The sequence below is a fragment of the Herbaspirillum sp. genome, assembly GCF_035644555.1.
GTDB lineage: Bacteria > Pseudomonadota > Gammaproteobacteria > Burkholderiales > Burkholderiaceae_D > Herbaspirillum.
The window spans coordinates 1-56,553 of the sequence record NZ_DASQOH010000054.1 but is presented as its reverse complement, the minus strand read 5'-3'; the positions used below and the strand labels follow the sequence as shown (position 1 = coordinate 56,553).

The 56,553-nt window shown below is 64.2% G+C and carries 52 protein-coding genes, 2 tRNA genes and 1 pseudogene (1 of these 55 only partly in view); 39 read left to right on the top strand and 16 right to left on the bottom strand.

All coding sequences use genetic code 11. The features are described 5' to 3' along the window. A protein-coding gene (yddG, locus tag VE092_RS15925) for an aromatic amino acid DMT transporter YddG (RefSeq protein WP_324878366.1) crosses the window boundary here: on the top strand, nt 1–809 show its 3' portion. The gene continues 139 nt to the left of window position 1, outside the view; the window shows 809 of its 948 coding nt (coding positions 140–948); the start codon falls outside the window, past its left edge; the stop codon is at nt 807–809. On the opposite strand, the gene VE092_RS15920 is transcribed toward yddG, so the two are convergent. Together VE092_RS15920 and VE092_RS15915 are read right to left on the bottom strand one after the other, a co-directional pair. Next, the gene (locus VE092_RS15920) at nt 797–1,477 is read right to left on the bottom strand and encodes a hypothetical protein (RefSeq protein WP_324878364.1); all 681 of its coding nucleotides are present in this window, start codon (nt 1,475–1,477) and stop codon (nt 797–799) included. The two genes, yddG and VE092_RS15920, sit on opposite strands and share 13 nt — an antisense overlap. Nucleotides 1,478–1,660: 183 nt before the next feature. After that, on the bottom strand, nt 1,661–2,617 hold the full coding sequence (locus tag VE092_RS15915) for an SMP-30/gluconolactonase/LRE family protein (RefSeq protein WP_324878362.1): 957 nt from the start codon (nt 2,615–2,617) through the stop codon (nt 1,661–1,663). A 278-nt stretch (nt 2,618–2,895) separates the two neighbouring features. Here VE092_RS15915 and hemN point away from each other — a divergent pair, with 278 nt between their 5' ends. The 11 genes from hemN (at nt 2,896) to VE092_RS15860 (ending at nt 13,750) form a co-directional block, all read left to right on the top strand. Further along, the gene (gene hemN / locus VE092_RS15910) at nt 2,896–4,347 is read left to right on the top strand and encodes an oxygen-independent coproporphyrinogen III oxidase (protein ID WP_324878389.1); all 1,452 of its coding nucleotides are present in this window, start codon (nt 2,896–2,898) and stop codon (nt 4,345–4,347) included. 11 nt (nt 4,348–4,358) lie between these two features. Further along, entirely contained in the window at nt 4,359–5,186 is an 828-nt protein-coding gene (locus VE092_RS15905; protein WP_324878359.1) for a sulfite exporter TauE/SafE family protein, read from the top strand. A 2-nt stretch (nt 5,187–5,188) separates the two neighbouring features. Further along, nucleotides 5,189–7,711, top strand: coding sequence for a heavy metal translocating P-type ATPase (locus VE092_RS15900; protein ID WP_324878358.1), 2,523 nt, complete (start codon nt 5,189–5,191; stop codon nt 7,709–7,711). Next, entirely contained in the window at nt 7,711–7,884 is a 174-nt protein-coding gene (ccoS, locus tag VE092_RS15895) for a cbb3-type cytochrome oxidase assembly protein CcoS (RefSeq protein ID WP_324878356.1), read from the top strand. Before VE092_RS15900 ends, ccoS begins: the two co-directional genes overlap by 1 nt. 175 nt (nt 7,885–8,059) lie before the next feature. Further along, on the top strand, nt 8,060–9,487 hold the full coding sequence (gene ccoN / locus VE092_RS15890; RefSeq protein ID WP_324878355.1) for a cytochrome-c oxidase, cbb3-type subunit I: 1,428 nt from the start codon (nt 8,060–8,062) through the stop codon (nt 9,485–9,487). Between the two features lie 12 nt (nt 9,488–9,499). Beyond that, nucleotides 9,500–10,114 (top strand): cytochrome-c oxidase, cbb3-type subunit II, encoded by a 615-nt coding sequence (gene ccoO / locus VE092_RS15885; protein ID WP_324878353.1) that lies wholly within the window; start codon nt 9,500–9,502, stop codon nt 10,112–10,114. Nucleotides 10,115–10,118: 4 nt separating this feature from the next. Then, nucleotides 10,119–10,313, top strand: coding sequence for a cbb3-type cytochrome oxidase subunit 3 (locus tag VE092_RS15880; protein WP_006464225.1), 195 nt, complete (start codon nt 10,119–10,121; stop codon nt 10,311–10,313). Further along, nucleotides 10,306–11,238, top strand: coding sequence for a cytochrome-c oxidase, cbb3-type subunit III (gene ccoP, locus VE092_RS15875; protein ID WP_324878350.1), 933 nt, complete (start codon nt 10,306–10,308; stop codon nt 11,236–11,238). The genes VE092_RS15880 and ccoP overlap by 8 nt, the downstream gene beginning before the upstream one ends. Before the next feature lie 138 nt (nt 11,239–11,376). Then, nucleotides 11,377–12,840: a cytochrome c oxidase accessory protein CcoG gene (gene ccoG / locus VE092_RS15870; protein WP_324878348.1), complete on the top strand. Its 1,464-nt coding sequence runs from the start codon at nt 11,377–11,379 to the stop codon at nt 12,838–12,840. A gap of 36 nt (nt 12,841–12,876) precedes the next feature. Beyond that, entirely contained in the window at nt 12,877–13,422 is a 546-nt protein-coding gene (locus tag VE092_RS15865) for a FixH family protein (protein WP_324878346.1), read from the top strand. 70 nt (nt 13,423–13,492) lie between these two features. Beyond that, nucleotides 13,493–13,750 carry a hypothetical protein gene (locus tag VE092_RS15860; RefSeq protein ID WP_324878345.1) on the top strand — a complete coding sequence of 86 codons (258 nt, stop codon included), beginning with the start codon at nt 13,493–13,495 and terminating at the stop codon, nt 13,748–13,750. Between the two features lie 20 nt (nt 13,751–13,770). Here the strand turns inward: VE092_RS15860 and fnr are convergent, their stop codons facing one another. The 4 genes from fnr to VE092_RS15840 all read right to left on the bottom strand — a co-directional run bounded on the left by fnr (nt 13,771) and on the right by VE092_RS15840 (nt 18,217). Further along, on the bottom strand, nt 13,771–14,616 hold the full coding sequence (gene fnr / locus VE092_RS15855) for a fumarate/nitrate reduction transcriptional regulator Fnr (protein WP_324878343.1): 846 nt from the start codon (nt 14,614–14,616) through the stop codon (nt 13,771–13,773). 367 nt (nt 14,617–14,983) lie between these two features. Further along, a complete protein-coding gene (locus VE092_RS15850) occupies nt 14,984–16,054 on the bottom strand; it encodes a fatty acid desaturase (RefSeq protein WP_324878387.1) in 1,071 nt (356 codons plus the stop codon). 259 nt (nt 16,055–16,313) lie between these two features. After that, nucleotides 16,314–16,937 (bottom strand): OmpW/AlkL family protein, encoded by a 624-nt coding sequence (locus VE092_RS15845; RefSeq protein WP_324878341.1) that lies wholly within the window; start codon nt 16,935–16,937, stop codon nt 16,314–16,316. Between the two features lie 212 nt (nt 16,938–17,149). Then, nucleotides 17,150–18,217: a 1-aminocyclopropane-1-carboxylate deaminase gene (locus VE092_RS15840; protein ID WP_414653503.1), complete on the bottom strand. Its 1,068-nt coding sequence runs from the start codon at nt 18,215–18,217 to the stop codon at nt 17,150–17,152. A 189-nt stretch (nt 18,218–18,406) separates the two neighbouring features. Here VE092_RS15840 and VE092_RS15835 point away from each other — a divergent pair, with 189 nt between their 5' ends. Together VE092_RS15835 and pip are read left to right on the top strand one after the other, a co-directional pair. Further along, on the top strand, nt 18,407–18,868 hold the full coding sequence (locus tag VE092_RS15835; RefSeq protein WP_039875916.1) for an Lrp/AsnC family transcriptional regulator: 462 nt from the start codon (nt 18,407–18,409) through the stop codon (nt 18,866–18,868). A gap of 97 nt (nt 18,869–18,965) precedes the next feature. Then, complete coding sequence (gene pip, locus VE092_RS15830) at nt 18,966–19,943, top strand: prolyl aminopeptidase (protein WP_324878337.1); 978 nt, start codon at nt 18,966–18,968, stop codon at nt 19,941–19,943. 74 nt (nt 19,944–20,017) lie between these two features. On the opposite strand, the gene VE092_RS15825 is transcribed toward pip, so the two are convergent. After that, nucleotides 20,018–20,557 carry a MarR family winged helix-turn-helix transcriptional regulator gene (locus VE092_RS15825; RefSeq protein WP_324878335.1) on the bottom strand — a complete coding sequence of 180 codons (540 nt, stop codon included), beginning with the start codon at nt 20,555–20,557 and terminating at the stop codon, nt 20,018–20,020. Nucleotides 20,558–20,723: 166 nt separating this feature from the next. Here VE092_RS15825 and VE092_RS15820 point away from each other — a divergent pair, with 166 nt between their 5' ends. Genes VE092_RS15820 through VE092_RS15810 form a run of 3 tightly spaced genes read left to right on the top strand, consistent with a single transcriptional unit; the run spans nt 20,724 to nt 24,996 of the window. Then, nucleotides 20,724–21,953 (top strand): HlyD family secretion protein, encoded by a 1,230-nt coding sequence (locus VE092_RS15820; protein ID WP_324878333.1) that lies wholly within the window; start codon nt 20,724–20,726, stop codon nt 21,951–21,953. Then, the gene (locus VE092_RS15815; RefSeq protein WP_324878331.1) at nt 21,950–23,521 is read left to right on the top strand and encodes an MDR family MFS transporter; all 1,572 of its coding nucleotides are present in this window, start codon (nt 21,950–21,952) and stop codon (nt 23,519–23,521) included. The genes VE092_RS15820 and VE092_RS15815 overlap by 4 nt, the downstream gene beginning before the upstream one ends. Continuing rightward, nucleotides 23,521–24,996 (top strand): efflux transporter outer membrane subunit, encoded by a 1,476-nt coding sequence (locus VE092_RS15810; protein WP_324878329.1) that lies wholly within the window; start codon nt 23,521–23,523, stop codon nt 24,994–24,996. The genes VE092_RS15815 and VE092_RS15810 overlap by 1 nt, the downstream gene beginning before the upstream one ends. Nucleotides 24,997–25,212: 216 nt before the next feature. On the opposite strand, the gene VE092_RS15805 is transcribed toward VE092_RS15810, so the two are convergent. Further along, on the bottom strand, nt 25,213–26,124 hold the full coding sequence (locus tag VE092_RS15805) for a LysR family transcriptional regulator (RefSeq protein WP_324878327.1): 912 nt from the start codon (nt 26,122–26,124) through the stop codon (nt 25,213–25,215). Nucleotides 26,125–26,475: 351 nt separating this feature from the next. Between VE092_RS15805 and VE092_RS15800 the strand changes: the two genes are divergently transcribed. The 9 genes from VE092_RS15800 to VE092_RS15760 all read left to right on the top strand — a co-directional run bounded on the left by VE092_RS15800 (nt 26,476) and on the right by VE092_RS15760 (nt 36,407). Further along, nucleotides 26,476–28,014, top strand: coding sequence for an ABC transporter substrate-binding protein (locus VE092_RS15800; RefSeq protein ID WP_324878325.1), 1,539 nt, complete (start codon nt 26,476–26,478; stop codon nt 28,012–28,014). Between the two features lie 95 nt (nt 28,015–28,109). Beyond that, nucleotides 28,110–29,027 carry an ABC transporter permease gene (locus VE092_RS15795; protein ID WP_006464245.1) on the top strand — a complete coding sequence of 306 codons (918 nt, stop codon included), beginning with the start codon at nt 28,110–28,112 and terminating at the stop codon, nt 29,025–29,027. Between the two features lie 16 nt (nt 29,028–29,043). Next, nucleotides 29,044–29,970 carry an ABC transporter permease gene (locus tag VE092_RS15790; protein ID WP_324878323.1) on the top strand — a complete coding sequence of 309 codons (927 nt, stop codon included), beginning with the start codon at nt 29,044–29,046 and terminating at the stop codon, nt 29,968–29,970. A 19-nt stretch (nt 29,971–29,989) separates the two neighbouring features. Further along, nucleotides 29,990–31,003 carry an ABC transporter ATP-binding protein gene (locus VE092_RS15785; RefSeq protein WP_324878321.1) on the top strand — a complete coding sequence of 338 codons (1,014 nt, stop codon included), beginning with the start codon at nt 29,990–29,992 and terminating at the stop codon, nt 31,001–31,003. After that, on the top strand, nt 31,000–31,848 hold the full coding sequence (locus VE092_RS15780; RefSeq protein WP_324878319.1) for an ATP-binding cassette domain-containing protein: 849 nt from the start codon (nt 31,000–31,002) through the stop codon (nt 31,846–31,848). Before VE092_RS15785 ends, VE092_RS15780 begins: the two co-directional genes overlap by 4 nt. A 73-nt stretch (nt 31,849–31,921) precedes the next feature. Next, entirely contained in the window at nt 31,922–33,343 is a 1,422-nt protein-coding gene (locus VE092_RS15775; RefSeq protein WP_324878317.1) for a M20 family metallopeptidase, read from the top strand. Continuing rightward, nucleotides 33,340–34,539 carry a M20 aminoacylase family protein gene (locus tag VE092_RS15770; protein WP_324878315.1) on the top strand — a complete coding sequence of 400 codons (1,200 nt, stop codon included), beginning with the start codon at nt 33,340–33,342 and terminating at the stop codon, nt 34,537–34,539. Before VE092_RS15775 ends, VE092_RS15770 begins: the two co-directional genes overlap by 4 nt. Before the next feature lie 475 nt (nt 34,540–35,014). Beyond that, nucleotides 35,015–35,323 (top strand): hypothetical protein, encoded by a 309-nt coding sequence (locus tag VE092_RS15765; RefSeq protein ID WP_324878313.1) that lies wholly within the window; start codon nt 35,015–35,017, stop codon nt 35,321–35,323. 415 nt (nt 35,324–35,738) lie between these two features. Then, nucleotides 35,739–36,407, top strand: coding sequence for a DUF2026 family protein (locus VE092_RS15760; RefSeq protein WP_324878311.1), 669 nt, complete (start codon nt 35,739–35,741; stop codon nt 36,405–36,407). A 1,429-nt stretch (nt 36,408–37,836) separates the two neighbouring features. On the opposite strand, the gene VE092_RS15755 is transcribed toward VE092_RS15760, so the two are convergent. The 4 genes from VE092_RS15755 to VE092_RS15740 form a co-directional block, all read right to left on the bottom strand. Continuing rightward, nucleotides 37,837–38,607: a DUF3299 domain-containing protein gene (locus tag VE092_RS15755; RefSeq protein WP_324878309.1), complete on the bottom strand. Its 771-nt coding sequence runs from the start codon at nt 38,605–38,607 to the stop codon at nt 37,837–37,839. Nucleotides 38,608–38,622: 15 nt separating this feature from the next. After that, entirely contained in the window at nt 38,623–39,891 is a 1,269-nt protein-coding gene (locus VE092_RS15750) for an ABC transporter permease (protein ID WP_324878307.1), read from the bottom strand. Then, nucleotides 39,888–40,580, bottom strand: a complete 693-nt coding sequence (locus tag VE092_RS15745) for an ABC transporter ATP-binding protein (RefSeq protein ID WP_414653504.1) — start codon at nt 40,578–40,580, stop codon at nt 39,888–39,890. Before VE092_RS15745 ends, VE092_RS15750 begins: the two co-directional genes overlap by 4 nt. Nucleotides 40,581–40,759: 179 nt before the next feature. After that, the gene (locus VE092_RS15740) at nt 40,760–41,344 is read right to left on the bottom strand and encodes a DUF2796 domain-containing protein (RefSeq protein WP_324878303.1); all 585 of its coding nucleotides are present in this window, start codon (nt 41,342–41,344) and stop codon (nt 40,760–40,762) included. Nucleotides 41,345–41,728: 384 nt separating this feature from the next. On the opposite strand from VE092_RS15740, the gene VE092_RS15735 reads away from it, so the two are divergent. The 4 genes from VE092_RS15735 to VE092_RS15720 all read left to right on the top strand — a co-directional run bounded on the left by VE092_RS15735 (nt 41,729) and on the right by VE092_RS15720 (nt 44,864). After that, nucleotides 41,729–42,574: a metal ABC transporter ATP-binding protein gene (locus VE092_RS15735; protein ID WP_324878301.1), complete on the top strand. Its 846-nt coding sequence runs from the start codon at nt 41,729–41,731 to the stop codon at nt 42,572–42,574. Beyond that, nucleotides 42,571–43,455, top strand: a complete 885-nt coding sequence (locus tag VE092_RS15730) for a metal ABC transporter permease (RefSeq protein WP_324878300.1) — start codon at nt 42,571–42,573, stop codon at nt 43,453–43,455. Before VE092_RS15735 ends, VE092_RS15730 begins: the two co-directional genes overlap by 4 nt. Before the next feature lie 31 nt (nt 43,456–43,486). Beyond that, nucleotides 43,487–44,419 carry a metal ABC transporter substrate-binding protein gene (locus tag VE092_RS15725; RefSeq protein ID WP_324878298.1) on the top strand — a complete coding sequence of 311 codons (933 nt, stop codon included), beginning with the start codon at nt 43,487–43,489 and terminating at the stop codon, nt 44,417–44,419. A gap of 127 nt (nt 44,420–44,546) precedes the next feature. After that, a complete protein-coding gene (locus tag VE092_RS15720) occupies nt 44,547–44,864 on the top strand; it encodes a putative quinol monooxygenase (RefSeq protein ID WP_006712853.1) in 318 nt (105 codons plus the stop codon). 23 nt (nt 44,865–44,887) lie between these two features. Here VE092_RS15720 and VE092_RS15715 read toward each other — a convergent pair whose 3' ends face one another. Next, nucleotides 44,888–45,826 carry a LysR substrate-binding domain-containing protein gene (locus VE092_RS15715; protein WP_324878295.1) on the bottom strand — a complete coding sequence of 313 codons (939 nt, stop codon included), beginning with the start codon at nt 45,824–45,826 and terminating at the stop codon, nt 44,888–44,890. 103 nt (nt 45,827–45,929) lie between these two features. Here VE092_RS15715 and VE092_RS15710 point away from each other — a divergent pair, with 103 nt between their 5' ends. Continuing rightward, nucleotides 45,930–46,184, top strand: coding sequence for a hypothetical protein (locus VE092_RS15710; protein WP_077236434.1), 255 nt, complete (start codon nt 45,930–45,932; stop codon nt 46,182–46,184). A gap of 315 nt (nt 46,185–46,499) precedes the next feature. Here VE092_RS15710 and VE092_RS15705 read toward each other — a convergent pair whose 3' ends face one another. Both VE092_RS15705 and uvrB read right to left on the bottom strand, forming a co-directional pair. Further along, the gene (locus tag VE092_RS15705) at nt 46,500–47,318 is read right to left on the bottom strand and encodes a uracil-DNA glycosylase (RefSeq protein ID WP_324878383.1); all 819 of its coding nucleotides are present in this window, start codon (nt 47,316–47,318) and stop codon (nt 46,500–46,502) included. Nucleotides 47,319–47,418: 100 nt separating this feature from the next. Further along, nucleotides 47,419–49,500, bottom strand: a complete 2,082-nt coding sequence (gene uvrB / locus VE092_RS15700) for an excinuclease ABC subunit UvrB (protein WP_324878291.1) — start codon at nt 49,498–49,500, stop codon at nt 47,419–47,421. Between the two features lie 421 nt (nt 49,501–49,921). On the opposite strand from uvrB, the gene VE092_RS15695 reads away from it, so the two are divergent. The 7 genes from VE092_RS15695 to mnmH all read left to right on the top strand — a co-directional run bounded on the left by VE092_RS15695 (nt 49,922) and on the right by mnmH (nt 54,930). After that, nucleotides 49,922–51,139, top strand: a complete 1,218-nt coding sequence (locus VE092_RS15695; protein WP_077236436.1) for an aromatic amino acid transaminase — start codon at nt 49,922–49,924, stop codon at nt 51,137–51,139. Nucleotides 51,140–51,264: 125 nt separating this feature from the next. Then, nucleotides 51,265–51,340, top strand: a tRNA-Asn gene (locus VE092_RS15690). 180 nt (nt 51,341–51,520) lie between these two features. Further along, nucleotides 51,521–51,596, top strand: a tRNA-Asn gene (locus VE092_RS15685). Nucleotides 51,597–51,711: 115 nt separating this feature from the next. Then, nucleotides 51,712–52,293 (top strand): nucleotidyltransferase domain-containing protein, encoded by a 582-nt coding sequence (locus VE092_RS15680; RefSeq protein WP_324878288.1) that lies wholly within the window; start codon nt 51,712–51,714, stop codon nt 52,291–52,293. Continuing rightward, on the top strand, nt 52,280–52,681 hold the full coding sequence (locus VE092_RS15675; protein WP_324878286.1) for a hypothetical protein: 402 nt from the start codon (nt 52,280–52,282) through the stop codon (nt 52,679–52,681). The genes VE092_RS15680 and VE092_RS15675 overlap by 14 nt, the downstream gene beginning before the upstream one ends. A gap of 93 nt (nt 52,682–52,774) precedes the next feature. Continuing rightward, nucleotides 52,775–53,809, top strand: a complete 1,035-nt coding sequence (gene selD, locus VE092_RS15670) for a selenide, water dikinase SelD (protein ID WP_324878284.1) — start codon at nt 52,775–52,777, stop codon at nt 53,807–53,809. Beyond that, complete coding sequence (gene mnmH / locus VE092_RS15665) at nt 53,809–54,930, top strand: tRNA 2-selenouridine(34) synthase MnmH (protein WP_324878282.1); 1,122 nt, start codon at nt 53,809–53,811, stop codon at nt 54,928–54,930. The genes selD and mnmH overlap by 1 nt, the downstream gene beginning before the upstream one ends. A 7-nt stretch (nt 54,931–54,937) precedes the next feature. Here mnmH and VE092_RS15660 read toward each other — a convergent pair whose 3' ends face one another. Next, complete coding sequence (locus VE092_RS15660) at nt 54,938–56,017, bottom strand: permease (protein WP_324878280.1); 1,080 nt, start codon at nt 56,015–56,017, stop codon at nt 54,938–54,940. Nucleotides 56,018–56,317: 300 nt separating this feature from the next. Between VE092_RS15660 and VE092_RS23175 the strand changes: the two are divergent. Next, nucleotides 56,318–56,553 (top strand): annotated as a pseudogene (locus VE092_RS23175) (hypothetical protein); the annotation flags it as partial.

Below are 56,553 nucleotides of genomic sequence, written 5' to 3'. Positions count from 1 at the left end.
TCCTGCTGTTTGCGGTGGGATTTCCGCGCCTGTCCAGCTTCCCGCGCACGTATCTGCTGTGGGGCAGCCTGCTGTTCGTGGCCTACGAACTGTGCCTGTCGCTGTCGATCGGCTATGCCCATACCGGGCGCCAGGCCATCGAGGTGGGCATGGTCAATTACCTGTGGCCGACCTTCACCATGATTGCGGCCATCCTGTTCGGCGGTCAGCGTGCCAGCCTGCTGGTGGTGCCGGGCTTCCTGCTGTCCATGCTAGGGATCTGCTGGGTGCTGGGGGGCGACCAGGGCCTTGATCCGGCCGGCATGCTGCTCAATATCCAGGACAATCCGCTGAGCTACGGTCTGGCCTTCGCCGGGGCGCTCATCTGGGCGGCCTATTGCACGGTGACCACCCGCATGGCGGCTGGAAAGAACGGGGTGACGCCGTTCTTCATGCTGGTGGCACTGGCCTTGTGGGGCAAGTTCCTGTGGGGCGGACAGGTGCAAGCGCTGTCGTGGAGCCTGCCGGCGCTGTTCTACCTGTTGCTGGCGGCGGCCGCCATGGGACTGGGCTATGCGGCATGGAACGTGGGCATCCTGCATGGCCGGGTGACGGTGCTGGCGGGTGCATCCTATTTCATCCCGGTGCTGTCCTCGGCCCTGTCGGCACTGCTGCTGCGCACGCCGCTACCGGCCGCGTTCTGGGTCGGCGCGGCGTTGGTCTGCGCCGGCTCCATCCTGTGCTGGCGCGCCACCCGCAGTCCGGGCCGGACGGCCATCACACCGAAGGCGGCCCGGCCTCGTCCTGAAGATCCGGCTCAGAACCTGTAGCTCACGCCCACCCGGACCACCGGGTAGAGGTTGTAGCCATGGACCTTGTCGCTCAGTTCGGCGTTTTCCGCCGCGAGGTCGGTGGCCAGGCGGGCGCACAAGGGGGCCGGGGCGGTACAGCCTGAACTGCTGACCGAGGTCGAGGCATTACCCTGGAACATCACACCCAGATCCGCCGTCAAGCCCCAGCCACGGCCGGGAGCCACCGCATTGCCATAGCCCAGGCCCAGGTAGGGCGCGAACTTCTTGAAATCGATGCGACCATCGACCTGGCCGGCCTGGGACGCCGTGTAGATATTGCCATTGATGGTATAGATGCCGTTGGCCTTGGGTTTGCCGGTGGCGTCGATCTTGTTGCCGTTGTAGACCACGCCGCCGGAGAGGCGGAAGCCATTGGCGAACGGGAACCAGTCCAGCAGGGCGTCGAAGGTGCGCAGCTTGGCCCGGGCGTCGTAATTGACGTCATTGGTGCTGGAGTTGAACGAGTAATCGAAGTAGTTGATACCGAAACGCGCGTTGAGCGTCGGTGCCAGCGGTACGCTCAGGTGAGCGCCCACGCCGGTGGTGCCCAGCTCGCCGCTCAGGGCGAGATTGGCGGCATGGACCAAGCCGCTGCCGAAGGTGGCCAGACCGATGAAGCAGGCGCAGGAAAGTTGAAGACGTCGCACGAAGAATCCCCCGGATGATAGAAAAATGATGGCGCAGGCGGACAGACGCCTGACCATTCCAGCCTAGGGGGCGAGCCACGCGGGTGTAAAGCGCGACAGTGCCGGTCGGCAATAAAAAACCGGCGACGGCGAACGGCCGCGTTCCATTGTCGCCACAGTCGCGGCCGCTTGCGTGTCGCCTTGTCAATCGGGGCGGAGGGCGCCGTTGACCGCCAGGTAGATCGCGTACAGCGAAGTGGTGGCGGTGATGAACAGGCGGTTGTGGCGCGGGCCGCCGAAGCAGACGTTGGAAACCACTTCCGGAACCCTGACCTTGCCCAGCAGGACCGCATCGGGTGCATAGCAGTGCACACCATCCCCGGCGCTGGTCCATACATTGCCCAGCGCGTCCAGCCGGAAGCCGTCGGCCAGGCCTGGCCTGATCTCGGCGAAGACTTCGCCGCCGCTGAGCTGGCCGTGCTCGCCGACCTGGAAGACGCGGATGTGATGCGGGCCGTCGGCGCGGTGGGTACGGCCGGTGTCGGCGATGTAGAGCCGCTTTTCGTCGGGCGAAAAGGCCAGGCCGTTGGGGCGCTCGAAATCGTCGCAGACGCGGGTCAGCTCACCGCTCTGGCCATCGATGCGATAGACGTGGCAGCCGCCGATCTCGCTGTCAGCCCGGTAGCCCTCGTAATCACTGTCGATGCCATAGGCGGGGTCGGTGAACCAGATCGAGCCATCGGACTTGATCACCACGTCATTGGGCGAATTGAGACGCTTGCCCTGCCAGTGCGAGGCCAGCACCGTGCGGCGGCCGTCGTGTTCGGTGCGCACCACGGCGCGCGTGCCATGCAGGCAACTGACGATGCGGCCTTCGCGATCCAGGGTGTTGCCATTGTTGTAGTCGGCCGGTTGGCGGAACACCCCCGCACCTGTGCCTTCGGACCAGCGCAGCAGGCGGTTGTTGGGGATATCGCTCCAGATCAGTTCGTCGGTGGCCGGCAGGTAGACCGGGCCTTCGGTCCAGCGGCTGCCGCCGTGCAGGCAATCGAGCCGGGCGCTGGGCACGATCAGGGCGGTGAAACGCGGATCGCAGATGTCGTAGGGGCTGGCCGTGGCCGTAGACGGGATCGGGGCCGGGGCGGGCGAGGGGGCGCTCATGGTGTCTCCTTGATCTTGGTCAATGGCGCGTCCGTCGGGGGCGGCATCCTGCCCCCCCGGGACGGCTCCAGGGCAGGATGATAACCCGACACCGCAGGTGCGCAGGAAGCGCCGGGACGGCCACGGCGGACACCACCCTTTGATGCATATCAATGCGATCTGGCAATGAAGTGACTATCCTGCAAACTCCAGTCAATACCAGCTCGCCCGGTGGGCTCGCGGCCCAGCGCATGTGCGCGCCGCGTCAGTCCGGCGTGGCAGCCGGCCAGGAGCATCGCATGCAAGTCGCCCATCCGTCCACCCTGCATCCTTCCGCCAGTCTCGCCGGCATGAACAAGAGCGTGCTGCGCAAAATGGACCAGCGTGGCCCGCGTTATACGTCCTATCCGACGGCCGACCGTTTTTCCAACGACTTCGCCGTCACCGACTACCTGCATGCGGTCTCAGACCGCCGCAGCATGAGTGCCTGGCGCGCCCTGTCGCTGTATCTGCATATCCCTTTCTGCGACACCATCTGCTACTACTGCGCCTGCAACAAGATCGTCACCAAGAACCGCGCCAAGGCCGCGCTCTACCTGAGCTACCTGAAGCGGGAGATCAGCATGCAGGGCTCGCTGTTCGCCGGGATGAATCAGGTCGAACAGCTGCATTTCGGCGGCGGCACGCCGACCTACCTGTCGGACGAGCAGATGGCCGACCTGATGGACCACATTCGCCACTGCTTCACGCTCGCACCCGACCATGTGGGTGAATACTCGATCGAGATCGACCCGCGCACGGTCTCGGTGGAACGTGTCCACAAGCTGCGCCAGCAGGGTTTCAACCGCATCAGCCTGGGCGTGCAGGACTTCGACCCGGAGGTGCAGCTGGCGGTGAACCGCGTGCAGTCCGAGCAGCAGACGCTGGAGATCATCCAGGCCGCGCGTGACGCCGGTTTCCGCTCGGTCAGCATCGACCTCATCTATGGTCTGCCCAAGCAGAACGTAATGTCGATGGCGCGTACGCTGTCCAAGGTGATCGCCGCCAGCCCCGACCGTATCGCAGTCTACAACTACGCGCATATGCCGCAGCTGTTCAAGACCCAGCGCCAGATCAAGGAAGAGGAACTGCCCAGTGCCGATAGCAAGCTGGACATGCTGTCGCTGTGCATCCGCCAGCTGACGGCGGCTGGCTATGTCTATATCGGCATGGACCATTTCGCCAAGCCGACCGACGATCTGGCCATCGCCCAGCAGCAGGGTCGCCTGCACCGCAACTTCCAGGGCTACTCCACGCACTCCGAGACCGACCTGGTGGCCTGCGGCGTATCGGCCATCAGCGCCGTCGGTGGCAGCTACAGTCAGAATGAAAAGACCCTGGACGGTTACTATGCGCGCCTGGAAAACTCCACGCTGCCCATCGCCCGCGGCATCCAGCTGGGCATGGACGACGTGCTGCGGCGCCTGATCATCCAGCGCCTGATGTGCAATTTCGAGTTGTCGATCAATTCGCTGGAAATTGCCTATCCCATCGTCTTCCGCGAATACTTCGCCCCCGAAATGGAGAAGCTCAAGCAGCTGGAAGAAGATGGCCTGATCAAGATCGAACCTGAGTGGATCACCGTCGAGCCCAAGGGGCGGCTCCTGATCCGCAATATCTGCATGGTGTTCGACCGCTACCTGACGCAGGACCGCGAGAAGGCCGCGAGCCAGAACAAGGCCGCACCGCAGCGCTATTCGCAGACGGTCTGAACGGAGTGGGTGTGCACCTGCTACCGATCTTCCTGGTGGGCCTGATGGGTAGCGTCCATTGCATCGGCATGTGCGGCGGCATCGTCGGCGCCCTCAGCTCTGCTGCGCCGGCGCGCGCACCGGCTGCGGCGCTCATGCCGGATGGATCCGGGCATCTTCGTCGCGTCATCCCCCTTCATCTCGCTGGCACTGTCCCGGCCGCGGCCTTTATGCAGGATATGGTCCGCGTACTCAGCTACAACCTCGGTCGCCTGTCCAGCTACGCGCTGGCCGGCGCTCTGGCCGGTGGCATCGCGGCCGGCCTTTTGCGCGGTGCGGATGTGCTGGGCTGGCTGGCACCGGCGCAGACGCTGGCCTATGTGATGACCAATATCGTGCTGGTACTGCTCGGGCTGTACCTGACCCAATGGTGGTCCGGCATGACCCGCCTCGAACAGCTGGGCAGCGGCCTGTGGGCGCGTATACGCCCGCATGCGTCCCGCCTGGTGCCGGTGGATACGCCGGCCAAGGCGCTGCTGCTGGGCAGCCTGTGGGGCTGGCTGCCCTGCGGGATGGTCTACAGCGCCTTGCTGACTGCCCTGATGGCCGGCAGCGCTGCACGGGGCGCCTTGACCATGCTCGCGTTTGGGGCAGGCACCTTGCCGGTGTTGCTGGCGGCGGGCCTGTCCGGTGCGCGCCTGCGGCAACTGGCGGCACGGCCGGCGCTGCGACGCGCAGCGGGCGTGGTCGTGCTGGCATTCGGCATATTGGGTCTGCTGCGTGCCGCCGAGATCGGCGGCATGGGCATTGCCCGCGGCTGGATCGATGTGTTCTGCATCAGTCCGGTGCATGGAGGGTGAACATGAGCGGTGAAGGGAACGGAGAGGGGAGCTTGTGTTTCCACTGCGGCCAGCCGGTGCCTGCCGGTGGAGCATGGTCACTGCAGATCGGCGGTCAGGCGCGTGCATTGTGCTGCGTGGGTTGCCAGAGCGTGGCCCGGTTGATCGTCGACAGCGGTTGTGAAGATTTCTACCTGCGTCGTACCGTGCCGTCGGCACGTGTCGATCCGGACCAGTTGCTGCCACCCGAGCTGGCGCTGGTGGACCTGCCGCTGCAGGCAGGACAGCCCGGCGTCCCGGAGACCGACGACCAGGCCGAAGAACTGGTGCTTTCCGTCGATGGCCTGCGCTGCGCGGCCTGTGTCTGGCTCATCGAGAAGTACCTGGCGCGCCTGCCCGGCATCCGCCTGGCCGAGATGAACGTGGCCAGTGCCCGCCTGCATGTCCGGCGTGATCCGGCTCTCTGTCCCACTTCCCTGATCCTGCGCGGCCTGCGCGGACTGGGCTATACCGCCTACCCGTTCGATCCCCTGCGCCAGGGCGAGCAGGCGCGGCTCGCTGCCCGGCGCCTGTTCCGGCAACTGTTCATCGCCGGCCTGTCCATGATGCAGGTGATGATGTATGCGGTGCCGGTCTACATGAGCCACGAAGGCATCGATCCCGACATGATGTCGCTGATGCGCTGGGCCAGCCTGTTTCTGACCATCCCGGCGGTGTTCTATTCGGCGCTGCCGTTCTTCACCGGCGCCTGGGCCGGCCTGCGCGCCCGCGCGCCCGGCATGGACCTGCCGGTTGCCATCGGCATCGCGGCCGCCTTCAGCGGCAGTGCCATCGCGACCTGGCGCGGGGAGGGCGAGATCTGGTTCGACAGTGTCAGCATGTTCATCTTCCTGCTGCTGGCCAGCCGCTACCTGGAGACGGCCGCGCGGCGTCGCTCCGCCTCGGCGCTGGAACGCATGCAGCAGGCCTTCCCGGCTTCGGCCCTGGTACTGGCCGCATATCCGCGACAACGCGATACCACCCTGGTGGCAGCGACGCAGCTGCAGGCTGGCGATGTCATCCTGGCCCGACCGGGCGACACCATCGCGGCGGATGCCAGTCTGATCGAAGGCGCGACCGAGCTGGACCTGGCGCTGCTTTCCGGCGAGAGCCGTCCGCAAGCCTTCCATCCCGGCCAGGAAGTCCCCGGCGGAGCAGTGAACCTGAGCCAGCCGGTGCTGCTGCGGGTGCTGCGTACTTCGCGCGATAGTACCCTGGCTGCCCTCACGCGGCTGGCGGAACAGGCCGGACAGGGAAAGCCGGCCTTGGCCCAATGGGCAGATGTGGTGGCTTCCCGCTTCGTGGTGGCGCTGTTGCTGCTGGCGGCGGTGACCTTCGTGGCCTGGCATCTGATCCATCCGGCGCGCGCCTGGTCCACCGCCATCGCGGTGCTGGTGGTGTCCTGCCCCTGCGCGCTGTCGCTGGCCACGCCGTCGGCGCTGGCGGCGGCGACCGACCGGCTGCTGCGTGAAGGTACGCTGGTGGTACGCAGCAATGTGCTGGAGACCCTGCAACGCGCCGATACCATCGTCTTCGACAAGACCGGCACACTGACTCAGGGGCGGCCCCAGCTGAGCGCATTCTGGAGCGAAGCCGACCCGCATCGTGCGCTGGCGATCGCTGCCGCCATGGAAGGTGGCAGCCTGCATCCGCTGGCCCGCGCCCTGTTGCAGGAAGCCGCCCGATGCGAGGTGCCGCCGGTGGAGGTCACGGCACTGGCCTCGGTGACCGGTGCCGGAATGCAATGCGAAATCGCCGGCGTACTTCATCGCATCGGCTCGCGCAGTTTCGTTGCGCGACTGGCCGGCGAGATACTGCCCGAGGGCCTGAGGCGACCAGCCGCGGCCGGTGTCGGTTCGGTGTACCTGGGCAGCAGCGCCGGCTGGCTGGCGCGCTTCGACGTGGCCGATGCCCTGCGCCCGGACGCCGTGGCCACAGTCGCCGCGTTCCGTGCGCTGGGCCTTCGCACCGTGCTGCTCAGCGGCGATCAGCCCGAGGTATGCGCCGAGGTGGCAACCGCCACCGGCATCGATGAGGTGGTCGCCGGCTGTACGCCCCAGGGCAAGCTCGATCATGTGCGCGCGCTGCAGCGGGGTGGGGCGGTGGTGGCCATCGTCGGCGACGGCATCAACGATGCCGCCATGCTGCGGGCCGGCGATGTTTCCTTTGCCATGGGCAAGGGCGCAGCGTTGGCGCAGATCAGTGCCGATGCCGTGATCATGAGCGACCGTCTGTACGCGGTGGCCGATTGTGCGCGCATGGCGCAACGGACCATGCGCGTGGTGCGGCAGAACCTGGTCTGGGCCAGTATCTACAATTTCCTCGCCATTCCGGCCGCTGCGTTCGGCCTGCTCGATCCCTGGATGTCGGCCGTGGGGATGTCGCTCAGCTCCCTGCTGGTGGTAGGCAATGCCCTGCGCCTGAGCCGGCGGCGAGCCGAGGCCGGCGTGACCGGCAGCGGCCCTGTCGTTGCGCCGGCACCGGCGGTGCTGGTTGGAGGGCTCTGATGGAAGCGCTCTATCTGCTCATTCCGCTGAGTACGTTGCTGGTGTTCGTGGCGATCTGGGTCTTCTTCCGCGCGTCCGACAGCGGCCAGTTCGATGACCTCGAAGGTCCGGCCATGCGCATTTTGCATGACGACGATGCGCCCTCCACCGAGGATGTCGTCGGCACACCTTGACCCCGTGCGCAACCTGTACCAAGGGGGTGGGTTTTCCGCCTGCCAGCGCGCTTTTCCTGTTGTTTATCGGTCTTTGTTTTCGTGCTTCTCCCCGTTTTGATACACGTCAATGCCGCAGGGGAACTCGCCCCGTAAGCTCGCGTTGATCAGTACTCAACATAGTGGGGAGAGTTTCGTGAGCAAAGAAAATAGCTACAACTACACGGTTGTGCGCCAGTTCAGCGTGGCGACCATCCTGTGGGGCGTAGTCGGCATGCTGGTCGGCGTGTTCATCGCCGCCCAGCTGGCATGGCCCGAATTGAACATGGGGATTCCCTGGCTGAGCTTCGGCCGGCTACGTCCCTTGCATACCAACGCTGTCATCTTTGCCTTCGGCGGTAGTGCGCTGATGGCAACCTCGTATTACGTCGTGCAGCGTACCTGCCAGGTACGACTGTTCTCCGACTTCCTGGCCGCCTTCACCTTCTGGGGCTGGCAGGTGGTCATCGTCGGCGCGGCAGTCTCGCTGCCGCTGGGCTTCACCCGAGGCAAGGAATACGCCGAACTGGAATGGCCCCTGACCATCCTGATCGCCGTGGTCTGGGTCGCCTACGCGGTGGTGTTCTTCGGCACCATCATCAAGCGCAAGGTGCAGCACATCTACGTGGCCAACTGGTTCTACGGTGCCTTCATCATCGCCGTGGCCATACTGCACATCGTCAACGGCATGACCATGCCGGCCACATTGACCAAGTCCTACTCCATGTACAGCGGGGCGCAGGACGCCATGATCCAGTGGTGGTACGGGCACAATGCGGTGGGCTTCTTCCTGACCGCCGGCTTCCTGGGCATGATGTATTACTTCATCCCCAAGCAGGTCAACCGTCCGGTCTATTCCTACCGGCTGTCGATCGTGCACTTCTGGGCGCTGATCTTCACCTACATGTGGGCCGGTCCACACCATCTGCACTACACCGCACTGCCTGACTGGACCCAGTCGCTGGGCATGGTGTTCTCGCTGATCCTGCTGGCACCGTCCTGGGGCGGCATGATCAACGGCATGATGACCATGTCGGGTGCCTGGAGCCAACTGCGTACCGATCCCATCCTGAAGTTCCTGGTGGTGTCGCTGTCCTTCTACGGCATGTCGACCTTCGAAGGTCCGATGATGGCCATCAAGACCGTCAATGCCCTGTCCCACTACACCGACTGGACCATCGGCCACGTGCACTCCGGTGCCCTGGGCTGGGTCGGCTTCGTCACCATGGGTGCCATGTACTACCTGATTCCGCGTCTGTCGGGCAAGACTCAGATGTGGAGCAAGGACCTCATCGAGATCCACTTCTGGGTCGCCACCATCGGCATCGTCCTGTACATCGCCGCGATGTGGATCGCCGGTGTCATGCAAGGCCTGATGTGGCGCGCCGTCAACAGCGACGGCACCCTGACCTACACCTTCGTGGAAAGCGTCAAGGCGACCTATCCGTACTACGTCATCCGTCTGATGGGTGGACTGATGTACCTGTCCGGCATGCTGGTGATGGCCTACAACACCTGGCGCACGATGCGCGGTACCGAACTGGCCGTCGCACCGATTCCTGCCGTGACCAACGCTGCGCACTGATTTGGGGGAAATATGAAGTTTTCGCATGAATGGATCGAGAAGAACCCCTGGCTGCTGATCGGCCTGGTGCTGCTGGTGGTGAGCATCGGCGGCCTGGCCGAGATCGTGCCGCTGTTCTTCCAGAAATCGACCACCGAGCCGATCGCCGGCCTGAAGCCCTACTCGGCACTGCGCCTGGCGGGCCGCGACGTGTACATCCGCGAGGGCTGCTACAACTGTCATTCGCAGATGATCCGTCCGCTGCGTGCCGAGACCGAGCGCTATGGCCACTATTCCGTGGCGGGCGAATCGGTCTACGACCACCCCTTCCAGTGGGGTTCCAAGCGTACCGGTCCTGACCTGGCCCGCGTGGGCAGCCGCTACAGCGATGAATGGCATCGTGCCCACCTGCACAACCCGCGTGACGTGGTGCCTGAGTCCAACATGCCGGCCTACCCGTGGCTGGAACAGACCAAGCTGGACAACTACGACATCGTCTCGCGCATGAAAGCCTTGAAGCGCATCGGCGACCCGTACACCGAAGAAGACATCAAGAACGCCCCGGCCGAACTGGTCGGCAAGACCGAACAGGACGCGCTGATCGCCTACCTGCAAGGCCTGGGTATCCTGATCAAGGCGGAGAGATAAGACCATGATTGAAATGATTACCGATCCACGCAGCCTGATCACGCTGATCAGTTTCATCACCTTCGCCGGGATCCTGTGGTGGACCTACGTCGGTCACAAGCCCGCCGATTTCAAGCAAGCCGAGATGATTCCCTTTGCCGACGGCGATATCGGCCAGCCGGCTGCGGAAGGCGTCGACAAGGAGGTGCGCCATGGCTGATTTCACCAATGGTTTCTGGAATATCTGGATCATCGTCCTGACCGTGCTGGGCATTGCAGGTTGCGCCCTGCTGCTGTGGCAGCAGTCCAACTGGAAGGTCAAGAAGAGCGACCAGCAGGTCGCCGGCACCACTACTGGACACGTCTGGGACGAAGACCTGAGCGAACTGAACAACCCCTTGCCGCGCTGGTGGATGTGGCTGTTCTACCTGACCATCTTCTTCTCGGTCGGTTACCTGATCGCCTATCCGGGCTTGGGCAATCTGCCCGGCACCCTGGGCTGGCGCTCCACTGGTGAGCACGATGCCGATGTGAAGGCGGCCGAGGCCAAGTATGGCCCGCTGTTCGAAGGATTCCTGAAGCAGGACCTCAAGGAGGTTGCGGCCAATCCGCAGGCCCACGCCATCGGCGAGCGCCTGTTCCTGACCTACTGCGCGCAGTGCCATGGTTCGGATGCCCGCGGCAACAAGGGTTTCCCCAACCTGACCGACAATGACTGGCTGCACGGCGGTACGCCGGAGATCATCAAGGAAACCATCCTCAAGGGTCGCCATGGTGTGATGCCGCCGATGGGCGCCGCGGTGGGCAGCGACAAGGATGTCGACAACGTTGCCAACTACGTGCTGAGCCTGTCCGATTCGGCGCATGACCCGATCAAGGCCGAGCTGGGCAAGTCCAAGTTCGCCGCCTGCATGGCCTGCCACGGTCCCGGCGGCAAGGGTAACCAGGCGCTCGGCGCGCCCAATCTGTCGGACAAGATCTGGCTCTATGGCGGCAGCATCGACACCATCAAGGAAACCATCAACAAGGGCCGCGACAACACCATGCCGGCATTTGGCGAGTTCCTCGGTGAACCCAAGGTCCACGTGCTGGCGGCCTATGTATGGAGCCTCTCCAACAAGCCCAGCAATGCGGCCGCCAAGTAGGACGTCTTGACGACGTGATGTCATCCGCCGCCGGGACTGATGCAGACAAAGATCTGCACGCTCCCGGCGGTTTCGTGAAAGGCGCTTCCCACCACAGTCTGGAAGCGCACAGAGAGTGAAAGCAGATCAGGCAATACCATGGATAAGGCCGTGACGAAACCCGGGCAGGACAAGGAGGGGGACCTGCCACCCCAGAGCGCCGACGGCAAGGATGAATACGCCGTCATTCGCATGTATGCCGCGCGTGAACCAATCTACCCGCGCGAGATTCAGGGACGGTTTGCCAGCCTGCGCTGGCTTTGCGTGTTCCTGACACAGTTGGTCTTTTACGGGCTGCCTTGGATCAACTGGAACGAGCGTCAGGCCGTGCTGTTCGACCTGGCGTCCCGCAAGTTCTATCTCTTCGGCCTGGTACTCTGGCCGCAGGACTTCATTTGGCTGGCGGCCTTGCTGATCATCTGCGCATTCAGCCTGTTTCTCTTCACAGCCGTGGCTGGTCGTGTCTGGTGCGGCTATTCCTGTCCGCAGACGGTCTATACCGAAATCTTCCTGTGGATCGAGCGGCGCATCGAAGGCAATCGCAGCGCCCGCATGCGCCTGGATCGCCAGGACTGGTCGTTCGACAAGCTGTGGCGCAAGTCGGCCAAGCACCTGGCCTGGGGCGCGGTGGCGCTGTGGACCGGCATCAGCTTCGTCGGCTATTTCTCGCCAATCCGCGACCTGCTTCCGGAAATCGGTGGCCTGGCCCTGGGCCCCTGGGAAATGTTCTGGATCGGCTTCTACGCCTTTGCCACCTATGGCAACGCCGGATGGATGCGTGAACAGGTCTGCAAGTACATGTGCCCCTACGCACGTTTCCAGAGCGCCATGTTCGATCGTGACTCGCTGATCATCACCTATGACGCCGCCCGCGGCGAGCCGCGCATGCCCGCAGCCAAGGCTGCCAGGCTGGAAAGTGGCGGCAAGGCCGGGGATTGCATCGATTGCACGATGTGCGTGCAGGTCTGCCCCACCGGCATCGATATCCGGCAGGGTCTGCAATACATGTGCATCGGCTGCGCCGCCTGCGTTGACGCCTGCGACAGCGTGATGGACAAGATCAAGCGCCCGCGCGGCCTGATCCGCTATTCCACGGAAAACGCCGTCGAGCAGGGCTTCTCGACCTCAGAAATCCGACGTCGCCTGCTGCGCCCACGCATCCTGATCTACACCGCCATTCTGGGCGTGGTCATTGCCCTGTTCGCCAGCTCGCTGTGGATACGTACGCCGCTGAAGCTGGATGTAATCCGCGACCGCGGCTCCATGGGCCGGGAAGTTGAGGACGGCGTCATCGAGAACGTCTATCGCCTGCAGGTCATCAACACCGACGAACGCGGACACCGCTATCGCATCAGCGCCAGCGGACTTGACGGACTGACGGTCGATCCGGCCGATCCCATCGAACTGGCGGCCACCCAGACGCTGATGGTACCGATCCGTGTGCGTGCCCCGCACGGTGCCGGCGAGGTCGGCTCCAACAAGATCCGCATCGTCCTGCAGGCTGACGACCAGCCGTCGGTGCAGGTCAGTGAAAAGGCAGTATTCCTGGTGCCCCGGCGCTGAGCGACGCATACACCCCACCCCTGTCGAGAGGAAATCATGCAAACCATGTCTCCCAAGCTGTCCACCCCCTTGCCCTGGTATCGTCATCGCTGGCCCTGGCTGCTGATGTCCGGTCCGGCGGTAGTCGTGGTGGCCGGCGTCTTCACCGCCTGGCTGGCCATCTCCCGCGCCGATGCGCTGGTGGCGGATGATTACTACAAGCAGGGCAAGGCCATCAACAAGGATCTGCGGCGCGACCATGAAGCGCAGCGCCTGGGCGCGAGCATCGGCGTCAGTTACGACCCGGCGGCGGCCCTACTGCGCGGCCGGCTGCAGATGCGCCTCGCACCGCCGGCTGGCGAGCAGGGCCAGACCCTGGTCATCAACCTGGTGCACCCGACCCAGCCGTCCAAGGACCGCACCCTCCTGATCCGTACCGCTGCCGATGGCAGCTTCTCGGCGCCGCTGGCCGAACTGGAGCAGGCGCGCTGGCGCCTGGTGGCCGAAGATGGCAGTCATGCCTGGCGCCTGCACGGCAACTGGGCGTGGCCACAACAGCGCAGCCTGGAAATGAACGCGGAGGCCTACGCACCGGCCGAATAATGCGCTAAGCTGCAATGAGCCGGCCACAAGATCGGTCAGTCTACGGATGAAATAACTGAAGGAGACAGCCATGCGCAAACAGCAACGCAATCTTGCCATCGTCCTCTGGGTGGCCTTCCTGATGGCCATCGCCGCCGAGGGCTTGTTCTTTTCCCTGTTCAACCCCGATGAACTGGCCATGGTGTCCGGCCACGAATGGGAAGCGATGGGCGCCTATACCGTCGGTTTCTTCTGTTTCTGGGGGAGTTTCGCCGTGTGCGGCCTGTTGGCCGTGCGGCTGACCCAGGCGCTGCCTCGTGAGCGCCTGCGTCATTTCGTCCAGGGCTGAGCGCCCGGACGGAGACTGCTTCAGCCGGCCGCGCGTGCGGTGGCGGCCGCTGCCGGATTGCAGGTTTCCACGCCGGCCGCCAGGCGCTTCAATGCTGCCAGATCAATCACTTCCACGTCACGTTGCTCCACGGCCAGCAAGCCCTGCTTGCGGAACTTGGAGATCAGGCGGCTGATGCTTTCAATGGTCAGGCCCAGGTAGTTGCCCACATCCTGACGCGTCATGCGCAGCTGGAAGCGGGTGGACGAATAGCCACGGGCCGCGTAGCGCGAAGACAGGTTGACCAGGAAGGCGGCGAAGCGCTGCTCGGCGCGCATGTTCCCCAGCAGCATGATGACGTTCTGTTCACTGGTGATCTCGTGGCTCATCATCCGGTGGAAGTGGCGCAGCAGGTGCGGGATCTGGCCGAACAGCTGTTCCAGGCGGGCGAAGGGGATTTCGCAGACTTCGCTGTCTTGCAGGGCCACCGCATCGCATTGATGCGCCTCGGTGCTGATCGCATCCATGCCGAGCAGTTCGCCAGGCATCTGGAAACCGGTGATCTGGCGATCACCGTCGAGGTTTTCCTGATAGGTCTTGAAGTGGCCCACGCGCACTGCATACAGGGCGGTGAAGCGGTCGCCGATGCGATACAGGAAATCGTCACGCGCCACCTTGCGGCGGCCGATGATCTTGTCCAGGCGCTTCATGTCGGATTCGTCCAGCCCCATGGGCAGGCACAGCTGGTGCATCCCGCAGGCGGTGCAGCTACGCAATGCGGAACTGGCGGCTGCCTCACGGGCGGCGGTCAGCGGCGAGCATTGGGTCAGGGGGGCAGCGGTATTGGCCGATGCGGCGAGCGGAGTGGAGTGGCAAGACTGGTTCATACGATGTTCCCGGCGGACATGTGGCAATCGAATGACTCGATTTTAAGTGCGCGGAACGATATAGGCAGCACAGTATTCCCGAATCAGACGGCATTTCTTGTCCCAGATCAAACATGGACCAAGTAATCGCCGAGACCGGCTGCGGGCATGATTTGCAGCGGCGGGATTTCGATGGAAAACGACATTCATGCGCGGTACGGCCAGCGATGAAAGGGAAGAGGAGCGGCCTTGATGGGGGAAAGTGGGCGGTATCGCGGGGTTACCGGGGACCCGCGAATGCCCTTCCATGCGACCGTCTTGTTATTGAAGCTTCAGATACTTCGTGACTATCTGAACTGGTTGCGCTCACCGTGCGGCGGCATTCCGATCAGGCCTCTGCCGTGGCCTTGCTCATGTCCGGCAGGGGCAGCGGGGTGCTGGTAGGACGACCGCGATAGTCGGTCCAGCACAGGCGCTTGAAGTCGTACAGCTTGCAGCGGCGCGCGGTATCGAAGTACCAGCGCCAGGAGAAGCGCTGGATCACGATCCGACCCGGCAGCATGGTTTCCAGCTTTTTCTGCGCCTGCTTCAGGCGATACAGCGGCACGCTCATGTCCACATGGTGCGCGGTGTGCTCCATGATGTGATGCAGCAGCGCGCCCCAGTAGCGACCGAAGGTCAGGTGCACGGTGGTGGAGACGAAGGGCTGGGCTGCGGCCCAAGTGATCTTGTCTTCATACCAGGCCACCGAGGTATGCGTATGGTGGACATACACCACGAAGCCGATCATGGCCTTCCAGAACAGCAGGGGAATCGCGAAGCCGGTCACCAGCAGCGTCCAGAAGGATTGCTCGGTGGCTTGCGCGGCCCAGGCCAGCCCGGCGACCCACACTGCAGCGACCACGGTCACCAGTACGCCATCCCACGTGAATTCGGCGCGACGGGTGGGCATCTGCTTCTTCGAGGGGAAGTACATGCGCTTCCACCACATGTCGATCATGTAATACAGGCCGGGGCCGAAGCCGCTGCGGTAGATGCGTTCCAGGCGCTGTCGCCAGCGCGGCAGGGCGCGGAACTCTTCCAGCGAACGTGGTTGCCAGACGAAGTCGAATCCCTTCAGGTTGGTATAGCCGTGGTGCACCACGTTGTGTCCGACCGCCCACAGGCTGTAGGGTGTCAGGGACGGCATGAACAGCAGGCGACCCAGCCAGGTATTGAGCTTGCGGTTGGGTGTGAAGGCCTGGTGGCAGGCGTCATGGCCGAGGATGAACAGGCGGCCGATGATGAAGCCATTGACCACGCCCAGCGCGATCTTGGCCAACAGCCAGGGAGCCCAGACGATGGCTGCCAGGCTGGCGCCGAACAGGCAGAAATCCAGTACCGACAGCGCCAGCGCGATGGCCGTGCTGCGCTGGCTGATCGGAATCACCCAGGAGCGGATGATCTTGCGATGGGGCATCGGTGCGCCTGGCGCGACCGGTGTGTTGGGGTGCGAAGTCGTCGACATCGAATTTACCTCTTCCTACTTTCAAACGGTGGACGGGTGAGCATGCCGCATGAGACTGCTCCTGCTAACGCTGCAATGGCGGATGGCGCTTGCAAAGGTGTGGGCGTTCGGTGCGGGACCGATGGCGGCGACGTTAGCGCTGATCCCAAAAAACAACGCGACCGGTCATCAGGGATGACGGATCGCGCCGTTTGGGTGCGGCAAGAATACCTTAGAAACGGTAACCCACGCCAATGCCGATGAGCCACGGATCGATCTTCACGTTGGAGATCTTGGCACCGGCGGCAGTCTTCACGTCGCTGGAGATCTGCACCTTCTTGATGTCGAAGTTGAGCATCCAGTTCTTGTCGAGCTTGTAGTCCGCGCCGATCTGCAGGGCGCCGCCGAAGCTGCTGCTATCCAGTTGCAGACCGTTGGGCAACTCCACGGCGGAGATGCGGGTGTAGTTGATGCCGGCACCGATGTAGGGGCTGATGAGCGCCTGGGGCAGGAAGTGGTATTGCACGGTCAGGGTCGGCGGCAGATGCTTGAAGGTACCGATCTTGGTACCGGACAGGCGCACATCCTGCTTCTGCGGATAGGTCAATACCAGTTCGGCGGAGATGTTCGGGGTGAAGAAGTAGCTGATGTCCACTTCCGGGATCAGCTTGTTGTTGATGGTGAGCTGGTCCGAAGGGCCTTGACCGGCGATCGGGTCGGACTTGTTTTCCGGGCTCAGGTTGACGCCGCGTACGCGCACCTGCCAAGGGGTCAGGGTTTCCTGAGCGAACACGGGGGCGGCAAACGAAGATGCCAGGGCTGCCACGACGGCAGTGAGAGTGACGATTTTTTTCACGGTTTTTACCTGTCGAGTGAGGATGTGCGAAAGGTACGCGTGAAGCGCACAGCGGGCTTTGATGCCGATCAAGCGCGCTGGCACAAGGTAAAGAAACAGCAGCCGAACGGCCACATGAGTGACTGTAAACGCAGCGGCCCGGCCTGCATTGCACAGGCCGGGCCGGGATCGTCGTGGTATAGCTGGGCGCGGCCGTCAGGCCGCGTCAGGACTTACTCTTTGAAGCGTGCTTCGCGTGCCAGCTTGGTCAGGTTTTCCGGATCTTCGAAGGCCTTGTAATAGGCGTTCAGTGCCGGTGCGCCGCCCAGGTGGGCATACAGCACGCGCTGGCCCTTGAAGTGCCCCTTCTTGGCCATGTCGATCAGGCCGTCGATGGATTTACCTTCATAGACAGGATCGGTCAGCATCGCTTCCATCTCGGCCGCGGTGCGGATGGCGGCGATGGTCTGCTCGCTCGGCAGGCCATAGGCCGGGCCGCTGTAGTCGGGGATGATCTCGATGTCGGCATCGCGTACCACCACGCGCTGGCCGCCCTTGGAGGCGATCAGCTCGCTGGTGTCGTTGGCGATCTTGGTGACGGCGCGGCGGGTCATGGCTTCATCGTCGGCGGTATCGATGCCGATCACACGGCGACGCTTTTCCTGCGCGGCGAAGCCCACCACCATGCCGGCCTGGGTGGAGCCGGTGCAGGTGGCCACCACGATGTTGTCGAAGAAGATGCCCAACTGTTGTTCCTGCATCGCCACTTCATCGGCGAAGTTGGCGTAGCCCAGGCCGCCCAGCGGGTGATCGGAGGCGCCGGCCGGAATCGCATAGGGCTTGCCGCCCTTGGCGCGCACTTCTTCCAGTGCCTTGGCCCAGGTGTCCTTCTCGGTGGTCGAATAGCCGTAGCCGCCCATGATGGGGTTGCCACCCATGATGCGGGTCAAGAGGATGTTGCCGACCTTGTCGTAGACCGGATCATCCCATTCCAGCCAGGTTTCCTGCACGGTATAGGACTTCATGCCCACGGCTGCTGCGGCGGCACAGACCTGGCGCGTGTGGTTGGACTGGATATTGCCGATCGAGACCAGCGTGTCGCAACCCTTGGCCAGGGCATCGGCCACCAGCCATTCCAGCTTGCGGATCTTGTTGCCGCCGAAGGCCAGGCCCGAGGACACGTCATCGCGCTTGGCCCAGACTTCCACGCCCAGCATGGCGGAGAGTCGTTCCAGCTTGTGGATGGGGGAGGGGAAGAAGCCCAGCGTCTTGCGCGGGAAGAGTTTGTCGAGTGCCAGCATGGGGTTGCTCCGGTTCAGGTGGATTCAGGAAAAGTGGTCCGATTCACATCGAATCGCCGGGATCAACTTTACGCTGCCTCATTTAAATGGTGCTTCCGAATTTATGGCATGATTCGGTTGAAAGAAGTGAAGTAAATTATTTCGTGAAAATATTCATTCGACTTTACAGAAATTATCGGAATAATCATCATGACCCTAGATCGCATGGACAAGCGCATCCTCAAGGCGCTGCAGAAGGATGGCCGCATCGGCAATGCCGAGCTGGCCAAGAAGCTGGGCATGAGCGCCACGGCCTGCTGGAACCACACCAAACGCCTGATGGACGAGGGCTATGTGAAGGAAGTGCGCGCCATCCTGGACCCCGAAAAACTGGGCCTGCCGGTGCTGGTGACGGTGGGCGTGGTGCTGGACCGCTCCACGCCGGAGAGTTTTGCCGAATTCGAAAAGGCCGTGCGCGATATCGCCGCCGTGCAGGAGTGCCTGCTGCTGGCCGGTGAATTCGATTACTGGATCAAGTTGCGGGTCAAGGACCTGCAGGCCTTCAACCGGCTGCACGCCAATACGCTGCTACGCCTGCCGGGTGTGCGGCAATTGCGTTCCTTCTTCGTCCTCAACGAGGTGAAGAACAATCCGGAACTCGTGGTCGAATGAAGGATCTCGATTCCAGTCCTATACTTCACCTTTCTTCACCTTTGCGTTTCACGTCTGAACGTTGTTCCCGTCTTGCATTCACCTTCAAGGATTCCCGATGACCTCGACCACTTCCTCCTCCAGCACCTCCTTGCGCGGCCTCTATCCCCCGATAGAGCCCCATGATCATGGCCTGCTGGATGTTGGCGACGGTCACCAGATCTATTGGGAAGTCTGCGGCAACCCGGCCGGCAAGCCGGTGGTGTTCCTGCATGGCGGCCCCGGCGGCGGTTGCGGCCCGTCGCACCGGCGTCTGTTCAATCCGGAGAAATACCGCATCGTCCTGTTCGACCAGCGCGGTTGCGGCCGCTCGCTGCCACATGCCAACCTGGAAGCCAACACCACCTGGGACCTGGTGGCCGATATCGAACGCCTGCGCGAGATGCTGGGCATCGAGCGCTGGCAGGTCTTCGGCGGTTCCTGGGGCAGCACCCTGGCACTGGCCTATGCCCAGACCCATCCGCAGCGCGTGACCGAAATGGTCTTGCGCGGCATCTTCCTGCTGCGCCAGGCCGAGCTGGACTGGTACTACCAGGAGGGCGCATCGTGGATGGTGCCGGACCGCTGGGACGAGTTTCTCGCGCCGATCCCCGCCGCCGAGCGCGGCAACCTGGTGCATGCCTACCGCAAGCGCCTGACCGGCGACGATGAAGCCGCCAAGCTGCAGGCCGCACGTGCCTGGAGCCGCTGGGAAGCCAGCACCATCACGCTGGTGGCCGATGAACGCCTGATCGATTCCTTCAACGATGCGCAGTTCGCGCTGGCCTTCGCCCGCATCGAGAACCACTACTTCTTCCACAAGGGCTTCATGGAAGAGGGCCAGTTGCTGGCCAATGTGTCGCGTCTGGAAGGTATCCCCGCCGTGATCGTGCAAGGGCGCTACGACCTCGCCACGCCGGCCAAGTCGGCCTGGGATCTGCACCAGGCCTGGCCCGGCTCGCAGCTGCACCTGATCGACAGCGCCGGCCACGCCTACAACGAACCCGGTATCCTGGACCAGTTGGTTGCCGCCACCGACCGCTTCGCCGGCGGCTGATCGGCGGACCGGCAGACCCTCCGACCTGCCTGGCGCCAAGCGCTCCCTTTCACGGGGAGCGCTTTTTTTACGCCTCAGTCTTTTCTGCGGCCGCGCTTGCCGGCTGGCTCATCCGTGGCGCCGGCCGCGGTGGCGGCAGTGGCGGCGCTGGCGGCCTCGGCCGAATAGTTTTCCTCCAGTTCCGCCAGTCGCCCGTTGAGCTTGCCCAACACCCGCGTCAGCGTAGCGATTTCTTCTTCGTCCAGCGCCGCGAACAAGCCATCGATGAAGGTTTTCTTGACCGGCTCCGAGGCGCGCAGCACTTCTTTGCCGGCGGCTGTCAAAGCGATGTGCTTGACCCGCCGGTCACTGATGTCGCCCGTCCGTTGCACCAGCCCGTCGCGCTCCAGCGCATCGATGGCCTCGGTGATGGTGCGCGGCGCGAAGCCGAAGGCCGTGGCCAGGTCGGCCGCCCGCACCGGACTGTTGCGCTCGATGTGGCCGAGCATCTTGTTGCGCGCCAGCGAAGCCCCTTCGCCGGCCATGAGCTTGTCCAGCGTGCGGTGCGAGCGGATGTAGAAGTCGCGCAGCGCCTCGGCGGCCCCGCTGTAATCGTTTGAAAAGCCTGTAGACATGATTTTCCTGGATACCATATCATATGGTACCTCATTAATATTTTCGCTCGCAAAAAAATGAAGCGTAATGTTGCTGATCAGAAATCTTGATGAAGCCGTATCGAAGTCCCGGTAATTCCCCAACGTCACTCCACGCCATCATCGCCCCGATATTAGGATAAAAAAGATGACCGACGCCACACCCAGCAGTCAGCAGCCAAACCAGCAGCCCAGTCAGCAACAAGCGGAGCCATCCACCTCCGCGCCCGCCGCCAACGGTAATGTCAACGGCGACAAGGACACCCCACCCAAGAAGCGCATGAGTCCGCGCGCCCGCTTCATCCTGCGCGCCCTCGGGCTGGTGGTGCTGGTGGTGGTCGTGGCCTGGGTGCTGTACTACCAGTTCCGCGGCAAGTACCTGGAAAGCACCAACGATGCCTTCATCCACGCCGACAGCGTGACCGTCTCCTCCAAGGTCACCGGTTACGTGGACCAGGTGCTGGTGGCCGACAACCAGATCGTCAAGGCCGGCCAGCCGCTGGTGCGCATCGACGCCCGCGACTATTCCGCCCAGGCAGCGCAAGCCAAGGCCCAGATCGACGCCGCCAGTGCCAGCCAGGAAGCGGCCAATGCGCAGCTGGCCGAACAGCAGGCCGCCATCGCCCAGGCCAAGGCGCAACTGGCTGCCGCCGAAGAAGATGCGCGCTTTGCCTCCTCCGAAGTGGAGCGCTACACCCCGCTGGCCGCCTCCGGCGCCGAAACCCGCGAACGCCTGACCACCCTGCGCAACCAGCAGGCCCAGGCCCGTACCACGGTGGCGGCGCGTCGTGCCGCTCTGGATGCAGCCCAGCTACGGGTGCGTTCGCTGCAGGCCCAGGTGCGCCAGGCTCAGGCCCAGGGCGAAACCGCCAAGGCCCAGTACGATGCCGCCAGCGTCAACCTCGGCTATACCGAAATCCGCGCCAGCGTCGATGGCCGCATCGGTGACAAGCAGGTGCGCGTCGGCCAGTTTGTCTCGGCCGGCACGCGCATGATGACGGTGGTGCCGACCCGCTTCTACGTCTCCGCCAACTTCAAGGAAACCCAGATCGGCTTGATGCGCATCGGCCAGCCGGCCAGCATCAAGGTCGATGCTTTGCCCGGCGTGGAATTCCGCGGTCATGTGGAAAGCCTCTCGCCCGGCACCGGCGCGCAGTTCTCGCTGCTGCCGCCGCAAAACGCCACCGGCAACTTCACCAAGATCGTCCAGCGCGTACCGGTGCGTGTGGCCATCGACGCCACGCCGGAAGAAACCCGCTCTTTCGTGGCCGGCCTGTCGGTGACGGTGGAGGTCAACACCATCGCCGCCAAGGATGAGTTGCGCGAGCTGCGCGAGCGTACCAGCGAAGCCAACGCCACCCGCAAGGAGCCGCAGTGAGCAGCGCCGCCTCCAGCCCTGCGGTGAAGGCCAAGGGTGCCAACCCGGAGAAGGCCGATGCCGGCGCCTGGCTGGCTGTGGCCGCCGGCACCCTGGGCGCGCTCATGGCTACGCTGGACATCTCCATCGTCAACTCTTCGCTGCCCACCATCCAGGGCGAGATTGGTGCTTCCGGGACCGAAGGCACCTGGATCGCCACCGCCTACCTGGTGGCCGAGATCGTCATCATCCCCATGTCGGCCTGGCTGGAACGCCTGCTCGGCCTGCGCGTACTGCTGCTGACGGCGGCCAGTCTCTTCACCCTGTTCTCGGTGCTGTGCGGCCTGTCCACGACGCTACCGATGATGATCATCGGGCGGGTAGGGCAGGGCTTTACCGGCGGCGCGCTGATCCCCACCGCCATGACCATCATTGCTACCCGCCTGCCACGCGCCCAGCAGCCGGTGGGCAATGCCATGTTCGGCGCCACCGCCATCCTCGGCCCGGTGCTGGGGCCAGTGATGGGCGGCTGGCTGACCGAGAACGTCAGCTGGCACTACGCTTTCTTCATCAACGTGCCGGTGGGCGCGGCGCTGATCACGCTGCTGCTGGTGGCGATTCCCTATGAGCGCCCCCGCTTCGAGCAATTGGCCGAGGCCGACTGGTTCGGCATCGCCGGCCTGGCGTTGGGCCTGGGTGGCCTGACGGTGGTGCTGGAAGAGGGCGAGCGCGAGCAGTGGTTTTCCTCGCCCGACATCCGCTGGCTGGCGGCCACCTCGCTGCTGGGCTTCCTGCTGCTGGCCATCGGCCAGATCCGCTCGCGCCACCCGGTGATCCAGTTGCGTCTGCTGCGGGACCGCCAGTTCGGCTCGGTGGTGATGATGGCCATGATCGTCGGCGTGGCGCTCTACGGCACGGCCTATGTGATCCCGCAGTTCCTCTCCGGGATTGCCGGCTACAACTCGCTGCAGTCGGGCTGGATCGTGCTGCTCTCCGGGGTGCCGATGATCCTGATGATGCCCTTCACGCCGCTGCTGATGCGGCTGGTCGATATCCGCATCGCCGTCGGTACCGGCTTCCTGCTGCTGGCGACCTCCGCCTTCATCGAGACCGACCTCAGCCCGCTGTCCTATGGTGGCTCCTTCGTGGCCTCGCAGCTGATGCGCGGTGTCGGTACCGTGCTGGCCATGCTGTTCCTGAACCAGGCCGCGATCCGTTCGGTGCCGCCCTCGCAGGCCGGCGACGCTTCCGGTCTCTACAGCGCGGCGCGCAACCTGGGCGGCTCGCTGGCGCTGGCCGCCATCGCGGTGATCCAGGACCAGCGCCTGTGGCTGCACAGCCGCCGCCTGGAAGAAAGCCTTTCTGCCAATTCCGACCTGGTGCAATCCGGCATCGCCGCGCAAGCCCAACTGCTGGGTGGCCAGGACGCCGCCATCCAGTTGCTGGGCTCCACCATCCAGGCCCAGGCGCTGACCATGACCTATGCCGACCTGTTCTGGCTGCTGGGCGTGGCCATCCTCTGCGTCACGCCGCTGGTGCTGTTCCTGCGCCCCTTGCCCACCCATGCCGCGCCGGTGGCTTCTCATTGATGATGAACATGGACAAGACTCTCCCTCTCTTTACTCCCGTACGCCTGGTCGCCCTGGCTGCCGCCGCCCTGCTGGCCGGCTGCGCGCTCGGTCCGGAATACGCCGGTCCGCCCGAAGCTGCACCCCAGGCCGCCCGCAGCGGACAGTTCGTACGCGCCGCTGACGTCGCCAGCGCCAGCGCTCCGCTGAACCGCTGGTGGGAAGCGTTCAATGACGCCCGGCTCAATCGCCTGGTGCAGCAGGCGCTGCAGGCCAATCCCAATCTCGGCATGGCCCGCGCCCGTCTGCAACAGGCCCGCGCCAGTCTCGATCTGGAACAGGCCAACGGCGCCCCCAGCGTCGGCGTCTCGGCCCTGGCCGCACATGCGCGCCTGCCACCGGCCAACCTGGGCGCGCTGACCGGCGGTTCCAGCTCCGGCGGGTCCTCCGCTTCCAGCGTGAATCTCTACAACCTGGGTGTGGATGCCAGCTGGGAGGCCGATATCTTCGGTGCCCACCGACGCGCCGTCCAGGCGGCCGGTGCCAGCGCTCAGGCGGCCGAGGCTACGCTGGCCGACGTCCAGGTCAGTCTCACGGCGGAAGTGGTCAATGCCTACATCAACCTGCGTGACCGCCAACAGCGACTTACCCTGGGCGAGCAATCGATACAGGCGCAGCAGGACATGCTGGGCCTGACCACGCAGCGGGTACAACGTGGCACGGCTTCCTCGCTGGACCAGATCCGTATCCAGAACCAGCTCGATGCCACCCGCGCCGAGCTATTGCCGCTGCAGGCCGAGCGCGAGGCCTACCTGAACCAGCTGGCCACCTTGCTGGGGCAGGAGCCCGGTACGCTCGACGCCGAACTGAACGTCGCCGCGCCGCTGCCCCTGCCCCCGCAGCAGGTGGCCGTGGGCGATCCGGTGGCACTGCTGCGCCGCCGTCCCGACGTGCGCGCTGCCGAACGCACCCTGGCTGCAGACACTGCCAAGATCGGCCAGGCCGAGGCTGCGCGCTATCCCAGTCTGAAGCTGTTTGGTGTGATCGGCCTGGGTGGCACCCATCCCTCCGACCTGACCCGCCTGGATGATTTCGCGGCCCTGGGCGCACCCATGCTGAGCTGGAATTTCCTCGACTTCGGCCGTGCCAAGGCACGCGTGACGCAAGCCGAACAGGTGCGCGACGAAGCGGAGATGAAATATCGCCAGGCCGTGCTGGAAGCCCTGCGCGACGCCGAGGATTCGCTCTCGCGCTTCCGCTACGGCCGCATCACGGTAGCCACCCTGGCGCGCAGCAAGGCTTCCGCCGACCGCGCATTGGCGCTGGCAAGGCAGCGCTACCAGGCGGGTACCGGCACACTCATCGAAGTGCTCGACACCACGCGCCAGCAGATCAGCGCGCAACAGAACCTGTTGCAGGCCGAGGCCAATCTCACGCGCAGTTTCATCGGTATCCAGAAGGCGCTGGGGCTGGGCTGGGGAGATGCCGAAGGCTGAGCCATGGCCTTTCCCGGACGGGCGTGGCGGCCCGTCCACCTCCTTGCTGCTGCACCGCCTGATTTTTCTTCCTGCTGGTTTTCCCCGCGTTTCTTCAACGCTCTTGCACCCGCCTCGGCGGATGCGCGCAATCGCCATGGTGCTTGAAGGCGAGAGCAACGACATGGCAAAGGCAGACTGCGGTACTGATGCCTCCCTGTGTGATGACGCTGCCCGTCACAGATCCTTGCCCAGCTCGGCCACCAGATAGTCCAGGAAGATTTCCACGCTGCGCGGCAGGGTGCGTCCGGCCAGCGTCTGCACTTCGACGAAGCGCCCATCGGCAGGACAGTCGCGGATGGGGCGCATGCTCAGTTCCCCGCGCGCGATGCGGTAGCGCACGGTGACGTCGCCGGTGATGGAGAGGGCGTCATTGTCCAGCACATAGTTGTGCAAGGTCTGGATGTAGTTGCTGGTCATCACCGGCTCGATCACCACCTGCTGCCGGCTGCAGGCGATGTCGAACAGCTGGCGCAGGGTGGTGGTGGGGTCGGGCAAGGCCATCGGATAGGGCTTGAGCTGGCCCAGCGATACCTGGCGGAAACGCGCCAGTGGATGGTCGTTGCGCATCACCAGCCCGATCGGCCCGGGCTGCCGGTGCACCACCTTGATTTCCGGCTCGGGCAGGCGGGAAAAGGTCAGTCCGATATCGGCATTGCCCTCGCGTACCTGGCGCGATACCACCGCCGGTGCGCCCACGAACAGCTGGAACACGAAGCCCGGATACTTCTTCTGGAAGGTATTGATCACGCGCGGCAGGAAGTCGATGGCGAAACCCTCCGAAGCCGACAGCCGCACCCGCCCGCTGCGCAAGCCCTTCAGGGCCTGCAGGTCGGCCACCACGCGGTCAGCCTCCAGCGCCATCTTGCGCGCATGCGCGGCCAGCATCTCGCCGCCGGCCGAGAGCACCATGCCGCGTGGCCGTCGTTCGAACAGCACCGTGTCCAGGATTTCCTCCAGGCTGCTGATCTGGCGGCTGATGGCCGAGCTGGCCACGTTGAGCCGTTGTGACGCCTCGCTGATGGAGCCACAGCGGACCACTTCCAGGAAGTAACGCAGGGCGGTGTCTTGCAGATGCTGTGATTTCATCATTGACCTCGTTCGATACGGTTGAGCCGGTTCCTGACCGGTCCTGCATGGCTTTTTCCTATCCATCCGGACAAAAGAAGCCTGCTTTATTTGGTGCGAGTCTCACGCCTTTGGTGCAGTGCCTCCAGTCTTTCCCCGCACTGCGATGCTGCATCTGCGCCAAGGGCCGCGGCCCAGTAGCGATGCGGCTTTGGCTGGGGCTTGTACATTGTGGTGCACAAATTCTGCGTTGCTGTTTTACGAACGCAGGATTAGAAATTTGATGATTGTGGCATCGATAAATCGTAGCCTAGTATGCCCTTCGACGTCGCGGTTTTTTCACAATTCTCTTACTCGAACGAAGGGGCTGGAATGAACGCACTACAGAAATCCATCATGGGCTGGTCGCGCTGTGCGGTGTTGGTGGCGGGGGGCATGACGGCCTTCGCGGCGCATGCCAACAAGGCCAACGACACCCTGGTCTATGCCTCCGACAGCGAAGTCGAAAACATCAGCCAGTATCACAACAACCTGCGTGAAGGCGTGATCCTGGCGCATCTGATTTGGGACACGCTGATCTACCGTGATCCCAAGACCAACGAATACAAGCCGCAACTGGCCACCGCCTGGAAGTGGGAATCGCCCACCGCACTGGTGCTGGATCTGCGCCAGGGCGTGCAATTCCAGAACGGCGACAAGTTCACGGCCGATGATGTGGCGTTCACCTTCAACTATGCGGTCTCGCCTGAATCCAAGGCGGTCACGCGCCAGAACACCGACTGGATCAAGAGCGTCGACAAGCTGGGCGACTACAAGGTGCGCATCAACCTGAAGGGCCCCTTCCCGGCGGCGCTGGAATACCTGGCCGGCCCGCTGCCGATCTATCCTGCCGCCTACTTCAAGAAGGTCGGCCTGGAAGGCTTTTCCAAGGCGCCCATCGGCACCGGTCCCTACAAGGTCACCAGCGTGACGCCGGGGCAGGGCGTGACCCTGGTCAAGAACACCAATTATTTCAAGGACAGCCCGGAGGGCCAGCCTTCGATCGGCAACATCAAGTTCGTGGTGATCCCTGATCCGGAAACCCGCGCCGCGCAACTGATGACCGGCGCCATCGACTGGATCTGGCGTGTGCCGCCGGACCAGGCCGATTCGCTCAAGACCAATCCCAAGCTGGCGGTGCAGAGCGGCGAGACCATGCGGGTCGGTTTCATCACCCTCGACACCACCGGTACCTCGGCCCCCAATTCGCCGTTCAAGGATGTGCGCGTGCGCCAGGCGGTCAACCATGCGATCAATCGCAAGGGCTATGCCGAGAACCTGATGCGCGGCGGCAGCCAGCCGGTCTATACGGCCTGCTTCCGCACCCAGTTCGGTTGCGACAGCAATGCCGCCATCAAGTTTGACTACAACCCGGCCAAGGCCAAGGAACTGCTGGCCGCGGCCGGCTATCCTAACGGCTTCGATACCGACATCTATGCCTATCGTGAACGGGAAGTGGCCGAGGCCATCATCGGTGACCTGCGCAAGGTCGGCATCCGTGCCCGCCTGCACTACATGAAGTTCGCCGCCCTGCAGACCGAGTACCGCAGCGGCAAGACGCCGATGAGCTTCTATTCCTGGGGCTCGTTCTCGATGAACGATACCTCGGCCTTCGCCGGTGTCTATTTCAAGGGCGGCGCCGATGACATCACCAAGGACCCGCAACTGCAGCAGTACCTGCAGACGGCCGATACCTCGATCGATCCGGCGGTGCGCAAGGCCAACTACACCAAGGCCCAGGAACTGATTTCCAAGCAGGCCTACGTGGCGCCGATGTTCTCCTATTCGACCTTCTACGCCTACAACGCCCAGCTCAATTTCCAGGGTTACCCGGATGAGCTGCCACGTTTCTACGAGGCTTCCTGGAAATAAGTGCCGACGGACGGGGGAACCCGTCCGTCGCGTTGCCCAGCCTGCCGTTTCATGCCGCTTCACGCCTCACCACGCCTCCCCACGGAAGGGTCGCCATGTTGATCTACATCCTGCGCCGCCTGGCCATCGCCCTGTGCGTGGCGCTGACGGTGTCCGTCGTCAGTTTTTCCCTGCTGCACATGTCGGGTGACCTAGCGGTCTCCATCGCCGGGCCGGAGGCCACGGCCGCCCAGGTCGAATCGGTACGTACCCAGTTCGGTCTGGACCGTCCGCTCACCACGCAATATGCGGACTGGCTCGGTCGTGCGGTGCAGCTGGACTTCGGCAAGTCCTTCTACTTCCAGGGGCAGGTCATGGAGATGATCGCCGAACGTTTGCCGATCACCTTCAAGCTGGGTGGCAGTGCCTTGCTGCTGGCCATTCTCACCGCCATTCCGCTGGGCGTGCTGGCGGCCATCTATCGCGATACCTGGCTGGACCGCGTGGCGCTGATGATTGCCGTGGTCGGGCAGGCCATGCCCAGCTTCTGGTTCGGGCTGACACTGATCCTGATCTTCGCCGTCACGCTGCACTGGCTGCCGGTGGCCGGCAACGAGAGCTGGCAGCACTTCGTCCTGCCGGCGGTGGCGCTGGGTTACTACGCCATGCCAGCGATGATGCGCCTGACGCGCTCGGGCATGCTGGAAGTGCTGGGTTCGGACTACATCCGCACCGCCCGCGCCAAGGGCCTGTCCAAGTCGCGGGTGGTGTTCAAGCATGCGCTGCGCAATGCGGTCATCCCGGTGGTGGCGCTGGCGGCGGTGGAGCTGGGCTTCATGCTGGGCGGCTCGGTGGTGATCGAGTCGGTCTATTCCATGCAGGGCCTGGGCCAGCTGGCCTGGGACGCCATCTCCCGCAATGACTATCCGGTGGTGCAGGCCGTGGTGCTGATCATCGCCATGTTCTACATCGGCCTGACCTTCCTGGCCGATGTCATCAATGCGCTGCTCGACCCGCGCATCCGTACCCGTTGAGCCCATGGGAGCCGACATGACCGCCACTTCCAGTACCACCGTCACCATGCCTTCCACCCCCTTGCTGCAGGCGGCATTGCCGCCGCTGCCGGCCTGGCGCCGCAAGCTGCGCCGCCTGCTCGGCCATCGTGGCCTGATGCTGGGCACCGTCATCCTGGCCGTGATCGTGCTAGCGGCGATCTTCGCACCCTTGCTGGCGCCGCACGATCCCTTCGACCAGGATGTGACGGCGCGCCTGATCCCGCCGGTATGGCAGGCCCAGGGTAGCTGGGAACACATCCTCGGCACCGACAAGCTGGGCCGCGACTACCTCTCGCGCCTGATCTACGGCGCCCGCGTGTCGCTGACCATCGGCATCGCCGCCGCCTTGATCTCGGGCCTGATCGGCACCACCCTGGGGGTGCTGGCCGGTTACTTCGGCGGCCGTACCGATGCCTTCATCAGCTACCTCATCACCACCCGTCTGGCCATGCCGGTGGTGCTGGTGGCGCTGGCGATGGCCTCGCTGGTGGGCGGTTCGCTGAAGGTGGTGATCCTGCTGCTGGGACTGCTGCTGTGGGACCGTTTCGCCGTGGTCACGCGCTCGGCCACGCAGCAACTGCGGGACGCCGAATTCATTGCCGCCGCCAAGGCCATCGGCGCCTCCACGCCCTACATCCTGTTGCGCGAAATCCTGCCCAACATCATGGGCGCGCTGATCGTGGTGGTGACACTGGAAATGGCCCACGCCATCCTGCTGGAGGCCACGCTGTCCTTCCTCGGCCTGGGCGTACAACCACCGACGCCGTCCTGGGGCCTGATGGTGGCCGAAGGCAAGACCTACATGTTCTTCAAGCCGTGGGTGATCGTCATCCCGGGCGTGGCGCTGGCACTGCTGGTGCTGGCCATCAACCTGGTCGGCGATGGCATGCGCGATGTCAACGCGCCCGACGGCCGCAACTGAACCCCACCGGGAGCACACCATGAGCGTATTGCTGGACGTGAAGAATCTGAAGGTGGACCTGCCCACCGAGCGCGGCACGCTGCACGCCGTGCGCGGCATCGATTTTCAGGTGCGCCGGGGCGAGATGCTGTGCCTGGTCGGCGAATCGGGCTGTGGCAAGTCCATGACCTCGCTGGCCCTGATGGGGCTGCTGCCGCGCAAGGCGCAGTGCAGCGCCGACCACATCCGCTTCGATGGCATGGACCTCAACGGCATGAGTGAAAAGCAGTTGCGGCAGTTGCGCGGCAAGCGCATGTCCATGATCTTCCAGGAGCCGATGACCTCGCTGAACCCCGCCTACACGCTGGGCAACCAGCTCTGCGAGGCCATGCTGCAGCAGCCCGGCGTCACCCGCGCCGAGGCCCGCGAGCGCGCCCTGTACCTGTTGCATCGCACCGGCATCACCAATGCCGAGGACCGGTTGCGCCAGTATCCGCACCAGCTCTCCGGCGGCCTGCGGCAGCGTGTGATGATCGCCATGTCGCTGATGTGCAATCCCGATCTGATCATCGCCGACGAGCCGACCACGGCACTGGATGTGACCATCCAGGCGCAGATCCTGCGCATGATCCGCGAGCTGCAGCAGGAGTTCGGCACGGCCGTCATCTTCATCACCCACGACCTGGGCGTGGTCTCGCGCATCGCTGACCGGGTGGCGGTGATGTATGCCGGCCAGGTGGTGGAGACTACCGATGTCGGCTCGCTGTTTGCGCAGCCGCGTCATCCCTACACACGTGGTCTGCTCAATTGCATCCCGGTACGTGGCAAGACGCCGCCGGGCAGCCGCCTGCAGGCCATTCCCGGCGTGGTGCCCAGTCTGGTCGGTCAGGTCAGTGGCTGCGCCTTCCGCAATCGCTGCGCGCTGGCCGACAGCGTCTGCGAGACCGATCCACCCATGGTGCAGCAGGGCAGTGCGGCCGCACCGCATGCGGCGCGCTGTCACAAGCTTGATGTTTCCGTTTCACTCGCGTCCGCCATGGAGGTGGCAGCATGAATGACAATCGTCCCCTGCCATCGGCCCCGCCAGGCGACATCGCTCTGGAGCTGTGCGCGCTGTCCAAGGTCTATCCCTTGAAGCGTGGCCTGTTCCAGCCGCCAGGCCAACTGAAAGCGGTCAACGATGTCTCGCTACGGCTGTATCGCGGCGAGACCCTGGGCCTGGTCGGTGAATCCGGCTGCGGCAAGAGCACCCTGGCCAAGATGCTGCTGGGCCTGCTGGCACCGACCTCGGGCAACGTGCTCATCAACGGCCAGGAAGTCGATCCGACCCAGCGCAAGGAACATGCGCGCCATATCCAGCCGATCTTCCAGGACCCGTATTCCTCGCTCAACCCGCGCAAGACCGTGGGCGAGATCGTCGGCCTGCCGCTCAGGCTGCACGGCATCGGCACGGCCGCCGACCGCGCCCGCCAGGTCAAGGACATCCTCGACCTGGTCGGCATGCCCGAGCGCACCCATGTCCAGTATCCGAACCAGCTCTCCGGCGGCCAGCGCCAGCGCGTGGCGATTGCCCGCGCCCTGATCCTGCGGCCGGACATCCTCATCTGCGACGAGCCGACCTCGGCCCTGGATGTGTCGGTGCAGGCGCAGATCCTGAACCTGTTGCTGGACCTGAAGGCCGAGTTCGGTCTCACCTATCTCTTCATCAGCCATGACCTGGGCGTGGTGGAGCATCTGGTGGACCGGGTGGCGGTGATGAACCAGGGCTGCATCGTCGAATTGCAGAGCCGCGAGCAGATATTCAGCGATCCGCAACATCCCTACACCCGCATGCTGCTGGCCTCGGCGCTTACGCCCGAACCGGGACTCGGCATCCCGGCACTGGCTGCGGCGGCGTGAGGACGTATTCCCCGAATCACAACCATCACAACGATCATAGCGATCACAACGACACCTACAGAGGAGCAGCAGCATGAGCAGAGCACAAGCCATCGCCGGCGTGGAAGCCTACTTCGACGACGGCCGTTTCATGGACACGCTCAAGCGCCGCGTGGCCATCCGCACCGAGAGCCAGGAACCGGCCAGCCGTCCCATCCTGTACGACTACCTGCAGCAGGAGATCACGCCCTATCTGCAGTCGCTGGGCTTTGGCTGCGAGATCATCGACAATCCGCTGCCCGGCGGCAGCCCCTTCCTGATCGCAGAGCGCATGGAAGAGGGCGCCGCCTTCACCCTGCTGACCTACGGTCATGGCGACGTGGTGCGCGGTTACGACAAGCAGTGGCGCAGCGGCCTGTCGCCCTGGGAGATCGTGGTCGAGGGTGAGCGCTGGTATGGGCGCGGCATCGCCGACAACAAGGCCCAGCACACCATCAACTTCGCCGCGCTGGAAGAGGTCATGAAGGTGCGTGGCGGCAAGCTGGGCTACAACGTCAAGCTGATCCTGGAAATGGGCGAGGAAACCGGCTCCCCCGGACTGAACGCGGTCTGCCAGCAATATGCCGAGCGCCTGAAGGCCGATCTCTTCATCGCCTCCGACGGGCCGCGCGTGAATGCACCCACGCCGACCATGTTCCTGGGCTCGCGCGGCGGCTGCAACTTCGACCTGAAGTGCCACCTGCGTGATGGCGGCCATCACTCCGGCAACTGGGGTGGGTTGCTGCGCAACCCCGGCGTGCGGCTGGCCAATGCGATTGCCTGCCTGGTCGACGAGCACGGCTGCATCCGCGTGCCGGCGCTGTTGCCGGACTCGCTGCCGCCCAGCGTGCGCAAGGCCCTGGCCGATGTGAAACTGGGTGGTGGGCCGACCGACCCCGAGATCGACGAAGACTGGGGCGAGCCCGACCTGACCCCGGCCGAGCGCGTGTTCGGCTGGAATACGCTGGAAGTGCTGGCCTTCAAGACCGGCAATCCCGAGGCGCCGGTCAATGCCATCCCCGGTCAGGCCAGCGCGCATTGCCAGATCCGCTTCGTGGTCGGCAGCGACGATGCGCACTTCATCGAGCACATCCGCGCCCATCTGGACGAGCATGGTTATGACGACATCGAGGTCACGCTCTCGGGCGTGCAGTTCGCCGCCACCCGGCTCGACCCGGACGACGAATGGGTGCGCTGGGGCCTGGCCTCGATGCAGGAAACCAGCGGCAAGCGGCCCACGCTCCTGCCCAACCTGGGCGGCTCGCTGCCCAATGACGTGTTCTCCGAAACCCTAGGCCTGCCGACCCTGTGGGTGCCGCACTCCTATCCGGCCTGCTCACAGCACGCGCCCAACGAGCATATACTGGCCAGCGTGTCGCGCGAGTCGCTGCAACTGATGGCGGGTCTGTTCTGGGACCTGGCCGAGCAGGGCCGGCAAGTGCTGGCGCGACGCGCCCCATCACCGGAGAAGACATGAATCACCCCCACCCGCACAAGCTGTGCGAGGTCGCCGACCTGCACGACCTGCACGACGAAATCACCGGCCTGCGCCGCCACATCCACCAGCATCCCGAGCTGTCTTTCCAGGAAGTCGATACCGCCGCCCTGGTGGCCGATCGCCTGCAGGAATGGGGCTATGCCGTGACCCGCCATATCGGCGGCAACGGGCTGGTGGCGACCCTGCGTGCAGGCAGCAGCACGCGCAGCATCGGCCTGCGGGCCGACATGGATGCCCTGCCGATCCAGGAAGAGACCGGCCTGGACTGGGCCAGCGTCAAGCCCGGCGCCATGCATGCCTGCGGCCATGACGGCCACACCGCCATGCTGCTGGGCGCGGCCAAGCACCTGGCGCGTACCCGCCATTTCGACGGCACCCTGAACCTGATCTTCCAGCCGGCGGAAGAAGCCGGCTTCGACAGCGGCGCCCAGAAGATGCTGGCCGACGGTCTGTTCGACCGTTTTCCCTGCGATGCCGTGTTCGGCATCCACAATCATCCGGGCGTGGAGACCGGCACCTTCATGTTCCGCAGCGGCCCCTTCATGGCGGCCTGCGATACGGTCAAGATCCGCATCACCGGTCGTGGCAGTCACGCGGCGCGCCCACACCTGTCGGTCGATCCGGTGGTGGCCGCAGCCAGCCTGGTGATGGCCTTGCAGACCGTCGTCTCGCGCAATGTCGATCCGATGGAAACTGCCGTGGTCACGGTGGGCAGCCTGCATGCGGGCAAGGCATCCAACGTGATTCCGGAATTTGCCACCATGGAACTGAGCGTGCGCTCCTTCAAGCCGGAAGTGCGCGAGCTGCTGGAGCAACGCATCCGCGCCCTGGTCAGCACCCACGCCGAAAGCTATGGTGCGCAGGCCAGCATCGAGTATCTGCGCGGCTATCCGGTGCTGGTCAACAGCGAGGCCGAGACCGACTTCGCCCGTAGCGTGGCCGAGGAACTGGTAGGGCCGGAGAAGGTGATCGCCCCGTTCGGACCGATTGCCGGCAGCGAAGACTTCGCCTACTTCCTGCAGCAGCGGCCAGGCTGCTTCCTGCGCGTGGGCAATGGCCAGGGCCAGCCCATGCTGCACAATGCCGGCTACGATTTCAATGATGCCAACATTCCAGTCGGTGCAGCCTTCTGGACCCGGCTGGTGGAGCGCTGGATGCCCGTCAAGCCGGGCTGAGGACGGGCTGGCGCGGCCCGGGCCGGTGCATATTCCGGCAGTGCATAAGTGCATAAGTGCATGACGAATGCTTCGTTGGTGATGCTGCCGGGTGCGATTACAGTGAAGGTGTCTCCTCAGACGTCCTGGACTGGGACACTTCGAGCCTGAACCCGCCATGCGCAAGCCTGGCGGGTTTCTTTTTTTTAAGTTCACCCGCGCAGGCAGCGACCGGGCTGCGCTTGACCCTCACGTGACTGCAGCGTAACCGCCGCCCTGGCGCGCAGTCCCCGCCGTCCGGCGCCAGCCCAGTATCCGCCTGCTGTTGAGCTTGGCGGGCTGTGGCGGGATCAGGAATTCCCCGATGTTCGCAGTCACGTCCACTGATTACCATGGGAACCAATGAAACGCGGTCTGTGCTCTGGACTCCCGACATCACAGTGGAGCCACGATTGGCACGCAAGACCTCGACAACGTATCTTGCCAGGAGCCAGTCATGCATTTCGTCACCGAATCCGTACCGGGTGAAATCACCCTGATGTTCATCAGTTATCTGGTGTTCTGCACCGTGTTGATGTATCTGTTCGTCAAGACCGACCGCGAGTGGGGCCGCCTGGAAATCTCGCTGGACGAACCTGCTGGCGAGCGCCCGCCGATGGCTGGCGCGATGCGCTACGCGGTGGTGGATACCGATGACCGCTCGATGTTCAACAATGGCCTGACCCGGCCGTCGCTGCAACATTGTGCGCAATATCACGACGTCGATTGCACCTGCTTCATGCCGGAGCAGAAGAAGTCGGATTGAATGCTGGGGGATTCTGGAGGGGAGTGGGGAAGCAGTGAAGCAGTGCGGCACTACCGCTGCGCGGACTAGGGGTAGTCCCGGCAGCATGGCAATAGGGCGGTATCGGCGGTTGCAGCGGGCAGGCAGTGGCAGGAATGGTCACAACATGTCAGCAAGGCAGTGAGTCGCAGTGGTACCGTTGCAGCATCGTTAGCGGTAGAAGTGGAAGCATCGTTGTAGCAGCACCGCAGTAGCAGTAGCAGTAGCAGTACCGTAGTAGCACGTAGTAGCAGTAGATATCTCTTGAGGGTGGAACGGCAAGTCGTGCAGCCGCTTTTGTTCCAAGCGCGCGTCACGCGACGGAAACGTGCAGTCAGGCGCTTCCGTGAAGCGGCCTAACGGCTTGCCCGTTCTTTTCCATGAGAAAATAGCGCCCATGCAAAGCTCATCCTCTCCTGCGCAGAACCTGCGCCCCCTGATTCCCCTGGCCGACTATCAACGCATCTTCCGCGTCATCCATTCGGTGCTGCACAGTGTGCAGGCCGATATCCCCGCCGCCAGTTTCTTCTTCAGCGTCACCGCGGCGCAGATCCTCAAGAAGTTCTACAAACGCAATGCCTTCCCGGTCGCCGGGGCAGCTTTCTACCTGACGCACCAGGACGGTGGCGGTGCGCTCTCCTTCGGTACGCTGGGACCGGACGGCCAGGACGTGTCCAGCCATCAGGACGCCTTCCACGCCTGGGTGCAGTGCGAGGACTACGCCATCGACTTCATGGCACCATTGTTCCAGGAGCTACTGGCTTCGGCTGGCCATCCGCTGCCGGTGCCGCGCCAGATGTTCCAGAAAGACCTCGGACGCATGAGCCCGGGCGTGCAGGCGCTGACACGGCCGGGTGATTTCTACCTGGCCCCCAATCTCGAACTCACGCGCGAACTGCTGCAGCAGTTCATGGCCAAGAAGGCCCTGACCAATCTCTCGCAACTCTGTCTGGAGTGGTTCCGCAAGCCGCCCAAGGCGATGCCGGACGATCTGGCGCTGCAGGGCGCCGATGGCGAAGTCTCGCGTATCCAACTGCAGGCCATGCGTATCGACGGCGTCTGGTAGGGCAGTAGTCGGAAGAGCGGTGGGAGCGAGGCCTGGGCCTCCGAGGGGAGGGTGTGCTGGACGGATGTCCAACACACCGTACGATCATGCATATCGGTTGCATGTACCGCACTAGGATTCCTATCTTAGGTCGTCGATATGACCTCTTGATGACAGTCACCGGGTCCGGCCGAGAATTCCTTTTCCGTTGATCTCTCTTTTGCTGTCATGGCACGGTCATACGTGGCCGCTAGACTGCCGCCTGTCTCCTCTGTACCTGTGCAGATGTTTTGCCTGCGATGCAAGTGCATCGCAGGTTTTTTTCTCCCGCACAGCCGGACACCCATGCTTCACGCTTCACGCCCAGGCCGGACAGTGGCGTCGTAACCCGGCAGTACGCACACGTGTTGGAAGCCGCGGTCCTCCCTTCCCGTCGGGCGCTCGCCCCTCGGTGCGCGGCGCGGGGTGCGTCGATCCCTTCTGCGGTCCTCCCGATACGCTCCCGCCCCTGCCTTGCCCATCTGCTGTCCTTCAGGTGATTTCCCTTTGCTTTCAAGCACTTGCGCCTCTTGCTAAGCGCTTTTCCACAGGCTTGCCACCAAAAGATGTGGATATCCGCCATCGCCCGGACCGGCCAGCGCGCTTGCTTTTCTTGCTGTCGTTCCAGGAAAATCCTTTGAAATCAGGGGCTTGGTGAGCTTGTCCAGCCCTTGTCCACAGGCTTGCCACCAAAAAATGTGGATATCGGCCGCAAAGGCAGGCACCGTCTGGCCCGGCGGATGTTTGCATTGTTCTGCCTCGCCCTGCGCCTGTGCAGGAAAACCCTTGTAAATCAGTTACTTGCCCCGGTTGCCAAGGCCTTGTCCACAGGCTTGCTCCCAGAATATGTGGATATCCCTTCAGCCGGGGCCGGCCCGGATGGATTCGGGTGCCGGACGGCAGTTGCTGGCGCATTTTCCATGCGTTTTCGGCCTGCCTGCCAGCGATTGTTGCGTCCGTGAAAAGTTGTTACGGATCAATGGCTTGGGTGGCTTGTCAAGACCTTCTCCACAGGCTTGCCACCAGAAAATGTGGATAGCGCGCACGGGCCGGCCGTAGAAAGAGCGGCGCTCCCCCTGCCTGTTTTTTGCGCCCGCTCGGGAGGAGCAGGAAAATCCCTTTTGAATCAAGCGCTTGACTGGCTTGCCCAGCGTTTCTCCACAGGCTTGCTCCCAAAAAGTGTGGATATCCGGAAGAATGACTGGCTGGCTTGCTCTGCGGCGATGCCGCGCCGGCACCTGTGCGCGGTGTGCGCTACTCCGTGGCGGTGGCCGAAAAGTCTTTGCAATCAAGGGCTTGAATGGCTTGTCAAAGCCTTGTCCACAAGCTTGCCCCCGGAAAGTGTGGATAAGCGCCGCGCGTTGCCGGGTGTCCGCAAAAATGGGGATAAGCAGACGTGGCGCGGGCCGGTTCAGCCCTGGTCCGGGGCGGTGTAGGGTTCCACGCTGACCGCCTTCATGCTGTAGCTGGAGGCGCCCATGGAGGAATCCGAGCGCTCCACCTTGAGCACACCGCTGATCCAGACGGCGTCCATGGTGCGCACATTCTTGACCGCCTTGGCGCTGCGCACGTGGATGATCTGGTTGGCCGGCGGTGGCGGCACGTGGATGCAGGCGCCGAAGTAGGGCACCAGCAGGAACTCCTTGAGGGCTTCGCCCTCGCGGTCGAGCGAGACCACGAAGCCTGGCAGGCGCACCGGCTTGCCTTCCATGGCGCTGTCCACCGGCGCATCCTTCCAGTATTTCTTGGCCTTCCACAGGGCCGCGTCGGCGCGGGGATCGTCATCGGTGAGCTGGTCCAGCTTCAGGCCCTTGAACGGCGCCATCGGGTCCCAGTCCTTGGGGATCAGCGCCTCCCAGGCAATCTCCTGATAGCCGTTGACCAGTTTGCCTGAGGCCTGGTACGGGCGGTCGGTGACGGCCGGGCTTTGCTTGAGCTGGTCGCCCACCTGATAGGGCGCGCTGGTCGCCGCAGCCACGCCGCTGACGGTGCTGCCGGCGTCGGCACGCGCCGTGACGGCCGGGACGGCGCCAGCCAGCGGGCCGCCGGAACCGGTACTGGCCGTCGCGGCAGTTGTCGGTGCGGCCGCCGGCGGGGCATCGGCGTGGCCCAGCAGCCTGACGCCGGTGCCCACCAGCAGGCCGGCGGCGACGATGCCGCCTATCCAGTAAAGAGTCTTCATCGTGCTACATCCAGATCAGATTTTCGGGGTCAGACCGTCCGACAGGCTCATGCGGTAGGCGCGCAGGCCTGGCAGCAGGCTGGCGACCAGACCGGCCAGCACGGTCCAGAGCAGCAATTGTAATTCGCCCGGGCCTGGCCACGTCGCCTGCAGCAGGATGCCGAAATGCTCCGCCAGCAGCGGCGCCAGTGCCCACTCCAGTACGCTCAGCAGCAGCAGCCCGGCCACCACGCCGGCCAGCATCACGCCGAGGCCCTCCACACACAGCAGCAGGAACACATCCAGCGGGCGCGCGCCCACCGAGCGCAGGATCGCCAGTTCTCGCCGCCGTTCGCCCAGACTGGCCAGGATTGCCGCCACCAGCCCGGCCAGACCGACCACCACCACCATGCCCGAGACCACCAGCAAGGCGTTTTCGCCGATACCCACCACGTCCCACAACTGGTCCAGCGCGACCCCCGGCAAGACCGCCATCAGCGGCTCCCGGAAGCCTTCGCCGTCGGCGATCTCGCGCTGTACGGCAAACACCCGGGCGCGGCTCTTCAGGCCCACCAGCACGGCAGTGATGCTGGTCGGGGTGAGGTCGAACTTCTTCACAAATTCGGCCGGGATATGCAGCCCCGGCAGCGGTGCGCCACCTTCCCAGTCCAGGTGGATGGCCTGCATGCCATCCAGGCCGATATGCACCGTGCGATCGACCGGGGTGCCGGTGCGGGCCAGGATGCCGACCACCCGGAAGGGCTTGTCGGCGTGCTGGGTCAGGCCCAAGCCGCCCATGCCGTGCGACAGGATGATGACGTCGCCCAGCTTGTAGTGCAGCTTGTCGGCCACCTCCGCGCCCAGCACAGCGTCAAACACGCCGCTGAAGGGCTGGCCTTCCGCCAGTTTCAGAGCCTGGCCACTGCCGTAGCGGAAGTGCAGGAAGTAGTCACCATTGGTGGCCAGCACCGGAAAGCCGCGATGCGAATCGCCCAGCGAAATCGGAATGGTCCAGGCCACGGCCGGATTGCGGGCCAGTGTTTGGGCGCTGTCCCAGCCCATGTTGTTGGTGGCGCCACCGATGCGGAAGATGGCGTACAGCATCAGCTGGATGGGACTGGTACGGGCGCCCACCACCAGGTCGGTACCCGACACCGATTGCGAGAATCCGGCCCGCACCTCGTGACGCACCCGCTCGATGCCCAGCAGCATGGTGGTGGACAGGGCGATGGCCAGCAGCATCAGGCCCAGGGTGAAACGACGGTTCCAGGCACTGTGGGCGGCCAGACGCAGCAGCAGCTTCATGCGGCCTCCTCGGGACGGGCGGCGTGGTTGATCTGTTCTAGCGCGATGCGCCGGTCGAAGCGCTCGGCCAGACGCTGGTCGTGGCTGACGAACACCAGGGCCGCGCCGCTTTGCGCGCATTCGCGTTGCAGCAGGTCGAGGAAGCCCTGCTGGCGGTCACTGTCCAGGGCCGAGGTCGGCTCGTCGGCGACGATGATCTCGGGCCGGCCGATCAGCGCGCGCGCCGCCGCCACGCGTTGCTGCTGGCCGATGGAGAGCTGGGTCACCGGCCGCTGCCATAGCGTGGGCGCCAGGTCCAGCGCCGCCAGCAACGCCTGCGCCACCGCCGTCAGGTCGGCCCCCTGCTGGCGCGCGCGCTCCTTGCGGTAGGCCGAGAACTGGCAGGGCAGCAGGACGTTGTCGATGATGGATAGATAGGGCAGCAGGTTGAACTGCTGGAAGATGAAGCCGATGTGATCGACCCGGAAGCGGTCGCGTCGCGCGGCCGACAGTGTGTGCAGGTTCTGCCCCAGCACCGCCACCTGACCGCCCTGGGGCACGACGATGCCGCCGATGGCGGCCAGCAGGGTGCTCTTGCCGCTGCCGCTGGGGCCGCTGACGAAGACATGCTCGCCGGATGCGACCTGCAGGCTGTCCAGTGCCAACGCCGGTTGCTGCTGGCCGGGCCAGGTGAAGCGCAGCGCCTGCATGCTGATGGCGGGCGCGACAGAGGGGACGACGGGAATGACTGCAGGGGAAGGATTCATGACCGACCGTAGAAACGGGAACGCGACCAGGGAACGGGTCGCCAAGGATAGCGGCTGCGGCTGTCAATGCGCTGACGGGGCTGGCTGACCTGGCCAGCCCGACTGCGCGGCGCCAGCGTCGCTCAGTTCAGCGGAACCAGGGCGCTGCCGGGGACCAGTTGCGCGGCGCCCTGCTTCTTGGGGGTGGCCAGTTGTACATCGATGCGCTGGAAGCCCGGGAAGGCCGCGAACAGGCCGCTCACGTCGATCGCGGTGAGCGCGCCGGGGCTGGCGCACACCAGGGTAAAGTCGGCGTCCAGGTCGGCATGGCCGTCGCTGGGCGCGGCCTGGGCGGTGGCGGGGGTCTTTTCGCCCAGCAGGGCCGGCGCCAGGGCGGCCGATTCCAGCTGGATCTCGGCCGGCTTGCACTGAGCCGCGACATCGGTGACGAACAGGCGGTCGGGTGCACGCAGGACCCGGGCGGCGGCGCGTACGGTGTCCTTGTCGCGCCCGCTGGTGGCAGCGTGCTCGAAGCCGACCACGTTGATCAGCGGGGTATCCAGGTGCAGGGTCAGGGTATTGCCTTCCAGCGCCACGTCCAGCTTGCCCACGCCGTGCACGTGCGCCGGATGGTTGCCGTGGTGTTCATGCGCATCGTCAGCCGCCTGCGCGGGCAGGCTGGCCAGGGACAGGAGGAGCAAGGGCAACAGAGGACGGGAGCGGAGCATGGATGGCTTTCTTGTAGGTGGATAAGGGGACGGATGACGCTGGCGCGGCCGCCGGCAGGCGCGACCAGACCGCATTGTCACCCGGCCGGGGAGGAAATTTCAGTGTTGTTACATTCTGCAACAGGGTTGCATTATAATGCGCTCTTTCGCTGTTTCTGCAACTCGGTTGCGCATAGGGCATCCACATGCGGCCCGCCGGGTCGGTCATGGGACTTGCCTGGCCGCCGTCCACTCTTCTCAGGTAGTCTGCCGTGTCGGTTTTCTCTCGTTTATTGTTGAAGCAAGGCGTGCTCGCCAGCCCCTGGTGGCAGCGGGTGCTCGCAGTCCTGCCGGTGCTGCTGCTGTTGTGGCTGGGCGTGCGCTGGGCGCTGGGGGAGGGCTGACATGGATGCCGCCATCTCGCTGGACAACCTGACCGTCAGCTATCGCCGCCATCCGGCCTTGCACCACGTCAACGGCAGTTTCGCACGCGGTTCGCTGACCGCCATCGTCGGCCCCAATGGCGCCGGCAAGAGCACCCTGCTCAAGAGCATGCTGGGCCTGGTGCCCTGCAACGACGGCCGGGTCCATACCCATGTCGATGCGCGCCGCATCGCCTACCTGCCGCAGCAGGCCGAGATCGACCGCAGCTTCCCCATCAATGTGCTGGATTGCGTGCTGCTGGGTTACTGGCAGGCCAAGGGCAACTGGGGCGGCATCGATGCCGCCATGCGCGCACGCGCGGTCCAGGCGCTGGCGGCGGTGGGACTGGACGGCTTTGCCGGGCGGGCGGTGTCGAGCCTGTCGGTGGGGCAGTTCCAGCGCGTGCTGTTTGCCCGCATCCTGCTGCAGGATGCCGAGGTGATCCTGCTGGACGAACCCTTCAATGCCATCGATGCCCGTACCACCGGCGACCTGTTGCGCATCATCTCGGCCTGGCATGCGGAACGTCGTACCGTGATCGCGGTGCTGCACGACCACGACCAGGTGCGTCGTGCCTTCCCGCAGACCCTGCTGCTGGCGCGCAATGTGGTGGCCTGGGGCGAGACGGCCGAGGTGATGTGCGAAGACAACCTGCAGCGCGCCCGTGCCATGGCCGAGGCGGTCGATGAGCACGCCGGCGTGTGCGAGGTCAGCGAAGCCGAAGTGCTGGCGCTGTCCACTGCGCTGCCGCCGGCGCACGAGCATGCACATGCCCATCCGCATGGACCGCATACGCATTCCGTGGCGGCCAAGGGAGGCTTGCAATGAGTGTGCTGGCGAGCTTGCAGGAATGGGCGATCGCGCCTTTCCAGGAATTTTCCTTCATGCGCCGCGCCCTGGTGGCCGCCTTCGCGCTGGCCCTGGGCAGTGCCCCGCTGGGCGTGCTGCTGACCCTGCGCCGCATGAGCCTGTTCGGCGAGGCCCTGAGCCATGCCGTGCTGCCGGGGGTGGCGGTGGGTTTCATCTTCTTCGGCCTGTCGCTGCCCGCCCTGTCGGTCGGCGGGTTTGCCGCCGGTGTGCTGGTGGTGGCGGTGGCCGGCTGGATCAGCCGGCACACCGAGCTCAAGGAAGATGCCAGCCTGGCCGCCATCTATGTGGTGGCACTGGCGCTGGGGGTGATCCTGATCTCGCGCCACGGTACCCAGCTCGATCTGCTGCATATCCTCTTCGGCAATGTGCTGGGCGTGGACAGTGAAGGCCTGGTCCTCATCGCCGGCGTGGCCAGCGCCAGCGTGCTGGGCATTGCCGCCCTGTATCGCGGCCTGCTGCTGGAGAGTTTCGATCCCTCCTACATGGCCGTGGGCAGCCGCAGTGGCGGGGCGATCTACCAGCAGGTGTTCCTGATGCTGGTGGTGATGAACCTGGTGGCGTCGTTCCAGACCCTGGGGACCCTGATGGCTGTGGGGCTGATGATGCTGCCGGCGGTGTCGGCCCGGCTGTGGCACGACACGCTGCCGGCACAGCTGTGCAACAGCGTACTGCAGGCGGCGTTGGCGGGGTATGCCGGGCTGCTCATTTCCTACTACGCCTCGGTGCCGTCCGGGCCGGTCATCATCGTCTGTGCCGGCATGCTGTACGCCGCCTCGTTGCTGTTTGCACCCCGTGGCTGGCTGCCGCGCCTGCTGCGCCGGCCCCACCTGCAGGCTTGAAACCCTTCGTTTTTCCTTCCCCGGAGCTACCATGAAACTGTTTCGCCCCCTCTCTGCGCTGCTGGCCGTGCTGGCCCTGGCGCTCACCCTGCCGGCCGTTGCCGCCGAGCGCATTCCGGTGCTGGCCAGCTTCAGCATCCTGGGCGACATCGTCGCCAACGTCGGCGGCGAGCGCGTCAGCGTTTCCACCCTGGTCGGGCCGGATGAAGACGCCCATGTGTTCCAGCCGGCCCCTGACGATATCAAGGCCGTGTCCCGCGCCCGCCTGATCGTGGTCAACGGCCTGGGCTTCGAAGGCTGGATGGAGCGCCTGGCGCAATCGGCCAACTATCGCGGCCCCATCGTGGTGGCCTCGGCCGGGATCCAGGCCCGCGAACGCGTGGGGGATGACGAGGACGAGCATGATCACGGCGGCGCGCATGCGCACCACGGCAAGGACGATCCGCACGCCTGGCAGGACCCGCAGAACGTGATCGTCTATACCCGCAACATCGCCGCCGCACTGGCCAAGCTGGACCCGGCCGGCGCCGAGGTCTATCGCAGGAACGGCGAGGCCTACGTCGCCAAGCTGCAGGACCTGGACGCCTGGGCGGCCCGCCAGTTCGGCCAGATTCCCGACGCCAAGCGCAAGGTGATCACCTCGCACGATGCCTTCGAATACTTCGGCGCCCGCTACAAGGTGCGCTTCCTGGCGGCCCAGGGTGTGTCCACCGATAGCGAGCCCAGCGCCCGCGATGTCGCCGCCCTGATCCGCCAGATCCGCAACGAAAAGATCAAGGCCCTGTTCTTCGAGAACATGAGCAATCCCAAGCTGCTGCAGCAGATCGCCCGCGAAGCCGGCACCGCCCCGGGTGGCAAGTTGTACGCCGACGCCTTGTCGCCGGCCGGTGGCCCGGCACCGGACTATCTGACGCTCATGCGCTACAACATCACGCAGTTGCTGGAAAAGATTCGTCTGAACTGAGGCCCGAAGCGGGTGTCGGGCGCTGTCTCCCTCCCGAAAGGGCAGGCGGCGTCCAAATCGCGTATGCTGATGGCCCGCGCCGCCAGGCTGGCGGCATGTCCATCAACAACATCAGGAGAATCCCCGCATGAGCACCGTTACCGTCGTCGCCATCATCACTGCCAAGCCCGGCAAGCGTGAAGACCTGCTGGCCCTGGCCCGCGCCAACCTGGCCGCCGTGCGCGCCGAAGCCGGCTGCATCGAATACGGTCTGGTGGTGGATGTCGACGGTTTTGGCCCGAACCAGGCGCCGATGGGGCCGGATACCTTCGCCTTCGTCGAGAAGTGGAAGGACGAGGATGCCCTGCGCCTGCACTTCACCCTGCCGCACATGCTGGATTACCGCGACAAGTCCAAGGACCTGATCGCCGACCGCAAGGTGCACGTGCTCAAGTCGGCCGACTGAAGCGATCCTGCCCCGGCGCCGCCTCAGTGCTCGCCGGGGAAGTCCGCCGGCCAGGTGCGTTGGGCATCGAAGGCGGACGCCTGTCCCATCTGCTTCAACCACATGATGAAGGTCTTGAGCGCCGGGTTGGTCTCGGCGCTGCTGCGATACATCATGTGGAAGCCCTCCCCATGCAGGACCACCTCCGGGAACAGCTGGATCAGCCGGCCGTGGGCGAGGTCGTCATCCACCAGCGCCAAGGTCCCCATGGCCACGCCCAGGTCGGTGGCGGCGGCCTGCAGGCTCAGGAAGAAGTGTTCATAGACGGTGCCCGGCATCTTGCGCCGCACCGCCACGCCAGCCTTGCCCAGCCACTGCGACCAGGCCGCCGAGCGGCTGGAGAGGTGGATCAGCGGCACCTCCACCAGGTCCCGTGGCACCGTGATCTTGTGCGTTTCCAGGAAGTGCGGCGAGGCCAGCGGCACCGAGACGTCATCCAGGAAGCGCACACATTCATAGCCGCTGCGTTCCAGCGGGCTGCGCCAGAGGATCACATCGAACGGATCCTTCACATCCTCGAAATACTCCGACATGGTCGTGGTCACCCTTACCTCGATGCGCGGGTTGTCGATCTGGAACTGCGACAGGCGCGGGATCAGCCAGCGCATGGCCACCGAGGGCGCGGCGATCAGCCGCACCACGCGGCTCTTGCCGGTCAGTGACAGTTGCTCTGCCGCAAGTGCGATGCGGTCCAGACTGGCCTTGACCTCGGCATAGAAGGCCAGGGCCGCTTCTGTGGGCTCCACGCCACGCGACTGGCGTAAAAACAACGGTTGTTCGAAATACTCTTCCAGTGACTTGATCTGCTGGCTGACCGCGCTATGGGTGATGAAAAGTTCATGTGCCGCCAGCGTCAGACTCCGCGTCCGGACTGCCGCTTCGAACACTTTGAGGGCTTTCAACGGGGGCAGGGAAGACGACATGATGTAAGAAAAACTTATAGTGGTGTCGGAAAATGTTGCTTTGCAAACGCCAGGGTCGACCTTATTCTTCAATCACCCAAACGTTAAACAGAAGGAAGTTGCAATGAACTCCGTGAGTATATTGGCAAAAGATGCCGGTTTTTCTAACAATTTGCGCTCGCTGGTCGAGCTGGTGAAGTTTGCCGTTCAGCAAGTCATCGCCGCCCACGCCCTCAAGCCCGTGCGCAACGATGCTGCCGAGATGCAGGATGCCGCCTATTTCGACGGCGTGACCGATCACTTCGAAATGGAAGTCCGTCTGCGTCAACTGGATCACAGCCACCTGCACGCCGTGTGGAAGCTGCAATCGCAGATCTGATACCGGGTCATTCTGATCTCTCGACTCCGAGATGAATCAGCATCGACGGTAGGTCGGCCGCATTCCGGCGCGACGTACAAGTTGAAATACCGCTAGATGTCAGCACTACCTGCAGCACCAGGCCCGATGCGCCTGAAGAAAAAAGAAGAGACCGGTTCCGTATGGTCGGAACCGAAGGCGGCACCAGCCGCAGCCCAGTAGCATCGCACCCCCAGCAGCATCGCAGCCGCGATGCAGGCAGCCCAGCGCCGCAGAACCTGTCCCCGCCATTAGCGGGGATTTGTCGTTTACGGCCCCCGGATTGGCGCCGGCTTTTTACGGGCGCTTCTCCAGCAGCCGCATGGCGCCGAACAACTGCTGCATGCCACTGTGTTCGATGAAGCTCAGGTTATAGGGATGTTCCGCCACGGCACGGGGGAAGGACTGCACCAGCGGCAGGCTGTCCAGCTGTTCGGCGATCTTGCCCCACAGGACGAGGGTGGGCAGGGGCGTCGCCTGTTGTGCACCGTGCTCGGCCAGGGCGCGCAGCACGGTATCGAAGAAGGGCTTCCAGGCCCGGGCATCCTTGACCGGCGCCACGTGGGCGCGGAAGACCAGGCTGGCGTTGAGCAGCAGGAAGCCGTGCGACGTCAGGTTGTCCTGCAGGTCGGCCAGGGTCTGGATGGTGCCGGCGGTATCGGCCTGGGCCTGGGCGGCAATGCCGGCAAGGGCGTCGCCACTGGTCTGGCCGGCCGGCACACGGCCATCGGCCACCAGCAGCATCTTCATGAAATTGCGCAGCGAGGTGGCGCGATTGACCTGCTTGGACAAGCCCTTGTCCGACCATAGCGACCCCACCGCCCCATCCATGAAGCACACACCGGTGGCGCTGGCCGCGCGCGGGTAGGGGCCTTCGCCCACCAGCACGTAACGCACCTGGTCCATGGGCTGGCGGAAGGCGGCGAAGAGCCGGCCTTCGGTGGGCAGGTAGTCATCCTGGGCGAGTGCACCCAGGTAGGCCGGATCGGCCTGCTGGATCGCCTCCAGCCCGGCGCGCAAGGCCGGGTGCCAGGAAGGGTGGGCGCTGTGGATCAGGTCCAGCAGCGCGGTGGGCAGGGCGGGGAAGGGCGTGGCGGCGAGAGTGGCGGTGGACATGGGCGGGAAAGGCAGACGGCCGTAGCGATAAAGTGGCGGCATTGTATACCGCCTGATCGCCAGGCCGGCCTTCCCATGGCGCCTACCCTGCCGCCTGCGTTCAGGCGACGGCCGTATCGCTGCCGGGCGCGCCGAAGAGTTGCTGCTTCAGCACGTGCAACTGGTCGCGGGCGGCGGCCGCCTTTTCGAACTCCAGATTCTTGGCGTGTTCCTGCATCTGCTTTTCCAAGCGCTTGATCTCCTTGCTGATCTGCTTCTCGCTCATGGACTCGTAGTTCTTCTTCTCTTCGGCCACCATCAGCTCGCTGCGCGCCTGGGCCGGGTTGAAGACGCCGTCGATCAGTTCGCGGATTTCCTTCTTGATGCCGGTGGGGACGATGCCGTTGGCTTCGTTGAAGGCCATCTGCTTGGCGCGGCGGCGCTCGGTCTCGCCGATGGCCTTGTGCATGGAGTCGGTCACCACATCGCCATAGAGGATGGCCATGCCGTTGAGGTTACGGGCTGCGCGGCCGATGGTCTGGATCAGGCTGCGTTCGGAACGCAGGAAGCCTTCCTTGTCCGCATCCAGGATCGCCACCAGCGAGACTTCGGGAATGTCCAGCCCTTCGCGCAGCAGGTTGATGCCGACCACCACATCGAAGGTGCCCAGGCGCAGGTCGCGGATGATCTCCACGCGCTCCACGGTGTCGATGTCGCTGTGCAGGTAGCGCACCTTGATACCGTTGTCGGAGAGGAATTCAGTCAGCTGCTCGGCCATGCGCTTGGTCAGCGTGGTCACCAGCACCCGCTCGTCCTTGGCGATACGATCATGGATCTCCTGCATCAGGTCGTCCACCTGGGTGGTGGCAGGGCGCACGGAAATGATCGGATCCACCAGGCCCGTGGGGCGCACCACCTGTTCCACCACCTGGTCGGAATGGGTGTTTTCGTAGTCGGCCGGGGTGGCCGAGACGAAGATGGTCTGGCGCATCTTCTTCTCGAACTCGTCGAACTTCAGCGGCCGGTTGTCGAGCGCCGAGGGCAGGCGGAAGCCATAGTCCACCAGGTTCACCTTGCGCGCACGGTCGCCGTTGTACATGCCGTTCAACTGGCCGATCAGCACGTGCGATTCATCCAGGAACATCACCGCATCCGGCGGCAGGTAGTCCACCAGGGTGGGCGGCGGATCGCCCGGCTTGGCGCCGGAGAGATGGCGCGAGTAGTTCTCGATGCCCTTGGTGAAACCGATCTCGGTCATCATCTCGATGTCGAAGCGGGTGCGCTGTTCCAACCGCTGTTCTTCGATGAGCTTGTTTTCCTTGCGGAAGAATTCCAGGCGCTCGGCCAGTTCCTGCTTGATGGTCTCGATGGCGCGCAGCACCGTGGAGCGCGGCGTGACGTAGTGCGAGCCGGGGTAGATGGTGAAGCGTGGAATCTTCTGGCGCACGCGGCCGGTCAGCGGGTCGAACAGTTGCAGGCTGTCGATCTCGTCGTCGAAGGTCTCGATGCGCACCGCCAGTTCGGCGTGCTCGGCGGGGAACACGTCGATGGTGTCGCCGCGTACGCGGAAGGTGCCACGGCCGAAGTCCACTTCGTTGCGGGTGTACTGCATCTGGATCAGGCGGGCGATGACGTCGCGCTGCGAAACCTTGTCCTTGGCGCGCAGGGTCAGGATCATCTGGTGGTATTCGTTGGGATTACCGATACCGTAGATGGCCGAGACGGTGGCCACGATCACCACGTCGCGCCGTTCCATCAGCGACTTGGTGCAGGACAGGCGCATCTGCTCGATGTGTTCGTTGATCGAGGAATCCTTCTCGATGAACAGGTCGCGCTGGGGGACGTAGGCTTCGGGCTGGTAATAGTCGTAGTAGCTGACGAAGTATTCCACCGCATTGTGCGGGAAGAATTCGCGGAACTCGCTGTAGAGCTGCGCCGCCAGCGTCTTGTTGGGCGCGAACACGATGGCCGGGCGCCCCAGGCGGGCGATGGTATTGGCCATGGTGTAGGTCTTGCCCGAGCCGGTCACCCCCAGCAGGGTCTGGTAGAACAGACCGTCGTGGACGCCTTCGACCAGCTTGTCGATGGCCGCCGGCTGGTCGCCGGCCGGCGGGAAGACCTGGTAGAGCTTGAAGGGCGAGCCGGGAAAGGTGATGAACTTGCTCTCGTCCAGCTCGGTGCTAATGGGGGTCAGTTCTGCCATGGTGTCGCTCGCCTCTGTCGCTCGATTGCTCGGTGGGCCGCCGCAGTGCGCAGGGTGGCAGCAATGCCCGGATTCGGGGCATTGCACGCAGGCAATGTGGTGGCGTGAATATTCATCAAATGCTGCCGGGATGTGGAAGTTCAAGACGCAAACGGCATGCCGGCATGGCACCGGCCCGACGCAAAGCCGCGTCAGCCGGCAGCTCATCCGCAGCGGATCCTTGTACCGTGGGGGCCGGGATATGTCGTTTATGCATGGCTCCATGCAGATTCAGCTGGCAAATGGGACTGGCTGTGTCTGTGATTGGGCATCCACATTTGTTAGAATGCAGTGTTGCAAAAAGGTGCATGTCCAGTCGCCTCGGACTGCATCCATTTCCTTCTGCAGCGCTTTGTTGCAGCTAACTTTTCATGTTATCACGATGAACGCACCTGTCTCCGCCTCCCTGTTTTCCGCCATCGAAATGGCGCCACGCGACCCTATCCTGGGCGTGACCGAAGCCTATAACGCCGACCAGAACCCGGCCAAGACCAATCTGGGCGTGGGTGTCTACTACGACGACAACGGCAAGGTCCCCCTGCTGGAATGCGTGAAGAAAGCCGAGGCGGAACTGGCGGCCAAGCTGGCCCCGCGTACCTACCTGCCCATCGACGGTCTGGCCACCTACGACCGCGCCGTGCAGGAACTGGTCTTCGGCGCCGGCAGCGCCGTGGTGACCGAAAAGCGTGCGATCACCGTGCAGGCCCTGGGCGGCACCGGTGCCCTGAAGCTGGGCGCCGACTTCCTGAAGCACTTCTCGCCGGCCGGCACCGAAGTCTGGATCAGCGACCCGAGCTGGGAAAACCACCGCGCCCTGTTCGAGATGGCCGGCTTCAAGGTCAATGCCTATCCCTACTATGACCCGTCGACCCGCGGCGTGAACTTCGCCGGCATGCTGGACGCCTTGAAGACCATGAAGGCTGGTTCGGTCGTGCTGCTGCACGCCTGCTGCCACAACCCCACCGGCGCTGATCTGACCGACGACCAGTGGACCCAGGTCATTGAAGTGGTGACCTCGCGCGGCCTGGTCCCGTTCCTGGACATGGCCTACCAGGGCTTTGGCGACGGTATCGCCGAAGATGGCCAGGTGGTGCGCCGCTTCGCCGAAGCCGGCGGCCCGCTGTTCGTGTCGAACTCCTTCTCCAAGTCCTTCTCGCTGTATGGCGAACGCGTGGGCGCACTGTCCATTGCCGCCGCCAGCGCCGAGGAGGCCGCCCGCGTGCTGTCGCAACTGAAGCGCGTGGTCCGCACCAACTACTCCAACCCGCCGATCCACGGTGGCCAGGTGGTCGCCACCGCCCTGGCATCGCCCGAACTGCGCAAGCTGTGGGAAGACGAGCTGGCCGAGATGCGTGTGCGCATCCGCGAAATGCGTCAGCTGCTGGTCGCCAAGCTGAAGGAAAAGGCGCCCAGCCACGACTTCGATTTCGTCACCCGTCAGCGCGGCATGTTCTCCTACTCGGGCCTGACCAAGGCCCAGGTGGATCGCCTGCGCAACGAGTTCTCGATCTACGCCGTCGACACCGGCCGCATCTGCGTGGCCGCGTTGAACAGCAAGAACATCGACGCCGTCGTCAACGCCATCGCCAAGGTGCTGTAATGCGCTTTCCCGCCTTGTCTGCGGATGGGGCGGGAGCGGCATTTCTCCTATGAGGAAATGGCCGTTTCCCTGAAAAAAGTTTTGACATGAAGTAAAAATCGGGTCATAATCTTTTTCTCAGCTGTTCCCTGATAGCTCAGTCGGTAGAGCGACGGACTGTTAATCCGCAGGTCCCTGGTTCGAGTCCAGGTCGGGGAGCCAAAGAATGCGAAGGCCTCGCAAGCAATTGCGGGGCCTTTTCAATGTGTGTGAGGCCTGTGATGCAGGTCTTGCGCAAGGGCGGCAGGGCTATGCCGCCACGATGCAGAACGGTGTAAAAAATTTTCGTTTTCCTCTCTGGTCATTCGGAAAAAAATCGTTCATAATCGCGCCCTCAATTGATCCCTGATAGCTCAGTCGGTAGAGCGACGGACTGTTAATCCGCAGGTCCCTGGTTCGAGTCCAGGTCGGGGAGCCAGAATACGAAAGCCTCGCAAGTTTCTTGCGGGGCTTTTTTGTTTTTGTCCTACGGTCATTGCAGCCGTGTTGGGTGCTGCGCCAGATTTTGGCTCAATTGAGCTAGAATATGGCGCATGACGACGCTCGCCGATGCTCTCTTCTCCAAATCCACGCAAGCCATTCTGGGGCAGCTTTTCCTGCATCCGGAAGGGATGCATCTGCGTGCCTTGATGAGCAGCACCGGCCTTGGGTCAGCCTCGGCCCAGCGTGAACTGGGCAAGCTGACCGGCGCCGGATTGCTGCTCAAGGAAGAGATGGGCAGGGTGCAGTTGTACAAGCCCAATCCGGCCTCTCCGATTTTTTCGGAATTGAGCGCCATCGTGCGCAAGACCTTTGGCGTGGCTGACGCCATCAGAGCTATGCTCCTGCCTTTCGCAGCGCGCATCGACCGGGCTTTCATCTATGGGTCGGTGGCCAAGGGGCAGGACACCGCCGCCAGCGATATCGACCTGTTGATGGTGGCAGACGACCTGGGTAGCGCTGATCTCTACCCGGAACTGGTCGCGCTGGAATCCCGCCTGGGCAGGAAGATTTCGTTGAAGGTCTATCGTCCTGTCGAATTCCAGAAGAAGCTGGCTTCCCGGCATCACTTTCTCATGGCGGTGATGGCGGGGCCGGTCATCGACCTGATCGGAGTGCAGGATGGGCATCAATGAGCTGGAAAACCTTCTACGGCTTGGTCAACTGAAGGCGGAGCCTCCCACGAGCGCAGAAATCGAGATCCATCTGCAAAGCGGTCGTGATCGCCTGCGCGATGCCCTGGTGCCCGGCTTATCGCTGTCAAGCCGGTTTCTGCTGGGCTATAGCGCGGCCTACGCCTTTGCTCTGGCGGCGCTACGTCGCCAGGGATTTCGTCCGGCGAACCGCTACGTCGTATTCCAGTGCCTGCCGCATACGCTGGGCGTGGGACCGGAGATCTGGCGGCTCCTGGGCCAGGCCCACGACGTGCGCAACGGCTTTGAATATGAGGGCAGTGACGAGGTGACGGAGGACCTCGGGCTCCAGGTCATCCGTTGCGCCGAAGTGTTGGACAGATTGCTGTAGCCCTGGCCACCCGCAGGGTGCTGCCGCGCTTCAATCCTGCCCCCTCAAACGCTGCTAGAATCGGCATCCCCTCCGAACAGCCAGGACATTCCCATGAGCGAACCCATTCGTCTGACCCAGTACAGCCATGGTGCCGGTTGCGGCTGCAAGATTTCGCCGCAGGTGCTGGAAGTGATCCTCGCCGGTAGCGGCGCCCAGCATCTGGACCCCAAGCTGTGGGTGGGCAACGCCTCCCGCGATGACGCTGCCGTCTATGCCATCGACGAAGAGCGTGGCGTGGTCTCCACCACCGATTTCTTCATGCCCATCGTCGACGATCCCTTCGACTTCGGACGCATCGCCGCGACCAATGCCATCAGCGACATCTACGCCATGGGCGGCGACCCGCTGATGGCCATCGCCATCCTCGGCTGGCCGGTCAATGTGCTGCCGCCGGAGGTGGCGCGTGACGTGGTGCGCGGCGGCCGCGCGGCCTGCGATGCGGCTGGCATCCCGCTGGCCGGTGGCCATTCCATCGATGCGCCGGAGCCCATCTTCGGCCTGGCCGTGACGGGCGTGGTCGACAAGCGCACCATGAAGCGCAATGACACCGCCACCGCCGGCTGCCTGCTCTATCTCACCAAACCGCTGGGCATCGGCATCCTTACCACCGCCGAGAAAAAGGGCAAGCTGCGTGCCGAAGACGTGGGCAGCGCGCGTGACTGGATGTGCAAGCTCAACCAGCCCGGCAGCCGCTTCGGCAAGCTGGCCGGGGTGACCGCCATGACCGATGTGACCGGCTTCGGCCTGCTGGGTCACCTGGTCGAGATGTGCGACGGCAGTGGCCTGACGGCGCGCATCGAATCGGGTCGCGTACCCAGCCTGCCGGGCGTGCCGTATTACCTGGCCGAAGGCTGCGTGCCGGGTGGCACCCTGCGTAATTTCGAGAGCTATGGCGCCCGGATCAGCCCGCTGAGCGATAGCCAGAAGCACCTGCTGTGCGACCCGCAGACCAGCGGCGGCTTGCTGGTGGCGGTGCGCCCCGATGCCAATCCCGAATTCCTCGCCACGGCGGCTGCGCTGGGTCTGGAGCTGGCCCCCATCGGCGAGCTGGTGGAACGACAGCGATACGCCGTCGAGATCCTCTGATGGCCGATATCCAGCCCAGTCAGGCGCTGTTTCTGGCCGATACGCCCATGCTCGATGCGCGGGCGCCGGTGGAATTCGGCAAGGGTGCGTTTCCGACGGCAGTGAACCTGCCGCTGATGAACGATAGCGAGCGCCATCAGGTCGGCCTGCGCTACAAGGAAGAGGGGCAGCAATCGGCCATCGAACTGGGGCACCAGCTGGTCAGCGGCCCGGTCAAGGAAGCGCGCATTGCCGCCTGGGCGCGATTTGCGCAGGCGCATCCTGAGGGCTGCCTGTACTGTTTTCGCGGCGGTCTGCGCTCGCAGATCACCCAGCAATGGTTGAAAAGTGAAGCCGGGATCGCCTATCCCCGCGTGGCTGGCGGCTACAAGGCGCTGCGGCATTTCCTCATGCAGTCCATCGAAGAGGCGCTGGCGCAGTGCCAGTTCGTGGTAGTGGGCGGCATGACCGGCAGCGGCAAGACCGATGTGCTGCTGCAGCTGGACAATGCGCTGGATCTGGAAGCCTACGCCAACCACCGTGGCTCCAGCTTCGGCAAGCGCGCTTCGGCGCAGCCGGCACCCATCGATTTCGAGCACCGGCTGGCGATTGCCATGATCAAGCTGCGTGCGCAGGGCCATCACTGGTTCGCGCTGGAAGACGAGAGCCGCCTGATCGGTGCCTGCGCCTTGCCGCTGGCGCTGCACCAGCGCATGCAGAGTCTGCCCATGGTGTGGCTGGAAGACAGCCGGGCAGGGCGCGTGGAGCGCATCCTGCGCGATTATGTCAGTGGCTTGAGCGAGGAGTATCTGGCGCTGGACCCGCGTCACGGTTTCGAACGCTATCGGGCCCATTTGCTGGCCGCGCTGGGCAAGCTGGTCAAGCGCCTGGGCGACCAGCGCTACCGGCAGTTGCTGCAGCTGATGGAAACTGCCCTGGCGCGCCAGGAGAAAGATGGTGTGGTCGACCTGCACCGGGCCTGGATCGAGTCCCTGCTGACGGATTACTACGACCCGGTCTATGCCTTCCAGCGCGAAGCCAAACGTTCGCGCCTGCTATTTGCGGGCAACCAGGCCGAGGTGGTCGACTTCCTGCGCCAGCATCGGCCGCAGCCCAGGTCGATGGCGCAAGCCCCGGCCTGAGCAGGCCCTAGAACAGGGCCACGGCAGCCAGACCGCTGGCCGCACCGATCAGGATTGTCATGACGGTCACCGTCACCAGCACGCGTGGCGTGAAGGAGCTGCGCAGCATCAGTAGCGAGGGCAGGCTGATGCTGGGCAGTGTCATCAGCAGCGCCACCGCCGGACCGACGGCCATGCCCAGGGACAGCATGGATTGCACGATGGGGATTTCGGCTGCCGTCGGGATCACGAACAGCGTGCCGACCACGGCCAGCGCCACGATCCACAGCAGGCTGTTGCCCATGCTGGCATCCACCTGCGGGAACAGCCACACACGGGCTGCGCCCAGGGCCAGGACCACCACGATGTAGATCGGGATCGTGCTCCAGAACAATTGCCAGAGTTGACGACCCCAGCGAAGCAGGAAGGGGCGGGCGCTGTCTGCCTGTTCGCCCTGATCTGCCTGGGCTACGGCATCCAGTGCGGCTTGCGGCAGAGCCGCTGACTGCGCCTGGGCCTGCGAAACGCGCTGCGCCACCAGCGCCACCCCCACCACCAGCAAGATACCCGCCACCAGCCGCAGCGCAGCCATCTGCCAGCCCAGCACGAAGCCCATGAATACCAGCGTGGCCGGATTGAGCACCGGGTTGGCGATCCAGAAGGCCAGCGCGGCCCCGACCGATACCTGCTGGCGGCGCATGCCGGCCACCACGGGCGCGGCGCAGCAGCTGCACATCATGCCGGGCAGTGCAAACAGGCCGCCACGCAGGGTGGAGCCCAGACCGGCGCGGCCGAAGACGCGCAACAGCCAGTCGCGCGGAACCAGGACCTGTACCAGCGACCCCAGCAATACGCCCAGTACGGCGGCCTTCCAGATCGCTGCGAAGTAGACGCCGGCATATTCCAGCGCCGCCGACCACGGCGCCGTCGGCGCGTTGGCCAGGATGGACGCGCCGATGCTGTGTTTGTCGGCGGCCACAAAAGACTTCAGGTAATACGGGGACCATTTGACGTAATACAGGCCGATGGCTGCCACCAGCACGAACAGCAGGGGTTTGAGCCAAGGGACTGCCGGGCGCGATGGTGGCAGGGAGGGAGTGGTATTCATGGTTGAAGCATGGGAATGGACGAATGCGCGCATGATACGCGTGCCGGCGCGCTACGTCAGGTGCGGCCAGCATGTCGTACAACTTCATCTGGTGCGAAGGCGCTTCTAACCCGTTTGAAGGATCCACACGAGCGGCTGCCGGGGCGTGTGAATGTTGCGGGAAATGGCCCAGAGGCCCGCGCCGATGGTGGGATTCAGGCCTCTGCCCGGGGGCATTCGGCGGTCCGGCGCGGAAAAGCATTCATCGCTTGCGGTTGGCTTTCTTCCTGTTATACTGCGCGTGCTGTTGTATGACGTCTTATAACAATTCAATCGATACCCATCAACAACAATACGTCAAGGGATGTCCGCGCCCACCGGGCCGGTCCTGCAAGGCGAGTCGAGACCTGGAGAAAGCAATTGGCGCAAAGCAATGACACCGGCCTGGCCGGCGGGGCGGGCAAGCCCACCCATATCCGTTACCTGATCCTGTTCCTGCTGTTCGTGGTGACCACGGTCAATTATGCCGACCGCGCCACCCTGTCCATCGCCGGCTC

Coding starts and splice junctions, on each gene's coding strand:
- VE092_RS15820 (WP_324878333.1), top strand. CDS start 20,724: ATGACCGACGCCACACCCAGCAGTCAGCAGCCAAACCAGCAGCCCAGT.
- VE092_RS15695 (WP_077236436.1), top strand. CDS start 49,922: ATGAACGCACCTGTCTCCGCCTCCCTGTTTTCCGCCATCGAAATGGCG.
- VE092_RS15715 (WP_324878295.1), bottom strand. CDS start 45,826: ATGTCGTCTTCCCTGCCCCCGTTGAAAGCCCTCAAAGTGTTCGAAGCG.
- VE092_RS15760 (WP_324878311.1), top strand. CDS start 35,739: ATGCAAAGCTCATCCTCTCCTGCGCAGAACCTGCGCCCCCTGATTCCC.
- VE092_RS15710 (WP_077236434.1), top strand. CDS start 45,930: ATGAACTCCGTGAGTATATTGGCAAAAGATGCCGGTTTTTCTAACAAT.
- mnmH (WP_324878282.1), top strand. CDS start 53,809: ATGGCCGATATCCAGCCCAGTCAGGCGCTGTTTCTGGCCGATACGCCC.
- VE092_RS15775 (WP_324878317.1), top strand. CDS start 31,922: ATGAGCAGAGCACAAGCCATCGCCGGCGTGGAAGCCTACTTCGACGAC.
- VE092_RS15660 (WP_324878280.1), bottom strand. CDS start 56,017: ATGAATACCACTCCCTCCCTGCCACCATCGCGCCCGGCAGTCCCTTGG.
- VE092_RS15805 (WP_324878327.1), bottom strand. CDS start 26,124: ATGAAATCACAGCATCTGCAAGACACCGCCCTGCGTTACTTCCTGGAA.
- VE092_RS15765 (WP_324878313.1), top strand. CDS start 35,015: ATGCATTTCGTCACCGAATCCGTACCGGGTGAAATCACCCTGATGTTC.
- VE092_RS15865 (WP_324878346.1), top strand. CDS start 12,877: ATGCAAACCATGTCTCCCAAGCTGTCCACCCCCTTGCCCTGGTATCGT.
- VE092_RS15850 (WP_324878387.1), bottom strand. CDS start 16,054: ATGCCCCATCGCAAGATCATCCGCTCCTGGGTGATTCCGATCAGCCAG.
- VE092_RS15915 (WP_324878362.1), bottom strand. CDS start 2,617: ATGAGCGCCCCCTCGCCCGCCCCGGCCCCGATCCCGTCTACGGCCACG.
- VE092_RS15730 (WP_324878300.1), top strand. CDS start 42,571: ATGAGTGTGCTGGCGAGCTTGCAGGAATGGGCGATCGCGCCTTTCCAG.
- VE092_RS15720 (WP_006712853.1), top strand. CDS start 44,547: ATGAGCACCGTTACCGTCGTCGCCATCATCACTGCCAAGCCCGGCAAG.
- VE092_RS15675 (WP_324878286.1), top strand. CDS start 52,280: ATGGGCATCAATGAGCTGGAAAACCTTCTACGGCTTGGTCAACTGAAG.
- pip (WP_324878337.1), top strand. CDS start 18,966: ATGACCTCGACCACTTCCTCCTCCAGCACCTCCTTGCGCGGCCTCTAT.
- VE092_RS15860 (WP_324878345.1), top strand. CDS start 13,493: ATGCGCAAACAGCAACGCAATCTTGCCATCGTCCTCTGGGTGGCCTTC.
- ccoS (WP_324878356.1), top strand. CDS start 7,711: ATGGAAGCGCTCTATCTGCTCATTCCGCTGAGTACGTTGCTGGTGTTC.
- VE092_RS15680 (WP_324878288.1), top strand. CDS start 51,712: ATGACGACGCTCGCCGATGCTCTCTTCTCCAAATCCACGCAAGCCATT.
- VE092_RS15780 (WP_324878319.1), top strand. CDS start 31,000: ATGAATGACAATCGTCCCCTGCCATCGGCCCCGCCAGGCGACATCGCT.
- hemN (WP_324878389.1), top strand. CDS start 2,896: ATGCAAGTCGCCCATCCGTCCACCCTGCATCCTTCCGCCAGTCTCGCC.
- VE092_RS15835 (WP_039875916.1), top strand. CDS start 18,407: ATGACCCTAGATCGCATGGACAAGCGCATCCTCAAGGCGCTGCAGAAG.
- VE092_RS15745 (WP_414653504.1), bottom strand. CDS start 40,580: ATGCAGGCGCTGCGCTTCACCTGGCCCGGCCAGCAGCAACCGGCGTTG.
- VE092_RS15800 (WP_324878325.1), top strand. CDS start 26,476: ATGAACGCACTACAGAAATCCATCATGGGCTGGTCGCGCTGTGCGGTG.
- VE092_RS15735 (WP_324878301.1), top strand. CDS start 41,729: ATGGATGCCGCCATCTCGCTGGACAACCTGACCGTCAGCTATCGCCGC.
- VE092_RS15725 (WP_324878298.1), top strand. CDS start 43,487: ATGAAACTGTTTCGCCCCCTCTCTGCGCTGCTGGCCGTGCTGGCCCTG.
- VE092_RS15770 (WP_324878315.1), top strand. CDS start 33,340: ATGAATCACCCCCACCCGCACAAGCTGTGCGAGGTCGCCGACCTGCAC.
- ccoG (WP_324878348.1), top strand. CDS start 11,377: ATGGATAAGGCCGTGACGAAACCCGGGCAGGACAAGGAGGGGGACCTG.
- selD (WP_324878284.1), top strand. CDS start 52,775: ATGAGCGAACCCATTCGTCTGACCCAGTACAGCCATGGTGCCGGTTGC.
- VE092_RS15750 (WP_324878307.1), bottom strand. CDS start 39,891: ATGAAGCTGCTGCTGCGTCTGGCCGCCCACAGTGCCTGGAACCGTCGT.
- VE092_RS15840 (WP_414653503.1), bottom strand. CDS start 18,217: ATGCTGGCACTCGACAAACTCTTCCCGCGCAAGACGCTGGGCTTCTTC.
- ccoO (WP_324878353.1), top strand. CDS start 9,500: ATGAAGTTTTCGCATGAATGGATCGAGAAGAACCCCTGGCTGCTGATC.
- VE092_RS15755 (WP_324878309.1), bottom strand. CDS start 38,607: ATGAAGACTCTTTACTGGATAGGCGGCATCGTCGCCGCCGGCCTGCTG.
- VE092_RS15900 (WP_324878358.1), top strand. CDS start 5,189: ATGAGCGGTGAAGGGAACGGAGAGGGGAGCTTGTGTTTCCACTGCGGC.
- VE092_RS15705 (WP_324878383.1), bottom strand. CDS start 47,318: ATGTCCACCGCCACTCTCGCCGCCACGCCCTTCCCCGCCCTGCCCACC.
- VE092_RS15795 (WP_006464245.1), top strand. CDS start 28,110: ATGTTGATCTACATCCTGCGCCGCCTGGCCATCGCCCTGTGCGTGGCG.
- VE092_RS15825 (WP_324878335.1), bottom strand. CDS start 20,557: ATGTCTACAGGCTTTTCAAACGATTACAGCGGGGCCGCCGAGGCGCTG.
- VE092_RS15810 (WP_324878329.1), top strand. CDS start 23,521: ATGATGAACATGGACAAGACTCTCCCTCTCTTTACTCCCGTACGCCTG.
- VE092_RS15790 (WP_324878323.1), top strand. CDS start 29,044: ATGACCGCCACTTCCAGTACCACCGTCACCATGCCTTCCACCCCCTTG.
- fnr (WP_324878343.1), bottom strand. CDS start 14,616: ATGAACCAGTCTTGCCACTCCACTCCGCTCGCCGCATCGGCCAATACC.
- VE092_RS15785 (WP_324878321.1), top strand. CDS start 29,990: ATGAGCGTATTGCTGGACGTGAAGAATCTGAAGGTGGACCTGCCCACC.
- ccoP (WP_324878350.1), top strand. CDS start 10,306: ATGGCTGATTTCACCAATGGTTTCTGGAATATCTGGATCATCGTCCTG.
- uvrB (WP_324878291.1), bottom strand. CDS start 49,500: ATGGCAGAACTGACCCCCATTAGCACCGAGCTGGACGAGAGCAAGTTC.
- VE092_RS15740 (WP_324878303.1), bottom strand. CDS start 41,344: ATGCTCCGCTCCCGTCCTCTGTTGCCCTTGCTCCTCCTGTCCCTGGCC.
- VE092_RS15880 (WP_006464225.1), top strand. CDS start 10,119: ATGATTGAAATGATTACCGATCCACGCAGCCTGATCACGCTGATCAGT.